Origin of the sequence: Actinophytocola sp., assembly GCF_035762905.1 — a bacterium.
Taxonomy (GTDB): domain Bacteria; phylum Actinomycetota; class Actinomycetes; order Mycobacteriales; family Pseudonocardiaceae; genus DASYTH01.
Genome location: NZ_DASUCC010000101.1, coordinates 1 through 57,671 on the forward strand (window position 1 = coordinate 1; position 57,671 = coordinate 57,671).

The 57,671-nt window shown below is 71.8% G+C and carries 34 protein-coding genes (1 of these 34 running past the window's edge); 14 read left to right on the top strand and 20 right to left on the bottom strand.

From position 1 onward, the window contains the following. Nucleotides 1–7,983: type I polyketide synthase (locus VFV67_RS22405; RefSeq protein WP_414636327.1), on the top strand; the 7,983-nt coding region annotated here is incomplete at its 5' end. A 5-nt stretch (nt 7,984–7,988) separates the two neighbouring features. Here the strand turns inward: VFV67_RS22405 and rfbB are convergent. Further along, entirely contained in the window at nt 7,989–8,975 is a 987-nt protein-coding gene (gene rfbB / locus VFV67_RS22410; RefSeq protein WP_326472571.1) for a dTDP-glucose 4,6-dehydratase, read from the bottom strand. A 324-nt stretch (nt 8,976–9,299) separates the two neighbouring features. On the opposite strand from rfbB, the gene VFV67_RS22415 reads away from it, so the two are divergent. Next, nucleotides 9,300–12,275, top strand: a complete 2,976-nt coding sequence (locus VFV67_RS22415) for an AfsR/SARP family transcriptional regulator (RefSeq protein ID WP_326472572.1) — start codon at nt 9,300–9,302, stop codon at nt 12,273–12,275. 29 nt (nt 12,276–12,304) lie between these two features. Here VFV67_RS22415 and VFV67_RS22420 read toward each other — a convergent pair whose 3' ends face one another. Next, entirely contained in the window at nt 12,305–12,532 is a 228-nt protein-coding gene (locus tag VFV67_RS22420) for a hypothetical protein (RefSeq protein ID WP_326472573.1), read from the bottom strand. Between the two features lie 167 nt (nt 12,533–12,699). Here VFV67_RS22420 and VFV67_RS22425 point away from each other — a divergent pair, with 167 nt between their 5' ends. From VFV67_RS22425 to VFV67_RS22435, 3 genes are read left to right on the top strand one after another with little or no spacing between them, the layout of a single operon-like run. Beyond that, a complete protein-coding gene (locus VFV67_RS22425; protein WP_326472574.1) occupies nt 12,700–13,575 on the top strand; it encodes a hypothetical protein in 876 nt (291 codons plus the stop codon). Nucleotides 13,576–13,603: 28 nt separating this feature from the next. Further along, nucleotides 13,604–14,446 carry an AfsR/SARP family transcriptional regulator gene (locus VFV67_RS22430; protein WP_326472575.1) on the top strand — a complete coding sequence of 281 codons (843 nt, stop codon included), beginning with the start codon at nt 13,604–13,606 and terminating at the stop codon, nt 14,444–14,446. A 33-nt stretch (nt 14,447–14,479) separates the two neighbouring features. Continuing rightward, nucleotides 14,480–17,260 (top strand): AAA family ATPase, encoded by a 2,781-nt coding sequence (locus VFV67_RS22435; RefSeq protein ID WP_326472576.1) that lies wholly within the window; start codon nt 14,480–14,482, stop codon nt 17,258–17,260. A 59-nt stretch (nt 17,261–17,319) separates the two neighbouring features. Here VFV67_RS22435 and VFV67_RS22440 read toward each other — a convergent pair whose 3' ends face one another. Further along, nucleotides 17,320–18,546: an HNH endonuclease signature motif containing protein gene (locus tag VFV67_RS22440; RefSeq protein WP_326472577.1), complete on the bottom strand. Its 1,227-nt coding sequence runs from the start codon at nt 18,544–18,546 to the stop codon at nt 17,320–17,322. Between the two features lie 1,115 nt (nt 18,547–19,661). On the opposite strand from VFV67_RS22440, the gene VFV67_RS22445 reads away from it, so the two are divergent. The 3 genes from VFV67_RS22445 to VFV67_RS22455 all read left to right on the top strand — a co-directional run bounded on the left by VFV67_RS22445 (nt 19,662) and on the right by VFV67_RS22455 (nt 25,994). Continuing rightward, nucleotides 19,662–20,696, top strand: a complete 1,035-nt coding sequence (locus VFV67_RS22445; protein WP_326472578.1) for a LacI family DNA-binding transcriptional regulator — start codon at nt 19,662–19,664, stop codon at nt 20,694–20,696. A gap of 100 nt (nt 20,697–20,796) precedes the next feature. Next, nucleotides 20,797–22,536, top strand: coding sequence for a discoidin domain-containing protein (locus VFV67_RS22450; RefSeq protein WP_326472579.1), 1,740 nt, complete (start codon nt 20,797–20,799; stop codon nt 22,534–22,536). A 5-nt stretch (nt 22,537–22,541) separates the two neighbouring features. After that, nucleotides 22,542–25,994, top strand: a complete 3,453-nt coding sequence (locus VFV67_RS22455) for a discoidin domain-containing protein (RefSeq protein WP_326472580.1) — start codon at nt 22,542–22,544, stop codon at nt 25,992–25,994. Here VFV67_RS22455 and VFV67_RS22460 read toward each other — a convergent pair. Then, entirely contained in the window at nt 25,991–26,581 is a 591-nt protein-coding gene (locus tag VFV67_RS22460) for a TetR/AcrR family transcriptional regulator (protein ID WP_326472581.1), read from the bottom strand. The two genes, VFV67_RS22455 and VFV67_RS22460, sit on opposite strands and share 4 nt — an antisense overlap. Nucleotides 26,582–26,646: 65 nt before the next feature. Here VFV67_RS22460 and VFV67_RS22465 point away from each other — a divergent pair, with 65 nt between their 5' ends. From VFV67_RS22465 to VFV67_RS22475, 3 genes are all read left to right on the top strand, one after another. Continuing rightward, nucleotides 26,647–26,835: a hypothetical protein gene (locus tag VFV67_RS22465; RefSeq protein WP_326472582.1), complete on the top strand. Its 189-nt coding sequence runs from the start codon at nt 26,647–26,649 to the stop codon at nt 26,833–26,835. A 182-nt stretch (nt 26,836–27,017) separates the two neighbouring features. Beyond that, a complete protein-coding gene (locus tag VFV67_RS22470; protein ID WP_326472583.1) occupies nt 27,018–27,950 on the top strand; it encodes a sigma-70 family RNA polymerase sigma factor in 933 nt (310 codons plus the stop codon). Nucleotides 27,951–28,048: 98 nt separating this feature from the next. Further along, nucleotides 28,049–28,303, top strand: coding sequence for a hypothetical protein (locus tag VFV67_RS22475; protein ID WP_326472584.1), 255 nt, complete (start codon nt 28,049–28,051; stop codon nt 28,301–28,303). Nucleotides 28,304–28,357: 54 nt separating this feature from the next. Here the strand turns inward: VFV67_RS22475 and VFV67_RS22480 are convergent, their stop codons facing one another. The 4 genes from VFV67_RS22480 to VFV67_RS22495 form a co-directional block, all read right to left on the bottom strand. Beyond that, entirely contained in the window at nt 28,358–29,827 is a 1,470-nt protein-coding gene (locus VFV67_RS22480) for a PQQ-dependent sugar dehydrogenase (RefSeq protein WP_326472585.1), read from the bottom strand. 91 nt (nt 29,828–29,918) lie between these two features. Continuing rightward, the gene (locus VFV67_RS22485) at nt 29,919–31,259 is read right to left on the bottom strand and encodes a glycoside hydrolase family 43 protein (protein WP_326472586.1); all 1,341 of its coding nucleotides are present in this window, start codon (nt 31,257–31,259) and stop codon (nt 29,919–29,921) included. Nucleotides 31,260–31,375: 116 nt separating this feature from the next. After that, the gene (locus VFV67_RS22490; RefSeq protein WP_326472587.1) at nt 31,376–31,861 is read right to left on the bottom strand and encodes a hypothetical protein; all 486 of its coding nucleotides are present in this window, start codon (nt 31,859–31,861) and stop codon (nt 31,376–31,378) included. Nucleotides 31,862–32,003: 142 nt separating this feature from the next. Then, on the bottom strand, nt 32,004–33,134 hold the full coding sequence (locus tag VFV67_RS22495) for a serine protease (protein ID WP_326472588.1): 1,131 nt from the start codon (nt 33,132–33,134) through the stop codon (nt 32,004–32,006). A 299-nt stretch (nt 33,135–33,433) separates the two neighbouring features. Between VFV67_RS22495 and VFV67_RS22500 the strand changes: the two genes are divergently transcribed. Continuing rightward, a complete protein-coding gene (locus VFV67_RS22500) occupies nt 33,434–33,886 on the top strand; it encodes a Fur family transcriptional regulator (RefSeq protein WP_326472589.1) in 453 nt (150 codons plus the stop codon). A 73-nt stretch (nt 33,887–33,959) separates the two neighbouring features. Here VFV67_RS22500 and VFV67_RS22505 read toward each other — a convergent pair whose 3' ends face one another. After that, nucleotides 33,960–34,811, bottom strand: coding sequence for an SGNH/GDSL hydrolase family protein (locus tag VFV67_RS22505; RefSeq protein ID WP_326472590.1), 852 nt, complete (start codon nt 34,809–34,811; stop codon nt 33,960–33,962). Between the two features lie 435 nt (nt 34,812–35,246). Between VFV67_RS22505 and VFV67_RS22510 the strand changes: the two genes are divergently transcribed. Continuing rightward, nucleotides 35,247–36,059 carry a methyltransferase domain-containing protein gene (locus tag VFV67_RS22510; RefSeq protein WP_326472591.1) on the top strand — a complete coding sequence of 271 codons (813 nt, stop codon included), beginning with the start codon at nt 35,247–35,249 and terminating at the stop codon, nt 36,057–36,059. A gap of 258 nt (nt 36,060–36,317) precedes the next feature. Here VFV67_RS22510 and VFV67_RS22515 read toward each other — a convergent pair whose 3' ends face one another. From VFV67_RS22515 to VFV67_RS22555, 9 genes are all read right to left on the bottom strand, one after another. After that, nucleotides 36,318–38,342, bottom strand: coding sequence for an amino acid adenylation domain-containing protein (locus VFV67_RS22515; protein WP_326472592.1), 2,025 nt, complete (start codon nt 38,340–38,342; stop codon nt 36,318–36,320). Next, complete coding sequence (locus VFV67_RS22520) at nt 38,330–41,158, bottom strand: type I polyketide synthase (RefSeq protein WP_326472593.1); 2,829 nt, start codon at nt 41,156–41,158, stop codon at nt 38,330–38,332. Before VFV67_RS22520 ends, VFV67_RS22515 begins: the two co-directional genes overlap by 13 nt. Next, nucleotides 41,155–44,517 (bottom strand): amino acid adenylation domain-containing protein, encoded by a 3,363-nt coding sequence (locus VFV67_RS22525; protein ID WP_326472594.1) that lies wholly within the window; start codon nt 44,515–44,517, stop codon nt 41,155–41,157. The genes VFV67_RS22520 and VFV67_RS22525 overlap by 4 nt, the downstream gene beginning before the upstream one ends. After that, the gene (locus VFV67_RS22530; RefSeq protein ID WP_326472595.1) at nt 44,517–44,792 is read right to left on the bottom strand and encodes a phosphopantetheine-binding protein; all 276 of its coding nucleotides are present in this window, start codon (nt 44,790–44,792) and stop codon (nt 44,517–44,519) included. Before VFV67_RS22530 ends, VFV67_RS22525 begins: the two co-directional genes overlap by 1 nt. A gap of 2 nt (nt 44,793–44,794) precedes the next feature. After that, nucleotides 44,795–47,110 carry a type I polyketide synthase gene (locus tag VFV67_RS22535; RefSeq protein WP_326472596.1) on the bottom strand — a complete coding sequence of 772 codons (2,316 nt, stop codon included), beginning with the start codon at nt 47,108–47,110 and terminating at the stop codon, nt 44,795–44,797. Further along, nucleotides 47,107–50,271 (bottom strand): amino acid adenylation domain-containing protein, encoded by a 3,165-nt coding sequence (locus tag VFV67_RS22540; RefSeq protein WP_326472597.1) that lies wholly within the window; start codon nt 50,269–50,271, stop codon nt 47,107–47,109. Before VFV67_RS22540 ends, VFV67_RS22535 begins: the two co-directional genes overlap by 4 nt. Nucleotides 50,272–50,273: 2 nt before the next feature. Continuing rightward, on the bottom strand, nt 50,274–51,500 hold the full coding sequence (locus tag VFV67_RS22545) for an MFS transporter (RefSeq protein WP_326472598.1): 1,227 nt from the start codon (nt 51,498–51,500) through the stop codon (nt 50,274–50,276). Between the two features lie 39 nt (nt 51,501–51,539). Next, complete coding sequence (locus VFV67_RS22550) at nt 51,540–52,469, bottom strand: aminoglycoside phosphotransferase family protein (protein WP_326472624.1); 930 nt, start codon at nt 52,467–52,469, stop codon at nt 51,540–51,542. A 1,487-nt stretch (nt 52,470–53,956) separates the two neighbouring features. After that, entirely contained in the window at nt 53,957–54,619 is a 663-nt protein-coding gene (locus tag VFV67_RS22555; protein ID WP_326472599.1) for a response regulator transcription factor, read from the bottom strand. Between the two features lie 281 nt (nt 54,620–54,900). Between VFV67_RS22555 and VFV67_RS22560 the strand changes: the two genes are divergently transcribed. Further along, a complete protein-coding gene (locus tag VFV67_RS22560; protein WP_326472600.1) occupies nt 54,901–56,367 on the top strand; it encodes an aminotransferase class I/II-fold pyridoxal phosphate-dependent enzyme in 1,467 nt (488 codons plus the stop codon). Here VFV67_RS22560 and VFV67_RS22565 read toward each other — a convergent pair. Continuing rightward, a complete protein-coding gene (locus tag VFV67_RS22565; protein ID WP_326472601.1) occupies nt 56,328–57,329 on the bottom strand; it encodes an alpha/beta hydrolase in 1,002 nt (333 codons plus the stop codon). The genes VFV67_RS22560 and VFV67_RS22565 overlap by 40 nt on opposite strands. 54 nt (nt 57,330–57,383) lie before the next feature. Further along, nucleotides 57,384–57,671: the 3' end of an aldo/keto reductase gene (locus VFV67_RS22570; protein ID WP_326472602.1), read on the bottom strand. It continues 693 nt past the right edge of the window; 288 of the gene's 981 nt are visible here — the last part of the coding sequence; its start codon lies beyond the right edge, outside the window; its stop codon occupies nt 57,384–57,386.

Below are 57,671 nucleotides of genomic sequence, written 5' to 3' on the forward strand. Positions count from 1 at the left end.
CACCCCACCCCACACGTCGACTGGACCACCGGCAACGTCGAACTGCTCACCGAATCGCAGCCCTGGCCCGATGACCGACCGCGCCGGGCCGCCATCTCCTCCTTCGGCATCAGCGGCACCAACGCCCACATCATCATCGAGGCGGCACCACAGCCTCCAGCCGAACTGTCCGATGTCGACACCCACTGGCATTCCCTGCTGGTGTCCGGCCGCAGCGCCGCCGCCCTGCGCGACCAGGCCGCCCGCCTGCGCGCGCTGCTCGCATCCCCCGACCACCCCGCCCTCGCCGACATCGCCTGGTCCCTCGCCACCACCCGAGCCGCCCTCGATCACCGCGCGGTGCTAATCGGCGGCATCGAGGACCTGGCCGCGCTGGCCGACGACGCCCCCGGGGCCAACCTGGTGCGCGGCACCGCCACCGAAGGTCGGCTGGCGTTCCTGTTCACCGGTCAGGGTTCCCAGCGCGCCGGCATGGGCAAGCAGCTCTACGACACCTACCCGGTGTTCGCCGAGGCGTTCGATGCGGTGTGTGCCCGGCTGGACGTCGAACTCGACCAGCCACTGCGGCAGGTTCTGTTCACCGACCCAAACCTGTTGAACCAGACCGTGTTCACCCAGGCCGGCCTGTTCGCCCTGGAAGTCGCCCTGTTCCGGTTGCTGGAGTCCTGGGGCATCACCCCGGACTTCCTGCTCGGCCACTCCATCGGCGAGTTGGCCGCCGCCCACGTCGCCGGTGTCCTGTCGTTGGACGACGCCTGCACCCTGGTCGCCGCCCGCGGCAAACTCATGCAAGCCCTGCCCACCGGCGGCGCGATGCTCGCGGTGCAGGCGACCGAGGCCGAGGTCCTCGAAGCCCTTGCCGGACTCGAAGACCGGGTGAGTATCGCGGCGATCAACGGGCCGGCGTCGGTGGTGATCTCGGGTGATGCCGAGGTGATCGACGAGCTGGCGCCGCGGTGGGCCAAGACCAAGCGGCTCACCGTCTCGCACGCGTTCCACTCGCCGCACATGGACCCGATGCTCGATGAGTTCCGCGCGGTGGCCGAAGCTCTGACCTACCACTCACCCCGGATCCCGGTGGTGACCTCCGGTGCGGTGACCGAACCCGAGTACTGGGTGCGCCACGTCCGCGACGCGGTCCGGTTCGGCGATGGCCTCACCACGTTGCACGACAACGGAGTCACTCGATTCATCGAGCTAGGCCCGGACGGCGTGCTCTCCGCGATGGTCGGGGAGGGTGCCGCCATCCCGGTTCTGCGCGCCGGACGGGACGAGATCACCACGATGCGCACGGCCGTGGCCACCGCCTGGGTGCACGGCATCCCGGTGGACTGGACGGCGATTCTGCCGCGGGGCCGGCGGGTTGAGCTACCGACCTATGCCTTCCAGCGTGCGCGCTACTGGCTGGAGCCAGAAGACACCGGCCAGCCGAGCACGAACACGATCGACACGAGGTTCTGGCAGGCGGTGGAGTCAGGTGACCTGACCGCCCTGCAGACCATGGGTCTGGCCGGAGCGCTGGCCGATGCCCTGCCCGCGCTGTCCGACTGGCGCCGCCGGCTGACCACCGAATCCACTGTGGACGGATGGCGGTACCGGGTGGCCTGGCAACCCCTTGCCGCCACACCGAACACCGTGTTGGCCGGAACCTGGCTGGTAGCCGAGGCGGCCGAGGACGTCATCGCGGCGTTGCACGCCGCCGGCGCGACCGTGGAAACCCTGACGGTGCGGGGAATGGACCGCGCCGCCCTGGCCGATCGGCTGCGCGCGGCCGGCGAGATCACCGGCGTGGTGCTGTTCGCCGGCGACGAAGCCGGCCTGAACTCCGCCGTCCTGCTGACCCAGGCGATGGCCGACGCGGAGACCGGTGCACCGCTGTGGTGCGCCACTCGCGGCGCGGTCTCGGTGGGCCGCTCGGACCAGCCCGCCGATCCGGCGCAGGCGGCCATCTGGGGCCTGGGCCGGGTGGCCGCCCTGGAACTGCCGCGGCACTGGGGCGGTCTGGTCGACCTGCCCGAGGTGCTGGACGAGCAGGCCGCGCGCCGGCTTGCCGGTGTGCTCGCCGCGACCTCCGGCGAGGACCAGGTGGCCGTGCGCGGATCCGGTGTGTTCGCCCGGCGGCTGCGCCGCGCCCCGCTGCCCGAAGGGGGAACGCCGTGGCAGCCGACCGGACCGGTCCTGGTCACCGGTGGCACCGGGGCATTGGGTGCGCGGGTGGCGCGCTGGCTGGCCGAACGCGGCACCCACCACCTCATCCTCACCAGCCGGCGCGGTCCAGCTGCGCCGGGCGCGGCCGAGTTGGTGGCCGAGTTGGCCGAGCTGGGTGCGGTGGCGACCGTGGTGGCGTGCGACGTCGCCGACCGGGACGCCCTTGCCGCACTGCTGACCCGACACCCGGTCACCGGCGTCGTGCACACCGCCGGGGTACTCGATGACGGCGTGCTGGACGCGCTGACCCCGCAGCGCCTCGAGTCGGTGCTGCGGGCCAAGGCGCGCGCCGCGGCCAACCTGGACGAGCTGGCCACCGGGCTGGACCTGTTCCTGGTGTTCTCCTCGCTTGCCGGCACGCTCGGCAGCCCCGGCCAGGGCAACTACGCCGCGGCCAACGCCTACCTGGACGCGCTGGTGGAACGTCGGCGCGCCGGCGGCCTGCCCGGTACCGCGATCGCCTGGGGTGCCTGGGCGGGGACCGGGATGGCCACCGACGAGACGGTGGCCGATCGGATGCGCCGGGCCGGCGTGCCGGCGATGCCACCCGAGCTGGCCCTGGCCGCGCTCGGCCGCGCCCTTGACGCCGGCGACGGTGCCGTGGTGCTGGCCGACGTCGACTGGGACCGGTTCGCCCCGGGCTTCACCGCCGCCCGGCCCAGCCCGCTGCTGGCCGAGCTGCACACCCCCGCCGGTGACCAGGCCACGGGCGGCGATCCGAACGCGCTGCGCGCCCGGATCGCCGGTGGCTCGGCCGCGGAGCGGCAGCGGGCCGTGCTCGACCTGGTGTGCGGTCAGGCCGCGCTGGTGCTCGGGCACGGCTCGGCCGGCGCGGTCGAGCCGGACCGCGCGTTCCGCGACCTCGGGTTCGACTCGCTGACCGCGCTCGAGCTGCGCAACCTGCTCGGCGCGGCAACGGGTCTGGCCCTGCCGGCCGGCCTGGTCTTCGACTACCCGACCCCGGCCGCGCTCGCCGGGCACCTGCTGGCCGGGCTGTCCGGCGAGCAGGCCGAGGAATCCGTTGTCCCGCAACGGGTCTCGGTGGACGAGCCGATCGCGATCGTGGCCATGAGCTGCCGCTTCCCGGGCGGCGTGGACTCGCCGGACGAGCTGTGGGACCTGGTCGCGACCGGCACGGACGCGGTGTCGGTGTTCCCGGCCGACCGCGGCTGGGACGTGGACTCGTTGTACAGCCCGGATCCCGACCTGGCCGGCACCTGCTACACCCGGCAGGGCGGCTTCCTCTATGACGCGGGGGAGTTCGACGCGACGCTGTTCGGCATCTCGCCGCGCGAGGCGCTGGCCATGGACCCGCAGCAGCGGCTGCTGCTCGAGGCGTCCTGGGAGGCGTTCGAGCGGGCCGGCATCGACCCGCGGTCGGTGCACGGCAGCCGGACCGGCGTGTTCGCCGGCACCAACGGCCAGGACTACCTGAGCCTGCTGATCGACGGCCGGTCCGGGTTGGAGGGACACCTGGGCACCGGCAACGCGGCCAGCGTGCTGTCCGGCCGGGTGGCCTACACCTTCGGGCTGGAGGGACCCGCGATGACCGTGGACACCGCGTGTTCCTCCTCGCTGGTCGCGCTGCACCTGGCGATTCAGGCGCTCCGGTCGGGGGAGTGCACGCTGGCCCTTGCCGGCGGGGTGACCGTGATGGCCACGCCGGGCGCGTTCATCGAGTTCAGCCGGCAGCGCGGATTGGCCGCCGACGGCCGGTGCAAGCCGTTCTCCGCCTCGGCGGACGGCACCGGCTGGGGCGAGGGCGTCGGCGTGCTGCTGGTCGAACGGCTCTCCGACGCGGTCCGCAACGGGCACCCGGTGTTGGCCGTGGTGCGCGGATCCGCGGTGAACCAGGACGGCGCGTCCAACGGACTGACCGCGCCGAACGGACCGGCCCAGCAGCGGGTGATCCGCGCCGCGCTGGCCGACGCCGGCCTGGCACCGTCCGAAGTGGACGCGGTGGAGGCGCACGGCACCGGCACCACGCTCGGCGACCCGATCGAGGCCACCGCACTGTTGGCCACCTACGGCCAGGACCGGGACAACCCGCTGTGGCTGGGCTCGATCAAGTCCAACATCGGGCACACCCAGGCCGCCGCCGGGGTGGCCGGCGTGATCAAGATGGTGCAGGCCATGCGGCACGGCACGCTGCCGAGCACGCTGCACGTGACCGAGCCGTCCCCGCACGTGGACTGGGCCGGCGGCGCGGTCGAACTGCTCACCGAGAACCGGCCGTGGCCGGCCGGCCGCCCGCGCCGGGCGGGCGTGTCCTCGTTCGGGGTCAGCGGCACCAACGCACACGTGATCATCGAGGAGTTCCGTGCCACCGAGCCCGCCGCACCCGGGACCGGGCCGGACGCGGTGCGCCCGTTCCCGCTGTCGGCCAACTCGGCGGCGGCGCTGCGGGCCCAGGCCGAGCGGCTGCTCGACCGGCTGCGGGCGGACCGGCCGGTGCGCGACCTGGACCTGGCGATGTCCCTGGCCACGACCAGGGCCACGCTGAAGCGGCGGGCCGTGGTGCTCGCGGCGGACCGGGCCGGCCTGGTCGACGGGCTGACCGCGCTGGCCGCAGGACAGGAGGCGCCGACCGTGGTGTCCGGCCAGCGGGTCCGCGGCGGTCTCGCGTTCCTGTTCTCCGGCCAGGGTTCCCAACGTCCCGGCATGGGCAAGGAGCTGTACCGGGCGTTCCCGGTGTTCGCCGAGGCGCTGGACGCGGTGTGCGCCCGGCTGGACACCGAGCTGGACCACCCGCTGCGCGAGGTGATGTTCGGCGACTCGGATCTGGTGAACCAGACGGTGTTCACCCAGGCGGCGCTGTTCGCCCTCGAGGTCGCGTTGTTCCGGCTGCTGGAGTCCTGGGGGGTTCGCCCGGACGTCCTGCTCGGCCACTCGATCGGCGAGCTGGTCGCCGCGCACGTGGCCGGGGTGCTGTCCCTCGACGACGCCTGCACGCTGGTCGCCGCGCGCGGAAGGCTGATGCAGGCGTTGCCCACCGGCGGCGCCATGCTCGCCGTGCAGGCCACCGAGACCGAGGTGGCCGAGGCGATCGCCGGGCTCGAGGAGCGGGTGAGCATCGCCGCGGTCAACGGCCCCACCGCAGTGGTGATCTCCGGGGACTCCGACGTGATCGCCGAGCTGGAACCCCGATGGGCCAAGGCCCGGCGGCTCGTCGTCTCGCACGCGTTCCACTCCCCGCGGATGGACACCATGCTCGCGGACTTCCGGGCGGTGGCGGAAACCCTGACATTCCAACCACCTCAGCTGCCGATCGGGTCCAATGTGTCCGGTGAGTTGGTGGATCCGAAGGCGATCCAGGAACCGGACTACTGGGTGCGGCACGTGCGCGACGCGGTCCGGTTCGCCGACGGCGTGGCCACCCTGCGCGGCCGGGGCGTCACCACCCTGCTCGAGCTGGGTCCGGACGGCGTGCTCACCGCGATGGCCGGGCGCTGCCTCGAGGACGCCGCGACCGCGGCGATCGCCACCCAGCGGGCCGGCCGGGACGAGCCGGAGACGCTGCTGCGCGCCCTTGCCGCCCTGCACGTGCGGGGCGTCGCGGTGGACTGGTCCGCGTTCTTCGCCGGCGAGGGGGGAGTGCCGGTCGCGCTGCCCACCTACCCGTTCGACCGGACCCGGTTCTGGCCGCAGGTTCCGGCGCGCCGGGACGTCGCGGAAGGCGCCGACCTGGCCGAGAGTCAGTTCTGGGAGGCGGTGGACAAGGAGGACTTCGAGTCGGTCGCCGGCGCGATCGGCCTTGACCCGGCCAACGGACTGGCCACCGTGCTGCCCGCGCTGTCCGCCTGGCACCGCCAGCACCGTGGCGAGTCCGCCGTGGACCCGTGGCGCTACCGGGTGTCCTGGAAGCCGCTGGCCAAGCCGACCGGCACGGTCAGCGGGCGCTGGCTGGTGGCGGTGCCGGCCGCCCTGGCCGGGACCGAGACCGTCACCGGGGTGCTGGCCGCGTTGCGGGCGCACGGGGCGGAGCCGGTCGAGCTGCGCCTCGACCGGGCCGACCGAAGCGCGCTCGCCGACCGGCTGGCCGCGACCGGACCGGCCGGCGGGGTGGTGTCGCTGCTCGCCCTCGACGAAACGGCCGACCCGGATCACCCGGCGATCACCGCGGGACTGGCCGGCACGATCGCCCTGGTGCAGGCGCTCGGCGACGCCAGGGTCGAGGCCCCGCTGTGGTGCCTGACCAGCGGCGCGGTGACCACCGGGTCGACCGACGAGCCGATCAGTCCGGCGCAGGCGCAGGTGTGGGGACTTGGCCGGGTCGCCGCGCTGGAGTACCCCCGGCAGTGGGGCGGCCTGGTCGATCTGCCCGCGACGGTCGACGAGCGGGCCGGGCGGCTGCTGGTGGCGGTGCTCGCCGGGTGCGGCGAGGACCAGGTGGCGGTGCGCGGTTCCGCGGTGCTCGCCCGCCGGCTGGCGCACGCCCCGCTCGGCCGGGCGCCGCTCGGCCGGTGGCAGCCGAGCGGCACCGTGCTGATCACCGGCGGCACCGGGGCGCTCGGCGCCGCAGTGGCCCGGTGGCTGGCCGGCCGGGGCGCGCCGAACCTGTTGCTGACCGGCCGGCGCGGCATGGCGACGCCGGGCGCGGCCGAGCTGGTCGCGGAGCTGGCCGAGCTCGGCACCACCGCGACCGTCGCGGCCTGCGACGTCACCGACCGGGCCGCGCTGACCGGGCTGCTGGCGTCGGTTCCGGTGCCGGTCACCGGCGTGGTGCACGCGGCCGGCGTGTCCGCTGCGGCCGCGCTGCCGGACACCGACCTGGCCGCGTTCGCCGACGCGCTGCGCGCGAAGGTGCTCGGCGCCGCCCACCTGGACGAGTTGCTCGGCGACACGCTGGACGCGTTCGTGCTGTTCTCCTCGATCGCCGGGGTCTGGGGCAGCGGCGGCCAGTCCGCCTACGCCGCGGGCAACGCCTACCTGGACGCGCTCGCCGAACGGCGCCGGGCGGCCGGCCGGGCGGCGACCTCGATCGCCTGGGGTCCCTGGTCGGGATCCGGGATGGCGGCCGACGACGACGCCGAGGACTACCTGTGGCGCCGCGGTCTGTCCGCGATGGCGCCGGACCTCGCGGTCACCGCGCTCGGCCAGGCCGTCGACGACGACGAGAGCTGCGTAACCGTGGCCGATGTCCGGTGGGACCGGTTCGTCGAGTCGTTCACCGTGACCCGGCCGAGCCCGCTGCTGGCCGACCTGCCCGAGGTGGAGCGGCCGGTGGAGCGGGTCGACGCCGACGGGGAGGCGCGCGGTGCGGCGCTGCGCGAGCGGATCGCCGGGCTGCCCGAGGCCGAGCAGGAGGAGATCCTGTCCGAGGTGGTGCTGGACGCGGTCAACGGCGTGCTCCGGCACACCGCGGACACCGTGGTCGATCCGGGCCAGGCCTGGGACGAGCTCGGGTTCGACTCGCTGACCGCGGTGGAGCTGCGCAACCGGTTGGCCGGCCAGACCGGGCTCCGGCTGCCGGTGACCCTGGCGTTCGACTACCCGACGTCGCTCGAGGTGTGCCGGTACCTGCGCCGCGAGCTGGACACCGGCCCGGCTTCCGGGGTGGTCGCGCTGCTGGCCGAGATCGAGGCCACCGACCGGGCGTTCACGCATGCCGAACCGGATGGCCTGACCCGGGCCCAGGTCGCCGTGCGGCTGCAGGCGTTCCTGGACAAGTGGGCCACGGCCGGCTCGGAGACGCCGGTGACCGCGGACCTCGAGTCGGCCTCCGACGAGGAGATGATCGACCTGATCGAGCGCGAGCTGGGGCTGTCCGGATGACGTGTTCAGGCGGCGGTGGGCGCGGCCTTGAGCGGCGCCCACCAGCTCCGGTTGGCCCGGTACCAGTCCAGCGTCTCGGCGATCCCGGCGGCGAAGCCGATCCGGGGCGCGTAGCCCAGCTCGCGGCTGATCTTGGTGATGTCCACCGAGTAGCGCGCGTCGTGGCCCTTGCGGTCCGGGACGTGCCGCACCATGCCGAAGTCGTGGCCGGTGATCGACAGCAGGGTCTCGGTCAGCGCGCGGTTGGACAGCTCCGTACCGCCGCCGATGTTGTAGACCTCGCCGGCCCGGCCGCGCTCGGCGACCAGCGCGATGCCGCGACAGTGGTCGTCGACGTGCAGCCAGTCCCGGACGTTGTGCCCGTCGCCGTAGAGCGGGACCTTGCTGCCGTCGATCAGGTTGGTCAGGAACAGCGGGACGACCTTCTCCGGGTGCTGGTACGGCCCGTAGTTGTTGGAGCAGCGGGTGACGCAGGCGTTGAGCCCGTGGGTGCGGTGGTAGGCGCGGACCAGCAGGTCGGCGGATGCCTTCGAGGCGGAGTAGGGGGAGTTCGGCTCAAGCGGGCGGTCCTCGGTCCACGAGCCGGCCGCGATCGAGCCGTAGACCTCGTCGGTGGACACCTGCACGAACCGGCCGACCCCGGCCTCCAACGCGGCCTGCAACAGCACGTGGGTGCCGAGCACATTGGTGCGGATGAACTCCCCGGAGCCGAGAATCGAACGGTCCACATGCGACTCCGCGGCCAGGTGCACCACGAGATCGGTGCCGGCCATCAACTCGGCGACGATCCGTTCGTCACAGATGTCGCCGGTCACGAAACGCAGCCGCTCGTCGTCAAGCACACCGGCCAGATTGGCCAGGTTCCCGGCGTAGGTGAGCTTGTCCAGTACCACGACCTGGCTGTCGCGCAGAGCCGGGTAACGGCCGGCGATCAGCTGCCGGACGAAGTGAGATCCGATGAATCCGGCCCCGCCGGTCACCAGCACGCGCATCTCGAATCCTTTCGTCAATACGAGAGGCATTTTAGGGAGCGCGCATTTTCGGAATAACCCCTATGTGCCCCAGTGTGCCTGAGTCGATCTTGCGGTGTCCGGTACCGGCCGAGATCCGCGCCGGCCGCCACCATCAAGATCCACTGCAAGATGCAGCTGTATCGTTCAGGTTCCGCGCATGTGTCGTCCCGCCTACTGGAAGTTTATGTTTCTGTCGGTTACGTGGTGCGACTAGTAAAGAATGTCTAAAATCACAATCATTGCGGCGTCACCTGTTGCGGGGGTGCCATGGGGCTGCGGCTGCTAGGACCGCTTGAGCTCGTCGTGGGTCGACAGCTGGTGAGCGTCGGCGGGCCCAGACAGCGCGTCACGCTGGCCCTGCTCGCGCTCAACGCCAACCGCGTGACCTCGGTGGACGACCTGGTCGACGCCCTGTGGGACAGCGCGCCGCCGTCCACCGCGCGGGCGCAGGTGCAGACCTGCATCTCCGCGCTGCGCAAGCTGTTCGCCGACCACGGCGGGGTGGCGGCGATCCGGACCAGGCCGCCCGGCTACCTGCTGGAGATCGCCGCCACCGAGCTGGACAGTGCCGAGTTCGCCGAGCTGGTGACCGCCGCGCGCGACCAGGCCGACCAGCGCCGGCTGGCCGAGGCGGCCGCGACGCTGAGCCGGGCCCTTGCCCTGTGGCGTGGACCGGTGCTGGCCGACATCGACAGCGAGCTGGTGCGGCGCGGCGCGGCGGCGTTCGAGGACGGCCGGCTGGCCGCGGTCGAGGAGCGGGTGCGGCTGGACCTGGCGCTCGGCCGGCACGAGGACATCCTCGGCGAGCTGGCCGGGCTGGTCGAGCAGCATCCGCTGCACGAACGGCTGGCCCGGTTCCGGATGATCGCCCTGTACCGGTCTGGCCGCCAGGCCGACGCCCTGGAGACGGGCCGGCGCACCCGCACCGCACTGGTCCAGGAGCTGGGCATCGAACCCGGCCAGGAGCTGCGCGACCTGGAGACGGCGATCCTCACCAGGGACCCGGCGCTGGACCTGTCCGGGATCAAGATCCCGGTCCAGCTGTCCGTGCGGGCCGGCCCGGCGCCGCGCCCCGCGCCCGCCGGTGAGCGGCCCGTGGTGCCCCGCCAGCTGCCGGCCAGCATCGGCGACTTCACCGGCCGGGAGCGCCTGATCGCCGAGATCATGACCGTGCTGTCCGGCGAGTCCGACCTGGCCACGGCCTACGCGGTGCGGATCGTCACGATCTCCGGAAAGGGCGGGGTGGGCAAGTCCAGCCTGGCCGTCCGGGTGGCGCACCAACTCGGCGGGGTCTACCCCGACGGGGTGCTCTACGGCGGCCTGCAGCATCTCAGCGGCACCGACGACCCCACGCCGAAGCTGCTCGCCCGATTCCTGCGCGCGCTCGGGGTCGGCGCCACGACCATGCCCGACAACGTGCCGGAGCGCGCCGAGCTGTACCGCAGCCTGCTGGCCGACAAGCGGCTGCTCGTGGTGCTGGACGACGTCAGCGACGAGGAGCAGGTCCTTCCGCTGTTACCCGGCAGCTCGACCTGCGCGGTGATCGCCACCAGCCGGGTGCGGCTGTCCGGCCTGCTCGGCGCGCACAGCATCGATGTCGACGTGTTCGACACCGCGAACTCGATGGAGCTGCTCGCCAAGATCATCGGCCGGAAGCGGGTCCGGGTCGAGCGGGACACCGCGGTCGAACTGGTGAACCTGTGCGGCGGGCTGCCGCTGGCCCTGCGGATCGCCGGTGCCCGGTTGGCCTCGCGTCCGCACTGGCGGATCGCCGGCCTGGTCCGGCGGCTCGAGGACGAGGCGAGCCGGCTGGACGAGCTCACCGTGCGCGGCGTGGGGCTGCGGTCCAACATCGACCTGACCTACCGCAGCCTGACCGCGCCGGCCAAACGGCTGTTCCGGCTCTTCGCCGTGATCCGGTCGACCGATTTTCCGGCGTGGACCGCAGCGGCCCTGCTCGACTGCGACATCGGCACCGCGGAGGACGTGCTGGAGACGCTGGTCGACGCGCAACTGCTGGACGCGGTCGAGATGCCGGGGGAGCAGGTCAGGTACCGGTTCCACCGCCTGATCCGGATCTGCGCGATGGAGCGGCTGGTCGAGACCGAGACCCTTGACGAGCGCAACCAGGCGCTGGCCCGGGTGCTCGGCGGCTGGCTCGCGCTCGCCGAGCACGCCCACCGCCAGGAGTTCGGCGGCGACTACCTGGTGCTGCACGGCACCGCGCCGCGGTGGCGGCCGCCCGGCGAGGCCGCGGATCTGCCGGAGTCCCGGCCGACGGAGTGGTGGGACGCCGAACGCGACGCGCTGCTGGCCGCCATCCGGCAGGCCGCGGCCGCCGGGCTGGACGAGCTGTGCTGGGACCTCGCGTTGACCGCCATGACGCTGTTCGAGATCCGCGGCTACTACGACCACTGGCGGGCCACCGCGCAGACCGGGCTCGAGGTCACCGTGCGGGCCGGCAACCGCACCGGCCGGGCGGCCATGCTCCTCTCGTTGGGCTGCCTGCACCTGGCCCAGCAACGGCTGACCGAGGCGCAGCGGTGCCTGACCGAGGCGCTGGACCTGTTCCGGGCCGGCGGCAACGTGCACGGCCGGGCGCTGGTGCTGAGCAACCTCGCCATCGTGGACGGTCTGCTCGGCCGCTCGCCGGAGATGCTGTCCCGGTACGACGAGGCGCTCACGCTGATGCGCGCGGTCGGCGACCGGATGGGCGAGGCGCAGGTGTTGGCCGGCGTCGCCGGCTACCGGGCGGACGAGGGCGACACCGGGTCGGCCGGGCAACTGCTCGACGAGGCGCTGGCCATCTGCCGGGAGGTGGGCTGCCGGCGCGGCGAGGCGGAGGTCCGGCACCGGGTCGCCCACCTGCACCTCGACGCGAACCAGACCGACCTGGCCCACCGCGAGTTGGACCGGGTGCTCGTGATCGTCCGGGAGGTCGGGGACCGGATCGGCGAGGTGCACGGGCTCTACGGGCTCGGGCTGGTGCTGCACCGGGAGGGCCGGCTGGACAGCGCCGAGACCAGCCTGCTGCTGGCGCTGGGCCTGGCCCGGCGACTCGGCGAACGCATGAAGGAGGCGCAGGCGCTGCACCTGCTCGGCGAGATCGGACTGGACCGCGGCGACCGCACCACCGGCGCGGAGCTGCTCGGCCAGGCCCGGGTGCTGCTTGCCGGGCTCGAGTCCAAGCAGGCCACCCGCTTACGCACCCGCCTGGAGAAAAAAATGTCCGCACCAGCCGGAGATTCCGGGTCTGGTGCGGACTGCAATATGGCCTGATTTGTTTGTGCGCGGCGAAAATTCCGCGATCACCAGTGCATGTCGTCGTCGTCGATGCCGCCGTCGCTGGGGTCGGTCGCGCTTTCCGGCGCCTCCCCGCCCGGGCACCAGTGCATGTCGTCCGGGCACTGCGGGGAGGCGACGACCGTTGCCGAAGGTGCTGCGACCAGGGCTAACCCGCCAGCACCCGCCACTGCGACCAGAGCCGAACCGATAATCGCCATCGCGAACTTCCGCATTGCGAACATGTCGTCCACCCTTCAGAGCTGCTTTTGTTTTCGTGGCCTGAACACATTCGACATGGCGTCTCTCCTAGCGCTCTTCCAGCGCTCTACCGGTGGACTGAGAGCGGATCGGTAGAGCCTTAAGAGGATCCGGTCGAAGAATCAGCGCAGCTTCCTTGCGCGGGAGGAGAGGCCAGGCGATGATCAGCCCGACGTTCCAGTTCAACGCCGACGAACTGGCGAGCGCGCTCGGTGGCATCAAGCCGCTGGACCTGCTCGAACGGGAGCTGTCCGACCCGGCCGAGCCGCCGGAGTTGGCCGGCCGGCTCACCCCGTGGCTCGGACCCACCGCCGGCACCGGCCCGGCGCCCACCGACCTGCTGCTGCTCGAGGACCTGCACCTGGGTGTCGGATACCTGCTGCCGGGCTCGACGCTGCGGGAGTGCCGGACGGCCGCGCTGGTCGGGCTGGTCGCCCGACAACTGGTGCCGCCGGGCGGCGTGACCGCGGCGATCGTCGGCCCGGCCAGGACCGGCCAGGCCCTGCTGATGACGGTCGCGCACCACATGCCGGGGGTGCGGCGGGTGGTGCTCTGTCCGGCGGAGGGCACCGCGACCGTGGTGGGGCAGTGGGTGCTGGACGAGATCGACCTGGCCGGCATCGGGCTGTCGGTGGTCGGCATCGTCGGCAAGGCGGTGCTCGGCGCCAAGCTGGTGGTCGTCACCGGTGAGCCGGCCGGACAACTGGAGATCGGGCAGTTGGACCGGGGGGCGGTCGTGGTGAACGCGACCGGCCGGGACCTGCCCGACGACCTGGTCGGCGCGGTCGAGGAGGTCTACGTCGACACGCCGGCCCTCGTCGGCCGCGGACCGGACCAGAACTTCCGCAGAATTCGGCCCCGGATCGACGCCGATCTCGGCGCCGTGTGCCGGGGCACACATTCCGGCCGGGCCAATCCCGACCACGTTTTGCTGGTGGAGCTGCTCAGCGCGAACACGTTGGACATTCCGCTCGGCTGCCTGCTTTCCCGGGCCGCGGTGGATCGCAATCTGGGAATTCGGCTGGGCGGTTGGTGAACATCAGTATTTGAGAGGCGGTAGACCCATGAGAGTCGAAGTCAACCTTCTTGGAACCCTGGAGGCCACCGTCGCCGGCGTCTCGATCGTTCCCTCCGCGACGAAGCCGAGCCAATGTCTGGCCCTGCTCGCGATCAACGCCGGTCATATCGTCACGGCCGCCACGCTGATCGACGAGCTATGGGGTCAACACGCCCCACGCCGGGCGTTATCGACACTGCAGACCTACATCATGCAGGTGCGCAGAAGGTTGCAGAACGCGATCGACGACAACGGCCAGCGCACGCCGAAGGACATCCTGATCACGAAGCGGGTCGGCTACGCCCTCGAGGTCGAGCCGGACGACGTCGACGCGGTGCGCTACGAGCGGCTGGCCGCGGCCGGGCGCCGGGCGGCCAACGACGGGGACTACCTGACCGCGTCCCGCAAGCTCGCCGGGGCGCTCGAGCTGTGGCGCGGCCCGGCGCTGGTCGACGTGCCGACCGGCCCGCAGCTGGGGATCGAGGCGACCCGCCTTGAGGAGAGCCGGCTGTCCGATCTGGGCTTGCGGATCGAGGCCGATCTGCGGCTTGGCCGGCATCACCAGCTGCTCAGCGAGCTGGCCACGTTGTGCGCCCGGCACCGGCTGGTGGAGAACTTCTGGGCGCAGTACATGCTCGCGCTGTACCGGTCCGGCCGGCAGTGGCGCGCCCTGCAGGTGTACCGGGAGATCCGGGACACGCTGGTGGAGCAGCTCGGCATCGAGCCGACACCGCGGTTGCAGCGGCTGCACCACGCGATGCTCTCCGGCGACAGCGCGCTGGACGAGGTTTCCGATGGCCGCGGGCCGGTGTGGGCGCCGGACAGCCGGCAGGTCGTCGCTCTTTCCTAGGAACTCGCCATTGGGGGAAGGGAGAAGTCCGTCATGTTGGTGGAACGGCACGATGAGTTGAGCGTCCTGCGCGAGGCGTTCGCGGAAACCCTCGACGGCAAGGGCCGGGTGGTGCTGATCAACGGCGACCTGGCCACGGGTAAGACGGAGCTGCTGCAGACCTTCACCGAGTCGGTGGCCGAACAGGGCGCCCTGGTGCTGACCGCGACCGCGGCCCGGGCCGAGCGCGCCATGCGCATGGGCGTGATGTGGCAGCTGTTCCGGAGTACCGCGCTGTCGGCCGGCACCCTGGACCGGGTGTCCCGGCTGATCGAGGCCGAGCCGCAGGCGACCGAGGAGCGCGACCTGGACCCCGGCACGATGCAGCTGACCGACGCCCGGGTGGTGCACGGCGTGTCCTCGGTGCTGCTCGACCTCGCCGCGGACACCCCGGTGGTGATCGCGATCGACGATCTGCAGTTCGTCGACGGCGGCTCGCTGCAGGTGCTGCTGTACCTGCGGCGGCGGATGCGCTCCCGGCGGCTTCTGTTGGCGCTCACCGAGTGGCAGCGTCCGGGCCGGCCGGGGTCGTTCCTGCGGGCCGAGGTGTCCCGGCAGCCCAGCCACCGGCTGACCCTGGCCCCGCTGTCCGAGGCCGGGGTGACCGAACTGGTCGCGCACCGATTAGGCCAGCGGACCGGGTCCCGGTTCGCTTCCGCCTGCTATGCGCTGAGCGGGGGCAACCCGCTGCTCCTCCGCGCGTTGATCGATGACCATGCCCGGGCCGCCGAACCGGTTCGGGACCGCCCGGTGCCCGGCGGCGCGTTCCGGCAGGCCGTGCTGGACTGCCTGCACCGCTGGGATCCGGATCTGCTCGCGGTGGCCAGCGGGTTGGCCGTGCTTGCCGATGCGGCCTCGCCGGACCGGGTCGCCGAGTTGCTGGCGATGCAGCCACAGTCGGTCAGTCAGCTGTTCGACGTCCTGGCCGCGGCGGGAATCGTGCGCGGGGAACGGTTCCGGCATTCGGAGATCGCCGCGACGGTGCTTGAGGGCATGCCACCGGAGGAGGTGGCCCGGCTGCACGTGCGGGCCGCCGAGCTGCTCTACCGGCACGGTGCCGACGCGATGGAGGTCGCCAGGCACGTGGTGGCCGGCGACGCGGCGCCCGGGCCGTGGGCGGTGCGGGTGTTGCGGCACGCCGCGGACCAGGCGGTGGTGGACGACGCCCCGCTCGCGGTGCGCTGCCTGGAGTTGGCCATGCGGGCCTGCGACGAGGAACGCGACCGGGTCGCGCTGCGCGCCGCCCTGGTCCGGGTGGCCTGGCGGGTCAACCCGTCGGTCGCGATGCGCCACCTGTCCCCGCTGCACGGTGCGGTCAACGCCGGCGAGCTGACCTGGCGCGACGCCGTGCCGGTGACCAGGCACCTGCTCTGGCAGGGTGATCTGTGCGCCGCGGCGGCCCAACTGCAGGCGGTGCACGCGGCCGCCGGCCCGCCGGACGCCCGGACCACCGCCGAACTGCGCCTGGCCTGCGAGTGGATCTACGGTTCGCTGCGCGACCGGGTCCCGCAGGACGTCCACGCGTTGCTCTGCCCCTCGGCCACGTCGGCGAACCCGTGGGTGCGCACGGCGATGCTGAACAGTTTGTGGAGCGGCCGGGCCGGGCGAGACGTGGTGAACAGCGCCGAACACATCCTGCAGGGCTGCCTCGGCGACGTGATGCCCGAGGTCGGCGCGACCGCGTTGCTGGCCCTGGACGACGCCGACCGGCATGAGCGGGCGATGTTCTGGTGCAACACGTTGTTCGACGAGGCGGTCCGCCGCCAGGCCACCACCTGGCAGGCCGTGCTCGGCTGCGTGCACGCCGACCTCGCCTGGCGTCGCGGTGATCTGGTCACCGCCGACGCCCGGGCCGCCACCGCCCTGAGCCTGCTGCCCACCCAGAGCTGGGGCGTGCTGATCGGCTTCCCACTGTCGATTCTGATCCAGGTGAACACCGCGATGGGCCGGCATGACGCGGCCGCCGAACTGCTCGACCGCGCCCTCCCGGAAGCCATGTTCGCCACCTCCTTCGGCCCCCGCTATCTCCATGCCAGCGGCCATTTCAACCTGGCGTGCGGCCGCCCCCTCGCGGCCCTCGACGACTTCGAACGCTGCGCCGCGTGGCTGCGCGGCCAGGACCGCGACGTACCCGCCGTGGTCCCCTGGCGCTCGGACCTCGCCCAAACCCTGCTTCGCCTCGGCCGCCGCAAGGAGGCCCGCGATCTGGTCGCCGAACAGCTCAACCGCACCGGGCCCGCCGGCGGCTCCCGTACCCGCGCCGTCGCCCTGCGCGTCCTCGCCGCCTGCACGGACGTCAAGGATCGCGCCCCGCTGCTCCGCGAAGCCATCCAGTGCCTGGAACGCTGCGGCGACCGCCTCGAACTGGCCCGTGCCCTCGCCGACCTGAGCCAACTCCAACGCGAACTCGGCCAACTCGGCGACGCCCGCCTCACCCTCCGCAAGGTCGAACAACTGGCCAAGGCCTGCAACGCCGAAGTCCTCCCCGACCAACGCGGCCGCCCCATCCCCGACCGCCCCGTCCGCGAAGACCCCACCCCCACCGGCCCCGCCACCCTCAGCGACGCCGAACGCAAAGTCGCCGAACTCGCCGCCGACGGCCACACCAACCGCGAAATCGGCCGCAAGCTGTACATCACGGTGAGCACGGTGGAACAACACCTGACCCGGATCTACAAGAAGCTGAACGTCACGCGCCGTACCGATCTGGCTCCGGAACTGTCGCGTCAGGACTCGGTCGAGTCGCGGCTGGCGGTGTCACATATGGGGCCGTGACCGGATTTGGTGCCGTGTGGCGCGCATTGTTCGGTGCCGCGCGGCACCTGTGCGCGGGGTTATTGTCGGAGCACATTGCGCATCAGCTTCTGCTGCGGGTTCAGCCATGCCGGTGGGCGGAAGTATGGCAGTCCGTTGACCATCCGGATTTCCCATGCTGAGTGGTGTAGTAGTCGGTGGTGCCTCCTACACAAGAGCACCATATTTCCCAAGTCGGTCGGACCCCCATCCGCCCAATGTTTTATATGGTGCGCGTCGGTCCATCTCGCCGGTAGATGGCATCCGGGGAAGGCGCATCCCCGGTCCCGGGCGATGAGGGCCTTGCGTTGGCTGGGTTTGACCAGGCGGTGTTCCTGGCCGAGGTCCAGCGGCACGCTTTCGCCGTTGAGGACCACCGGAATCAACCCCGCGTCGCAGGCGATCCGGCGGATGGCGGTGGCCGGTAGGAATGCGCCGCCGTCCAGGGTGGCGGTGCCGACCTGGGCGGTGAGCGTTTGGTAGTCGAGGTAGAGGTGCAGGTGCGGCTTGGCGCCACCGGCCGTGCTGTTGTCCAGTTGTGCGGCGGAGTGGCAGAGCTGGGCGAACCCGTCGCCGCGTCGCCGTTCGGCCGGGCGTGGGTCGGGCACTCCTTCGGCCGGTGGCTGGGGCAGGCTCAGCGAGCCGATCAGGCTGACGAACTCTTCGCCGGCCTCCGGGTCGAGGATGCCTCGGAACTTGACCCAGCCGTTGGGTTGGGCGTGCAGGTGTAGTTCGTTGGCCGGCTCGGCCAACTGGTCTTCCTGGTGCGGGTTCTCGCCATCCTGGTCGATGCGGGCGAGCAGGATGCGGCCGTATTGTTTGACCACGCGCGGGTCGGAGGTGCGCGCGGTTTGGGTCAAGGTGGACTCGACGAGCTGTTTGTTCTGCGGGCCCGCCCAGTCCGGGATGGCGGTGACCGCCTCCGCGATCGCCACCACATGCTCGGAGTCGAGCACCCCCTCGTGCAGCGCTTGGCGCACCAAGGGCAGTTTGGCCGGGGCTACATAGCCCACCGGTGTCACCGACTCGGCCACCAGTTCGGCCTGCTCGATCAGGCCGGTAGCTTTGCGGGTTGTGATCCGCAGCAGGTCTGACAGGTACTTCGCGAGGCTGGGGTAGCCGGCGAACACCTCGGTCTGCCGGTGTCCCATTTCGTTGATGATGTCCAGCGCGTCGGCGTGGTCGCGTCGCATTCTGGCGAAGATTTCCACCAGCGCAGCCGGAAGCTCCGAGCCCCGCAGGGCCGTGAATTCCTGAGTTGCGCTCATGCCGCCATTCTATTGACCCGAAGCTGCGGTTTCCAGAATGTTCACTCGATCAGGTGTTCGACGCGCGAACGTGCCATTCGTTCGCCGCTGGGGTTGCGGTGACGGGCACACTGATGGTTGGTTTCGGGATGAGTGTTGTCGGGTTGGCAGGGGTTCCCGGCTGCATCGGAACGCTCGGGGTGGGCGCCTTGGTAGGGCTGGGCCCGGCGTTCCGCGGCACAGTGGTGGACAGGCCGCTCCGTGCAGTGGCACCGGGCGCGGGCCTGCCCACCACCGTGCACCGGGAAGGGGCGTCACCCTGGCAGATTGCTCGGTTGCGGTTGGCCAAACCGAGATTCAGTTGATGGGGCCGGCAACTCGGGTGCTGGGGCCGGCAACTCGGTGCTGGGGCCGGGGATGTCGGGTGTGGAACTGGAAATTCGGGTAGCTGGAGGTGGGGCCTCGGGTGGTGGTGGGCTCGGCATTTCGGCTGGTGGGACCGAGACATCGGGTGCTGGGGGGTGGGGATGTCGGGTGTGGAATTGGCAATTCGGGTAGCTGGGGGTGGGGACTCAGGTTGTTAGGCTGGCATTTCGGGTGCTGAGTTCAGGATCTCGGGTGGTGGGGGACGGGAACTCAGGTGTTGGGCGGGTAATTCGGGTGGTGGAGGTGGGATTCGGGTGTTGGAACTGGAAATTCGGGTAGCTGGAGACGGGGACTCGGGGACCGGGATCTCGGGTACTGGAAATGAGGTTCGGGTGCTGGAAATGAGGTTCGGGTGCTGGAAATGAGGTCCGGGTGCTGGAGGCGGGGACTCGGGTGTTGGGGCCCGGGGGGCGAGGACCGGGGGCCAAGCTCGGGGAACCCTCCGTCAGCACAGGGAACCCGGCATCACGGGGTCCGGGGCGGGCCGGGGTCAATCAGGCAGGGCTTCGCCCTGCCCCTTGGTAGCCCAAGGCACCGCGGGAGGCTCCTTGTCAAGGCACCCAACAGACTCCAGTGCACCCACGGACGAGTGTGCCTTGACAAGGAGGCGCGGTGCCTTAACCTCCCGGCCCGCCCCGGACCCCACCCCGCATCCGTGCACCCCGTCGAACACCCAAGAGAGCGCTCTCCGCACCAGCTAAGATGCCATCATGACCGATCGGGCACCGAGAACCGCGACCCTGGAGGACGTCGCACGGGTGGCCGGCGTGTCCCGGGCGACCGTGTCGCGAGTGATCAACGGTGTCCGCAACGTCGATCTTGAGATCCAGGAACTCGTCCGCCGCGCCATCGCCGAGACCGGGTACGCGCCGAATCGGGCGGCGCGGTCGCTGGTTACCCGGCGGGCGGGGAACATCGCTCTGGTCGTGTCCGGCGCCGAGGACGAATCCGGTTACGCGGTAACGGTTTTCGCTGATCCTTTCTTCGGGCGGGTGGCGGCGGGGGCGGTCGACTTTCTGCGTCCGCTCGGCATCCACCCGCTGCTCATGTTGGCCGACTCGGATCAGGCGCGCGCCGATGTGGTCGCGAACCTGCGGCAGGGGAACGCCGATGGTGCGCTGGTCGTCTCCACGCACGCCGAGGATCCGTTGCCCGAGTTGTTCGTGCGCGCGGGAGTGCCGGCGGTGCTGTTCGCCCGGCCGGCGACACCGATTCCGGTCAGCTATGTCGATCTCGCGCATCAGGATGGCGCCCGGCTGGCCGCCGAGCACCTGCTGGCCCGCGGCTGCCGGCGGCTGGCGACGATTACCGGGCCGTTGGACGTGCCGGCGAGTCAGGATCGGCTGGCGGGGTTTCGGGATGCGATGGCTCGGCGCGGACATCCGTACATTCCGATCGTGGAGGGGGACTTCAAGCAGAACGGGGGCGAGGGGGCGATGGAGCGGTTGTTGACCGAGCATCCGAAACTGGACGGCGTGTTCGTGGCCAACGACCTGATGGCGCAGGGGGCGCTGCTGGTGCTGCGCCAGCATGGCCGGCGGGTGCCGGAGGACGTTGCGGTGGTCGGATTCGACGACAGTCCGGCGGCGTTGGCTTGCCGGCCGCAGCTCACGACGGTGCGGCAGCCGGTGGAGGACATGGCGGGGGAGATGGCGCGGTTGTTGCTGTCCCATATCGAGAATCCGAAGAGTGAGCCGACGTCGGTGATCTTTGATCCGACGTTGGTGGTGCGCGGTTCGGCCTGATACCGGGCTTGACAACTGTGCTGGAATGCCAGCACTCTCTAGAGAGAGCGCTCTCCCGGGTCCCCTGCCCACGCCCGGGGCGCTGTCAAGGGAGATGGCCATGCGCACCCGTCCTCGCCTTCTGCCGCGCCGCGGATCCGTGTTCACGATTGCGGCGGCCCTGGTCGCCGGGCTGGTGATCGTGCCGGGGGTGGCTACGGCGGCACCCACCCTGCTGTCCCAGAACAAGCCGGCCAGCGCGTCGTCGACCGAGAACGCCGGCACGCCGGCGTCGGCGGCGGTGGACGGCAACCCGGCTACCCGCTGGTCGTCCGCGTTCGGGGACCCGCAATGGGTGCAGGTGGACCTGGGCGGCCGGGCCACCATCAACCAGGTCAACCTGAGCTGGGAGGCCGCCTACGCCAGGGCGTTCCAGATTCAGGTGTCGGACAACGCGGCCAGCTGGACCACGGTCTTCTCCACCACGACCGGCACCGGCGGCACGCAGAACCTGGCGGTCAGCGGATCGGGCCGGTATGTGCGGATGCTCGGAACGGCTCGGGCCACGGCATTCGGGTACTCGCTGTGGGAGTTCCAGGTCATCGGCGAGCTGGCCGGATCGGCCTGCGGCAACAACGTCGCGCTCAACCGGCCGGCCGCGGCGTCCTCGACCGAGAACGCCGCCACCCCGGCCTCGGCCGCCGTGGACGGCAACCCGGCGACCCGCTGGTCCTCCGCGTTCGTCGACCCGCAGTGGCTGCGGGTCGATCTCGGCGCGCCCACCGCGATCTGCCAGGTGGTCCTCTCCTGGGAGGCGGCCTACGCCACCGCGTTCCAGATCCAGGTGTCGAACGACGCCAGCGCCTGGACGACGATCTTCGCTACCACCACCGGCACTGGCGGCACGCAAACCCTGGCGGTCAACGGAACCGGCCGTTACGTCCGGATGAACGGCACCGTCCGGGCCACCGGCTTCGGCTACTCGCTGTGGGAGTTCGGCGTGTTCGGCACCGGCGGACCGCCGCCGCCACCCCCGCCGCCGGACCAGTTCTGGGGTGACACCAGCACGATCCCGCCCGCGAACAACGTGCTCATGGTCAAGGTGCTCAACCGCACCAACGGCCGGTACCCGGACAGCCAGGTGTTCTGGAGCTTCAACGGACAGGTGCGCTCGATCGCCGAGCAGCCCTTCCTGGACATGCCGGCCAACTCCGCCGGGCGGATGAACTTCTTCCTCGGTTCGCCGAACAGTCAGTACTTCGACTTCATCGAGTTCACCGTCGGTCCGGCCGTGTTCAACGGCAACACCACGCGGGTCGACGCGTTCGGGCTCAAGCTGGCCATGCGGCTGCACGCCAGGGACGGCTTCGACGTCGAGGTCGGCGAGGACCGGGCGACCTTCGCCGAGGATCGCTCGGCCACCTTCGCGAAGTTCGTCGCCGAGGTGCCGGCCCAGTTCGACGTGCTGGCCCAGTCGCCGGGACAGGCCCGGATCATCGCACCGGGCAGCGACCCGACGTTCCGCGCCGGCGGGGTGAACGCCAACTACTTCACCGCCTACGCCAACTCGGTCGGTGTCAACGCGTCCACTTCGGACATCTTCGGCTGCGCCGGACCGCTGGCCGCCGACCCGGACATGTGCGCGGCGCTCAACCGGCATACCGCGCACCTGCCGCGGGCGCAGTGGGGCGACCCGGCCCGGTACTACCCGACCGCGCCGGCCAACTACTACGCGAAGTTCTGGCACGACCACGCGATCAGCCGGCTGGCCTACGGCTTCCCGTACGACGACGTGGCCAACCAGTCCTCGTTCATCTCACACGGCAACCCGCAGTGGTTGCTGGTCGCCGTAGGTTGGTGATGATCATGCGAAACCGCGGGCTGCTGCTCGCCGCCGTCGTCCTGGTCCTGACGAGCACGGTGGCCGCGCTCGCGCCGGCACCGGCCGGCGCCGCGCCCACCCTGCTGTCCCAGAACAAGCCGGCCATCGCGTCTTCGGTCGAGGGCGCCGGCACACCGGCGTCCGCCGCGGTGGACGGCAACCCGGGCACCCGGTGGGCCAGTACGTTCAGCGATCCCCAGTGGCTGCAGGTGGATCTCGGCGGCCCCGCGACGCTTTCCCAGGTGGTGCTGAGCTGGGAGGCGGCCTACGCCACCGCGTTCCAGATCCAGGTGTCCGCCGACGCAACCGGCTGGACCACGATCTTCTCCAGCACGACCGGCACCGGCGGCACGCAGACGTTGGCGGTCAACGGAACCGGCCGCTACGTCCGGATGCTCGGCACCGCCCGGGCCACCGGCTGGGGCTACTCGCTGTGGGAGTTCCAGGTGATCGGCGAACTGGCCGGCACCGCATGCGGCGTCAACACCGCGCTCGGCCGGCCGGCCACCGCGTCTTCGGCCGAGAGCGCCGGCACACCGGCATCCGCCGCGGTGGACGGCAACCCGGGCACCCGGTGGGCCAGTACGTTCAGCGATCCGCAATGGCTGCAGGTGGATCTCGGCGGCACCGTGACCGTGTGCCAGGTCGTGCTGAGCTGGGAGGCGGCCTACGCCACCGCGTTCCAGATCCAGGTGTCCGCCGACGCAACCGGCTGGACCACGATCTTCTCGACGACGACCGGCACCGGCGGCACGCAGACGTTGGCGGTCAACGGAACCGGCCGCTACGTCCGGATGCTCGGCACCGCCCGGGCCACTGGATTCGGTTACTCGCTCTGGGAGTTCGCCGTGCACGGCACCGGTGGGAGCACCGGTCCGACCGACCCGGTCATCTCCCGGTTCCAGCCGGTGTCGGCGTCCTCCTGGGAGGGCGGCAACGCGCCCGGCGCCGCGCTGGACGGCCGGGCCACGACCCGGTGGAGCAGCCTGGCCAGCGATCCACAGTGGCTCCAGGTCGACCTCGGTGGCACCGCGACGATCACCGGGGTGCTGCTCAACTGGGAAACCGCCTACGCCACCGGATATCGCATCGAGGTGTCCGGCGACGCCGCCACCTGGACCACGATCCACAGCACCGCCGCCGGCCGCGGCGGCGTGGAGAACCTCGCCATCCGCGGCACCGGCCGGTACGTGCGCATGTTCGGCACCGCGCGAGCCACCGGCTTCGGGTTCTCGTTGTGGGAGTTCGAGGTTCGCGGCTCGGTGGACACCTCGGCGGTCACCCCGCCGATGCTGTCCGGGCCGACCCGGCCGCCGGCGACCACCGGCCAGTTCGCGCTCACCGCGCCGGCCAACGGCGCGATGATCACCAGCACCCGCCGGCCGGCCCTGTCCTGGGCGGCCGTACCGGGCGCAGTGCGCTACCAGGTGTGGATCAACATCAGCCGCACCGACTACGACTTCGCCGCTCCCGGCAACCTGATCGACCTCTACACCAGGGTGGCCGAGCCGACCGGCACCGGCTACACGCCGACCTGGGACCTGCCGGACCGCTGGACCTACAAGTGGTTCGTGGTCTCGGTCAGCGGGTCGGGCGCCACCACGACGTCGAACATCCGCACGTTCAGCGTCTACCTGCCCATCCTGGAAACGGTGGCGGACGGCGTGTCCGTGGTGGCCGGCAGCCGGGACCTCAACAAGAACGGCTCGATCGAGCCGTACGAGGACTGGCGGGCACCGGTCGAAACCCGGGTGAACGACCTGCTCGGGCGGATGACGCCGGAGGAGAAGGCCTACCAGATGTTCTACAACGCGCAGGTCTTCCCGCGGTCCGGCTGGCACTTCGGCCCGGCGCAGGCGGCGGATCTGCACGGCTACCTGCTCGGCGCCGCGGGAACCCGGCTCGGTATCCCGTTCGTCTCGGCCGGCGACACCATCCACGGCTACCAGACCACCTACCCGACGCAGAGCGCGCTCGCCGCCGGCCGGAACTACGCGCTGGACTACCGGCTCGGCGACATGCAGCGCCGCGAGCAGCTCGAGGTGGGCACCCGCGGCGTGCTCGGACCGCTGGCCGAGGTCGGTACCAAGGTGCTCTACCCGCGTATCCAGGAAGGCAACGGGGAGAACGCGGACGTGGCCGCCGCGCAGGTGCGCGCGCTGGTCGCCGGGTTGCAGGGCGGACCGGAGCTGAACCCGAAGTCGGTGCTGGCCACCGTGAAGCACTGGCCGGGCGAGGGCGCCGGGGGAGAGGCACTGATCACCTACGACGCTGTGACGATCAAGTACCACCTGATCCCGTTCCGCGCGGCCATGGAGGCCGGCGCGGTGAACATCATGCCGGGCTACGCCGGCAGCTCGTTCCTCGACCCGGGCGGGCCGGGGGCCGGCGACAGCCCGCGGATTCTGGCCTACCTGCGGCAGAATCTCGGCTTCACCGGGCTGATCACGACCGACTGGCTGCCGTCCGGCTCGTGGGTTGGCGCGGCGAACGCCGGCTCGGACGTGATGGGCGGCGCCGACCCGGGCGCGGCCGGGTTCTCCATCGGCACATTCCTCGCCAACGTGCCGGCCGGCCGGATCGACGACGCGGTACGGCGCGTGCTGCGGTTGAAGTTCCAGTTGGGACTGTTCGAGAATCCCTACGGTGACCCGGTGAACGGCCCGTACCGGTTCCACACTCCGGCCTATGCTGCGCTGGCCAACCAGGCCGCGCGGGAAGCCCTGACGTTGCTGCGCAATGACGGCACGCTGCCGCTGCGGCTGGCCCGCGGGGACAACATCGTGGTGGCCGGGCCGCGCGCCGCGGACGGCAACGCATGCTGCGTGTGGACCAGCTTCTTCCATCAGGAGTACGGATCCCGCAGCATCCTGGACGCGATCCGGGCCCGGGCCACGCAAGTCGGGGTGAACGTCTTCCAGGACAGCGGGCCGTCGCCGCGGCTGGCCGTCGTGGCCGTCGGGGAGGCGTCCTACACGCACGGCACGAACTGGGTGAAGGAGCAGCCGTTCCTGCCGCCCGACCAGCTCGCGCTGATCCGCAACTTCCGCAACCAGGGCATTCCGGTCGTGGTGCTGCTGGTGTTGCCCCGGCCGTACGTGATCACCGAGTGGAACGGCCTGGCCAACGCGATCGTGGTCACCTACCGCGGCGGCGAGGAGGTCGGCCCGGCCGTTGCCGGTCTGCTGTTCGGCGACCACACCCCGCGCGGCCGGCTGCCCTGGCAGCTGCCGAGAAGCCTGGACCAGGTGCTGCGCCCCGGCGGCTCCGACGTGCCGGCGGATCAGGTGGAGCGGTGGGACGTTCCGTACGACCTCGGCGCCACCGACGCCGAGCGGGCCGACATCCGGGCCCGGATCGACGCCGGCCAACCGGTCCCGTCGACCTTCGGAAACCCGCTCTACCCCTACGGCGCCGGGCTGCAGGGTTGGGGCTAGCCGGGTTCTTCCGGCGGGTTGAGGTCGGCCAGGGTGGCCGCGATCAGGCGGCGGATGTCCTCGGCGGAGGACAGGCCGATGGCCTCGGACAGGGTGTCCAGGCACTGCGCGGTGAGCTCGTCGGGCGGGATGTCGGAGCGGACCTGGCCGGCCGCGGCGCCCTCGGCGATCAGGTCCCGGACCGTCTCGTGCAGGTGCCGCTGGGCGTTCTCCAGGTGCTCGCCTTGGTGCAAAGCGATTCCGTGCTCGGTGTGATGGTGCCGGTGGGTCTGGTGCACGATCGCCACGTAGGCGCGCAGCACGGACTCCAGTCGCTCGCGGAGGTCGCCTGCGCCCTTGTCGCGGACCTCTTCGAGGAAGCCGAGATGGCTGTGCAGCTGGCGTTCGTGCCAGGCCCGCAGGAGCGATTCCAGGTCCGAGAAGTACATGCTCAGCCGCACCCGGCGGATCCCGGCCCGCTTGGCGACTTCCTCCATGGTTACGCCATCCGGCCCGCGCTCGGCCACCAGTGCCGCGGTGGCGTCCAGGATTGCCTCGCGGACGCCACGCCGGTGCGCCTCGACCATTTCGGACCACGGCGTCGGCATGGGTCTACTGTACCCAAGTGATCACGAGCCACTTCATTGCGACGAAGCCAATGCGCCGCCGTGGGATGGTCGTTCTCTTAACGGTCGCGGTGCTGGCCGTCGCCGCCCACCTGGTGCTGGGCGCCGCCGTGCTGGCGGCGCCGCGGTGGGCCGGCCTGATCGCCGATGCCGTGCTGCTGGTCGTGGTCCTGAAGGTCGCGCTCGTCGGCGTGGGCCTGCTGATCGCCCGGCGCCGCCGCCGGTCAGCCGACTGATCCGACCCGTTCGGCGATGACCCGCGCACAGGCCATGGCCTCGGTGTGCGTGGTGTCCACAGCCTGCGTGGAATGCCGCGCGGGTCCGGTGCGTTGGAAAGAAGCCGCCGACCCAACTGCCCCGCCGGCCCGAATCACTCTCGGGCCGGCGACCGCGCGCACATTCCGAGGAGGGGGTGACCATGGCGCCGAGCAGGACAACCGAGAGGAACGAGCCCGATCTGGTCCGCCAGTATCTGCACGAGATCGGCGCCATCGCGCTGCTGACCGCGGCGCAGGAGGTCGAGCTGGCCAAGCGGATCGAGGCCGGCGTGTACGCGGCGGAGCTGCTGCGCCGGGCCGAGCCGTCCCCGTGGCGCACCGCCGACCTGCACGCGGCGGCGCGGGACGGGCAGGTCGCCAAGGATCACATGATCAGGGCGAACCTGCGGCTGGTGGTGGCCGCGGCGAAGAAGCACAGCCGGCGCGGTGTGCCGCTGCTCGACGTGATCCAGGAGGGCAACGTCGGCCTGATCCGGGCGGTGGAGAAGTTCGACTACGCCAAGGGTTTCAAGTTCTCCACCTACGCCATGTGGTGGATCCGGCAGGCGATCGACCGCGGGCTGGCCGAGCAGGCGCGCACCGTGCGGCTGCCGGTGCACGTGGTGGAGCAGGTCAACCGGATCGCCCGGGCCGAGCGGATGCTGTCCGAGCGGTTGGAGCGGGATCCGACCGAGGCCGAGATCGCCGCGGAGTGCGGGCAGCCGGAGGAGACCGTCGCCGAGCTGCGCCGGGCGGCCCGGCAGACGATCAGCCTGGACACCCCGCTCGGCGACGACGGCCAGATGCTCTTCGGTGACCTGGTCGAGGACGTCGACGGGGCGTACCCGGCGGAGCTGGCCGAGCACCGGGCGCTCACCGAGCAGTTGCGCGCCCTGGTCGACACCCTGGCCCCGCGCGAGGCGCTGATCATGAACCTGCGCTACGGGCTGGCCGACGGCCGGCCGCACACCCTGCAGGAGGTGGCCACCCGGGTCGGGCTGACCAAGGAGCGGATCCGGCAGCTGGAGAAGGAGTCGCTGGCCAGGCTGCGCGACCCGGTGCGCAACCGGCCGCTGCTCGACTGGGCGAGCTGACCGGCGGGCCTCAGGAGCGCGCCGGCTGGTAGTGCAGAGCGGTGACCCCGCAGTCGAACCCGCGGGCGGACGCCAGGTGCAGCCGGTGGTAGGCCTCGGTGGGGAACACCGGCATCCCGGAGCCGACCGCGATCGGGTTGACGAACAGGTGCAGGTCGTCGAGCAGGTTCGCGGCGGACGACCGCTACCTGTGCATCGTGCCGAGCCGGCGTCGAGACCCGAAGGTGCTGCTGCCGTTCGAGGGCGACGAGGTGCTGAGCGTGATCCTGTCCGAGGTGCTGCTGCTGGTCCGGGACGACCGGATCACCGACCCGACCATCCTCAGCCAACTGGCCATCCGGCCGGCCCGATGAGTCCGGTCCGATGTGGACGGACCGGCCGGATGACCGGCCCGTCCACAAGGTGGCTCAGCGGGCCGTGATCCGGAGCACGACCCCGCCGGTGCCGAACGGGACGCCGGAGAGGTTGCCGGTCACGTACAGTTCGCCGCGCGCGTCCTCGGCCACGCCGAACACGGCCAGCGTCTGCGGGAAGGCGGCCGGCGGGCGGTTCGGGTCGATCAGGCCTAGCCGGGCCGCCTCCTCGGCGAAGCCGCGGACCTCGGTCACCCCGCTCCGGTCGTGCCGGTCGTTCCGGTTGTCCTGGGACAGGTAGAGGATCCGGCCGTAGTTGCTGCCCGGGGCCCCCGCGCCGGACAGCCGGGAGAAGTCGGCGAACACGTAGCGCCCGCGCAGCTGCGGCACCCGGTGGCCGCGGTAGACGTACCCACCGATCACCGAATGCCCCTCGTGGTGGGTGTCGTACTGGGCGATCGGGTCCTGCAGACCCGGCGGCGTCTCGCGGACCGGCTCCCGGACCGCGAAGCCGGGCAGGGTCCCGTTGTTGTTGAAGAACAGCCGGCCCTCCTTGAGCGGCCAGCCGTAGTTGCCGCCGTTCACCACGATGCTGACCTCTTCGAGGTCGTTCTGCCCGACATCGCCGACGTAGAGCCGCCCGCTGCCCCGGTCGAAGGAAAGCCGCCACGGGTTGCGGAAGCCGAGCGCGAAGATCTCGCCGACCAGCCCCGGCATCCCGGCCCAGATGTTGCGGGCGGGAATGCCGTACTGCCCGTTGGCCGAGTCGCGCGCGTTGACGTCGATGCGCAGGATCTTGCCGAGCGGCACGGTCGGGTTCTGCGCGTTGCCGCCGGGGTGCCCGACGTTCTGGTCGTCCGCGCCGCCGCCGTCCCCGGTCGGGACGTAGAGCAGCCGGTCCGGTCCGAACGCGATGTCGCCGCCGTTGTGGTTGAACTGCGGCCAGTCCACCCGGATCAGCTCCCGCCGGCTGGCCGGGTCGACCGCCGCGCGCGGGTCGGCCGGGTTCGGCACCCGCCACTCGGCCAGCACGTTCTGGTGGTTGGGCGCGCTGCCCGGCGGCATCGTGGTCGGGAACGTGGGCGGCGCGGTCACCCGCTCGGAGCTGTAGGTGTAGAGCAACCCGTTGCTGGCGTAGTCGGGGTGGAACGCGGTACCCAGGAACCCGCGCTCGTCAAAGGTTCCCGGCCCGCCGACGCCGAGCGGCACCAGCCGCTCGCTGAGGTCGAGCACGACCGTCTGCTGCCCGCCGGCCAGGTCCACGCTCACCAGCTGTCCGTCCTGCTCGATCACGAACAGCCGGCCGGGATGCCCGGGCGCGACGACCCCCTTCACCGGCGCGGTCAGTCCGGCCGTCACCCGTTCCAACCCGATCTTCACTCCGCCGGTCCGGATCGGAGCGAACCTGGTGTTGTCGAAGGGATTCTCCGGCGGATGTGCCACCGCCTGCGTGCCGCTGAACGACGCCGCCGTCACCGACGCCACCAGCGCGAGCACACCCGCCAACACGGTGATCCTTCTCATGGAAATGCCCCTTTTGTCGGGTACACGCAACCTTCCCATTCTGGGTGGCCGGGATCGTTCCCCGGTACGGCCAGAAACTCCTAGGTGCGTGTCAGGCCCAGGCGGCGCCGACCCGGAACGAGCTGTCCGAGCGGAATGCGGCGGAGTCCTGGTAGAGGTCCACCCACAGCTCGAAGTTGCGGTGCCGCAGGTAGCGGCCCGGGAAGTTGTACGACTCCAGGGTGACCGACCCGCTGACCGAACCCGGCCGGGCGCAGAAGGTCGCGTCCGAGCGGAAGACGGCCGAGCCGTCGTCGGCGTCCAACCGGGCGCGGAAGTCCCAGTGCCGCAGGTACCGGCCGTCGGCGGCGCGCAGCGAGGAGCAGTTCGGGTCGGCCAGGCCGGCCACCACGGTAAAGGTGGCTTCCTGCCGGGTCTGCGCCGGGCTGCTGGCGCTGACCTGTTCCAGGTAACCGAGGGACGACCGGTGCCGCACCGAGCGGTCGGTGAAGTTGACCGACCGCAGCGAGCGGGCGCCGGCCGGCACGGTTGCCCCGCCGGACACGGTTTCCTTCAGCACCGTGAAATGCCGCGCGAAGCCGGACAGGCCGGGCAGCACGCCGGGCGCGGTCCAGGTGGCGAAGCCGTCGTAGCTGTCGCTGAAGTAGTAGGTGCCGACCGTGTAGCCGTCGAAGAAGATCCGCCAGCCGCCGTTGTCCAGCGGCACCACCGCCTGGCCCTCGCGCGGGCCACCCCAGCCGGCCCAGTTTCCGGTGCGCCGTACCGTGTACGGCCCGGTCAGGCTGCTCGCCGTGGCGTACTCGATGAACTTGGTGGTCTCGTTCTTGGCGAACGCGTGGTAGGTCGACCCGGTCCGGACGATGAACGTGTCGATGTAGTTCGGCGCGATACCGGACAGCACCGCAGGCGCGGACCACGCGGTGAGCGCGGAGTTGGTGGCGGTGAGCCGGTAGGGCTTGAAGTCGCTTCCGGTGGTGGACAACGACACGATGACGTTCACGCTGCCGTTGGAATCCACGAACCATTCCGGCGCCCAGGTGTTCGCGATGCCCGACAGCGGGATCGTGTGGTTGCGCAGGAAGGTCCAGTTGACCCGGTCGGTGCTGGTCGCGAAGCCGATCGTGTTGCCGGTCCAGTTGGTGGTGTAGACGACGTAGTAGCGCCCGTCGGTGTGCCGCAGGATGCTCGGATCCCGGATCAGGCCGGACGGCGGCGTGTACGCGGGCCCGCGCAGCAGCCGGAACCCGGTCGCGTCCGGCGCCTCGTACACGTACATGTTCGACTCGCTGCTGTTGGTGAACGCGGTCATCGTGTACCGGGTGGCGAACCCGGGCGGTGGCGCCGCGCCCACCGCCGCGCCGACCGGCAACATCGCCATCACCAGCACCGCGCCCAGCGCCACCCGTCCGAGAATCGCACCCCCGTGCCGCACCGCTCCTCCTCGTGGCAGATATCCGAAATATCGAACACAATTCGAGAAGCCGTATACGGAGACGACAGTAATCGGCACGTCCGGTACCCGTCAACGCGCCGCCGGGTCCGGCGGGATCAGGTTTCGGTCGTGGCCGGCACGATCCGGTAGTCGGCCTGGAACACCAGGTTGTGCAGGTCCGCGGCGGCGACGGCGCGCAGCGTGGGTAGTTCGGCGGCGGCCTGATCGGCGGTGAACACGTTGAGTGGCCAGTGCCCCAGCGTTCCGCCGGCCAGGTGCGGGTGCAGGAACGTCTGGCCGTAGTGCGCCCGAATGGTGACCGGGCCGACCCCGGCCGCCGCCTGTTGCGGCCAGGACAGCTGCCACCGCGCCTCCGTGCCGCCGTCGGCCACCCGCTCGACCCCGGTCGCCGTGACGGTTCCGCCGCCGAGCAGCAGATCCTCGTTCATCTCGTCGAGCACCTGGCGGGCAACGGGATCGAGCAACCGGACCGCCTGCTCGAAGAGCTTCTCCTTGTCCGGCCGGCTGACGGCGGCACCGTGCCGGCGGTCCCGCAGGTCGACGAAGTGCCGCAGCAGGGCCTGGTGATATTCACGGGTCACCTGGCCAGGCTAGTCCGCCTCTCCGAATCGACTGCTGTTGTTACGTTCCAGCCGATGGTGCGGTTAGCCGCCTACCTAGGTACAACTGCTTCGACCGGCGCCGTTCGGCGGGTCCGGGGACCGGACCCGCCGAACGCGGATCTCAGAGCAGGGAACGGATCTGCGGCTCGATGAGCTCGACCCGGACACCCTGGTTCGGGCAGCCGCCGAAGTGGTGCAGGGCGATGGCCCGGTGGGTGGTCCGGGACATCACGACGGAGCCGGAGGATCCGCCGATGGTGTCGCACATGTAGGAGATGTCGGCGCCGGCGGAGCTGCCGTTCACGCCGACCGCGCGCACCTGGCAGAAGCCCGTGGTGGTCGAGGAGTCGCGCAGGCCGAGCTTCTTCATCTGGCCGCCGGGGTGCTGGACGATGTACATCTGCTCACCGACCACCGGCCGGCGGGTGTCCAGCGTGATGGACCCGAATCCCTGGATCGCGGCGAAGTTGTTGACCGTGAACAGGGTGTAGTCCAGTGCGACGTTGGTCCGCAGCACCTGGCTGGCCAGCACCTTGGTCGTGGTCGCCGCCACGGTGCCGCCACAGGTGGTGCAGTCGTAGTTGAACCACACCTCGATGCCGGTCGGCGAGGTGAAGCAGTGGTTGTTGGTCAGCATCCGGTTGTTCGGGCCGACCCGCCAGCCGGTGCACAGCGAGCTGCCGTTGCGCAGCAGCCTGGCCACCGGGCGGGTGTTGGCGTACTCGGTGGGGTTGCTGGTCCGGAAGCAGACCACGTCGCGCCAGTCGTTGGTGCCGCAGACGCTCATCGGTTGCGGGCGCGCGGCGAACTCGGCCGCGGTGAACCCGCGGGTGATCTTGTCGACCGCCGCCCAGCCGCGCCCGTGCACGGTCACCACCGCGGTGTCACCGGTGATCGACATCGCCCAGAACCCGGTCTCGGTCGGCGTCGCGGTCAGCCCGCCGTCCGCCGTGTACCGGTACACCTCTGTTCCGTCCACATTGGACACCGTGATCTCGGCGCCCGGCAACAACGTCAGTTCGGTCAGATGCACCTTGACGTACCACGCGCCCGGCCGGCTGATCGTGGCGGTGCGCGCCGGGTACACCAGGGCGGTCACCTTCTCCTCGGTGCCGACCTCTTCTGCGGCCTGGGGTTGCACCCCGTTGGCGACCGCCGGTACCTCCTTGGCGTCGGGCAGGGCCATCGCAGACACCGGAAGCACCGGGGTTGCCAGCGCCACCGCCGCGAGGAGTTGCAGGATTCTCCTCAACGTTCCACCTCTTCGTTCGCAGGGAAGGGAGCGGCCCGGTCGGAGCACGCTCCCGGAGCCGACCGTGCACGGCCGGTAACCCCGATGGTCCGGCCTGCCGGGTATGTGGTCACTCAGGCGTTTTGCGTAACCGGATCGGCGTTCGGCCTACTCCGTTCGGCGGCCTACGGCTGCAACCCCTTGGGGCCGCCCAGCTGCCCGCGGTGGCCGAGCACCTAGGTGCCAGATTGCCACTGATTTGCAACAGCTCGGTATGCTTGTATCCACGGGGACCCGTAGCTGGTGAATGGTTGGCAAGGATGAACACGCGAGAACTGGGCCAGATGGAGCCGCGCAAGCAACTCCAGACCGCTGGGTTGCGAGTGACCGCACCACGATTGGCCGTGCTCGACTGGCTCGCCACGCATCCGCACGCGACCGCGGACCAGGTTGCCACCGGGGTTCGGGAACGTCTGGATTCCGTGTCCACGCAGGCGATCTACGATGTGCTCAACGCGTGCACCCAGGCCGGGCTGTTGCGCCGCATCGAACCCGCCGGACATCCCGCCCGGTTCGAGCGCCGGACAGCGGATAACCACCATCACCTGGTCTGCCGCAACTGCGACCGCACCGAGGACGTCGACTGTGTCGTGGGGTTCGCCCCCTGTCTCGAGCCGTCCAACGCGTTGGGCTTCACCATCGACGAGGCCGAGGTCGTGTTCTGGGGCCTGTGCCCGGACTGCAGCGCACCGCGCGCCAGTCGGTCGGGCTGACCGCCGGTGACCCGGCCGGCAGCGTAGACCACAGTGGACAGTCGGGGTTGAGGGTGCGCGGGCCCCGGCGTGGTCAGCCCAGGCCGAGGACCGCGATCGTCTGCGTGGCCATGTTCGCCTCACCGAGCGCGTTGGGGTGCACCACGACCGGGTTGGTGGTGTGCAGGACCGGCTCGATCCACCGGACACCGAGCGGCCGGCAGGCGTCGTGGCCCTCGGACACGGCGGCCATGTCCACATAGGTCGCCCCGGTCACGGCGGCGGCGCGCTGGACGGCGTCGTTGAGGGTGGCCTGCAGTGAACGCAGGTAGGGCACGTCGCCGGTGGCGATCGGCATCCGGGTGAAGCAGCCACCGGTCGGCGGCAGGATCCACGGGTAGCCGAGGATGGCCACCCGGGCCTGCGGTGCCTTGGCCCGGGTCGCCCGCAGTGCGGTCACCAGCGCCGGGTAGGTGGTGGTGCGAATGGTGTCGGTGAACCGGGAGCCGTACAGATCCCGGCACGGGCTGCCGAAGCCGAGGGTGAGGATGCCGGCGGAGCCGCAGGCCAGGATGGCGCCGATGAACACGCCGCTGTCGTTGCCGCCGATGGTCATCGTGACCAGGTCGGTGTCCGCGCCGACGGCGTCGAGTTGGGGCCGGACGCCGGGGTACTGGGCGGTGGTGAAGTGCCTGGTCTCGGCGGCCCCGCAGGACACGTCGACCAGGTCCGCCCCGGTCCGGGCGGCGAGCACGTGCGGGTAGTTGCGGTTGGAGCGCAGGCACAGCAGGGGTGCGGTGGGATCCGGCGGCAGCACACCGGACGCGGCGCTGTAGGAGTCGCCGAGCGCGACGTAGCGCAGCGGCACCTGTGCGGCGGCGGGGGTCGGCACGAGGGCCAGCGCGGCGATCGCGGTGGCGAGGGACGCGAACAGTCGGCGAGGCATGGGCTCTCCCGGCATCGGTGACGGCGGCCTGGTTGCTACTGGCAAGTAGGTACGGGTGCTCGCCAATGGTCAACCATGCCGCGCCCGGACGTCAAGGAGCCCGACGGCCAGGGCACAGCCAGCCGGCCGCAAGAGCGCTGCGCGATCCTCCCTGCCCGTCCGAAAACGCGCGGCGCACCCGGTGTGCCCAGTGCACCGGGCTCGATGCCCAGCTCGCCGACCAGGCGGGTGCGGATCCGGTGCAGCTCGGCGAGCGCGTCGGCCTGCCCTCGTGCCAGCACCGAACCGGTCCGGGCACCGAGAAATCCATCAGAACACTGTGGACTCCGGCCCCACCCTCGCCTACCGCCGAACGGACCCCGACGCGATGTCCGACCGGCGCTCGACAAGGATCGGGAGGGGACCGTTCGTCGTCGAGCCGAGAGGGACGCCGCGATGCCCGATGTCTACACCACGATCGCCACCGCCGAGGCCGCCGTCGTCGGACCGCTGGTGGACACCCTCGAGCTGCGTGCCGCCGATCCCCGGCAGCGGCAGATGCGCGAGGAGTACCTGTCCGAGGTGGCGTTTCCGGCCGAGGCGCGGGTGGTGGAGATCGGCTGCGGTCCGGGGCCGGTGGCCCGGTCGCTCGCGGTCTGGCCCGGCGTCGGCGAGGTGGTCGGCATCGACCCGTCGCCGGTGTTCATCGAGAAGGCCCGGGAGCTGGGTGCGCGGCTGCCGAACCTGACCTTCATGACCGGCGACGCGCAGGCCCTGCCACTGCCGGACGCCTCGGTCGACGTCGCCGTGTTCCACACCGTGCTCTGCCATGTCGCCGACCCGGCGCTGGCGCTGGTCGAGGCGATGCGGGTGCTCCGGCCGGGCGGGTCCGTGGCCATCTTCGACGGCGACTACAACACGGTCTCGGTGGCCACCTCGGCCGCCGATCCGTTGCAGGCGTGTGCCGACGCGGCCGTCGGCTTCCTGGTGCACGACCGCTGGCTGCCCCGGCGGCTGCCCGCGCTGCTCGGCGCCGCCGGCTTCCACTGGATCCGGTTGCGGGGGCACAACTATCTGGACGCGCCCTCGGCGTCCGGCTACCTGCTCGCGCTCATCGACCGGGGGATCGACGCCCTGCTCACCGGCGGACGGGTCGGACCCGGCATGGCCGAGGCGCTCCGCGCGGAGGCCAAGCGCCGCAGTGAGGCGGGCGAGTTCTTCGGCCACATCGCCTACGTGAGCGCGATCGCGCAGCGACCGGCCCAGTAGTTCTTGTGCTCCATGTCCGACGGCAGCCCACGGACGTAGGCGGTGGCGGTGCGCCGTGGCTCGTCGAAGGTCTCGGGATCTGGGGAAATCTCGGGGTCTGGATCGCGTTTGGCGCTCTCTTCGGCGTCGTCGTCGGGGTTTTGACAACATCGCTCTCGGTGCCGCGCTAGGTGTGGGATGGAGTGTGTCCTCCTGGGCCGTCTTCATCGCGCGAAGGGATGCTCGCGGCGAATCCTGAGCGTCGCGCCCGAGTATGGGCTACGGGGTCGTAGGCGCCACCGGGGAGTCCAGGAAGCAACGCAACGGCGCTGGTGATGGTGGCCGCGTCACGGGAGTACGAGCGGACCCGGTCCGACGGGGTGGCGCCGGCAGCGCCCGGCGATCGATCTTTCCGTTGGGGGACAGGGGAAGTGCCGCAAGGGTGAGGTAGCGGACCGGCACCATGACGGCCGGCAGGTGCTCGGCCGCGAACGCCCGTATCCGCTCCGGGTCGGGGTCGGCGCCGGGTTCTGCCACCAGGTAGGCGACCAGCGTGAGGGAGGCGCCGAGGTCGTCGCGGAGCAGCACCACGGCGGTGCCGACGTCCGGATGCCGGTTGAGCACCGACTCGATCTCGCCCAGTTCGACCCGCTGGCCGCGGATCTTGACCTGGGTGTCGATCCGGCCGAGGTAGTCCAGGTGTCCGGCCGGGGACCAGCGGGCCAGGTCCCCGGTGCGGTAGACGCGCTGCGGCCGGCCGGAAACCCGGGTCTCGATGAACCGCTCGGCGCTCAGGTCGGGCCGGCCGGCGTAGCCGCGGGCCAGGCAGCGCCCGCCGAGCACCAACTCGCCGGCGGTGCCCAGCGGGGCGAGGTCGCCGCGCTGATCCAGGACGTAGGCGAGCACGTTGGTGATCGGCCGGCCGATCGGCACGCCGTCGTCCGGCTCGGGCCGGCGGCAGGTCCATGCGGTGACGTCGATCGCGGCCTCGGTCGGGCCGTAGAGGTTGTCCACCCGGGTGTGCGGCAGCAGCGCGGTGAGCCGGTTGGCGATCTTCGGCGGCAGCGCCTCGCCGCTGCAGATGACCCGGCGCAGGCTGGTGCACCGGGCGGCATCGTCCTCGGCGACGAACAGCGCGAGCATCGACGGGACGAAGTGGACGGTGGTGACCGACTCGCGGGCGATCAGCTCGGGGATCTGCTGCGGGTCGCGGTGCGCGTCCGGGGACGCCACCACGAGCCGGGCGCCGGCCAGGAACGGCCAGAGCAGCTCCCACACCGACACGTCGAAGGTGTACGGGGTCTTCTGCAGCACCACGTCACCGGCGTCGAGCCGGTACTCCCGCTGCATCCAGGTCAGTCGGTTGGCCAGGCTCAGGTGCGTCATCTCGACGCCCTTGGGCGTTCCGGTCGATCCGGAGGTGAAGATCACGTAGCACAGGCCGTGCACGACCTCCCGTGGCGCCCGGTATCCACGCCAGTCCACCGGTTCGGCGGGCGCGGCCGGTCCGGTGAGCGGCTCGCCGGCCAGCGTGCGAACCGGCAGTCCACTGTGGACCAATGACTCCTGGCTCACCATGAGCAGGTGTGCGCCGGCCGACTCCAGCATGAGCCGCCTGCGGGCCGGCGGGTGGGTCGGGTCCAGCGGCAGGTAGGCCGCGCCGGCCAGCAGGATGGCAAGCACCGCGACGACCATGGCGGTGCTGCGCTCGGTGCACAGGCCGACCACCGACCCCGGGCCCACCCCGTCGGCCCGCAGCCGGCCGGCGATGGCCGCGGCCTCGTCCAGCAGCTCCCGGTAGGTCCGGTCTCGCCCGTCGCCGCGCAGCGCGAGCGCGTCCGGGGTGTGCGCCGCCTGCCGGCAGATCAGCTCGTGCACCGGGATCACCGGCCCGGGCCCGGGTTCGGGGTTGAAGCCGAGCAGGGTCCGGCGCTCCCGCGGGCCGACGACGGTGGCCGCGTGGACCGGCCGGTCCGGGTCGGCGGACAGCGAGTCGAGCAGCGTATGCAGCCGCTCGGCCAGAAACGGCGGCGCGGAGCGGAGCCACACCGCGACCGCGCCGAGGGTGGCGGCCTCGTCCGGCGCGGCCGTTCCGACCGCGATGTCCGGTGTGGACGGTGCGGATCGGGGTGCGGTGCGGACCTGGCCGAGCACCCCGGTCAGCGTGTCCTCGCCACGGACGGCGAGCGTGACGCCGCCGTCCGGCAGCGCGACGGTCACGGACTCGGTGTTCTCCAGGCGGTGCACCAGGATGGCGGCCACGGCGGTGGCCAGCGTGGTGTCGACTCCGGTCAGGACGCGCATCGGTGGGCCTCCACCTGGTCGGCGATCGCCCGCGGCGTGGCGGTCTCGGTCAGCTCGGCCACCGAGAGCGCCACGCCGAACCGGCGCTGCACCCGGGAGATCATGCGCAGGAACGTCAGCGACTCGCCGCCGATGGCGAAGAAGCTGGTGTCGGCGGTGATCTCGGCGGACCCGAGCATGGTCTGCCACAACTCGATGACCGTCGCCAGCGCACCGCCGGCCGGTGCGGGCCGCGCCGCCTCGGGCTCGGCCGGGGCCGGCCCGGCGTCCAGCCAGTGCCGGGTGCCGGCGAACGGGTAGCCGGGCAGGCCGGCGCCACGCACGCCGGCCCCGGCCCGGACCGCCGGCCAGTCCAGGTCCACGCCGGCCGCCCACAGCGCACCGGCACCGGCCAAGATGCCGCGATCGCCGCCGCGGCGCGGTTGCAGCGCGACCACCGGATGGTCGCCGGCCGGCCGGACCAGCCCGGTCAGCGCGGTGCCCGGCCCCACCTCGACCAGCACCGGGTTCGGCCGGTCCAGCGCGGTCCGCACCGCGTCGTGGAACCGGACCGGCCGGCGCAGCGCCTCGGCCCAGTACCCGGCGGCGCGCGCCCGGCCACGGGGCAGCACCGCGCCGTCCACGCTGCTGATCACGTCGTAGTCGCGCGGTCGTGGGGTGATCGCGGCCGCCGCGCGGTCCAGCGCCTCGGCGGCACCGGCCATCATCCGGCTGTGGAAGGCGCGGGTGGCCGGCAGCGTCCGGTGCGTGACGCCGGCATCGGTGAGCCGGTCCCGCAACCGCTCCAGCGGCGCCACCGGGCCGGCGACCACGACGCTGTCCGGCCCGTTGACCGCGGCGATGTCCAGCTCGTCCAGCCCGGCAAGGAATCCGCCCAGCTCGGCCGGGCCGGCGAGCACGGCCACCATGCCGCCCTCCGGCGCGTCCTGCATCAGCGCACCGCGCACCGCGACCAGCCGCAGCATGTCCGCCAGGTCCAGCTCACCTGCCAGGCCGGCGGCCGCCAGCTCGCCGACCGAGTGTCCGATGAGGACGGTCGGGTGCACGCCCCAGCCCAGCAGCAGCCGGCCGAGCGCGTACTCGTAGAGCACCAGCGCCGGCTGGGTGACGTCGGTGCGGTGGATCAGCCCACCGGACTCGTCGCGCAGCAACACGTCACGCACGTCGAAGCCGAGCGGCTCGCGCAGGTGCCCGGCGCCAAGGTCGATGTCGGCCCGGAACGACGGGTAGCGCCGGTACGGCTCGGCGGCCATCGCGGCGAACTCCGCGCCCTGACCGGGAAACAGGAACACCGTGCTCGGCCGGCGCACGGTCGCCCTGCCGCGGGCGCGGCCCAACCGGGCCACCGCGTCCGGCACGTCGGTGGCGCACACGCTGAGGCGATGCGGGAAGTGCCGGCGGTGCGACTGCAGGGTCAGCGCCACGTCGTGCACCGAAAGACCGGGCCGCTCGCGCAGGTGCCGGGCCAGCCGGTCCGCCGCGGCGCGCAGCGCCTCCGGGGTGCGCGCCGAGACCGGCAGCAGTGCCTCGGCCGGCCCGTCCCCCGCCGGCACCTGCACCGGCACCTCCTCCTCGAGCACCACGTGCACGTTGGTGCCGCCGAGGCCGAACGAGCTGACTGCGGCCCGGCGCGGACCGTTCGCGGGCGCAGGCCAGTCCCGGGCCGTACCGTCCAGCCGGAACGGCGTCGGACCGCCGAGCAGCTCCGGGCGGGGCTGCTTGAGCCCGGCCAGCGGCGGGATCCGCTTGTCGGACAGGGCGAGCGCGGCCTTGATCAGGCCGGCCACCCCGGCCGCGGCGTCCAGGTGCCCGACGTTGGCCTTGACCGAGCCAAGCGAGCACGGCCCGGCCGCGCCGCCGAACACCTCGGTGAGCGCGGCCAACTCGATCGCGTCGCCCACCTCGGTCGCGGTGCCGTGCGCCTCCACGTATCCCACGGTCGCCGGGTCCACCCCGGCGCCGGCGTAGGCCCGGCTGAGCACGTCGATCTGGCCGGCGACGCCCGGCGCGGTGTAACCGACCTTGGCCCCGCCGTCGTTGTTCACCGCCGACCCCCTGATCAGCGCGTAGATCGGGTCGCCGGCCCGGCGGGCGTCGCCGGCCCGCTTCAGCGCGACCATCGCCACCCCGTTGCCCGGCACGGTGCCGTTGGCGGTGGCGTCGAACGGCCGGCAGACCCCGTCCGGCGACAGGATTCCCTTGGGCTCGTAGCGGTATCCGGACCGCTGCGGCAGCGCCACGCACACCCCACCGGCCAGCGCCACGTCCGAGTCGCCCGTGCGCAGGCTCTGGCAGGCCAGGTGCACCGCGACCAGCGACGTGGAGCACGCGGTCTGCACGGTGATCGCCGGGCCGCCGAGCTGGAGCCGGTAGGCGATCCTGGCCGCCAGGTGGTCCTTCTCGTTGCCCAGCACGATGGACAGCAGCCCGTGGGTGTCCAGCACGTCCGGCCGGGCCAGCACGTGGTTGTGCAGGTAGTAGTTGTAGCCGGCGCCGGCGAACACCCCGACCCGGCCGAACGGCGCGGAACCGGCCAGCCCGGCCGACTCCAGCGTCGTCCACGCGGTCTCCAGCAGCAGCCGGTGCTGCGGATCCATGATCGCCGCCTCGGCCGGGGTGATCCCGAAGAACTCCGCGTCGAACTCGTCCGCGCCGTCGAGCACGCCCCGGGCCGGCACGTACGCCGGATCGTCGAGCCGGCTGTCCAGCTCGGTCACCGTGACCCGGCCGGCCAGGATGTTCGACCAGTACTCGGAAACGTCGTCCGCACCGGGGAAACGTCCGGCCATGCCGACGATCGCGATGTCCTCGGTCACGCTGCCACTCCTGAGATGTGTGCGTGCAGATGCGCGGCGAGGGCCTGCACGGTCGGGAACCGGTACAGATCGGTGAGCGGGAGCTGCCGGCCGAGCCGCTGCTGGATCAGCTTGCGGGCGACGGCAAGGCTCAGGCTGTCCCCGCCGATGTCGAAGAACGCCTCGTCCAGGTCGAAGTCGTCGGTGCCGAGCGCCACGATCCAGGCCGCGGCGACCAGCTCCTCCAGATCGGCGAGCGACACCGACATCACCGCGGCCCGCGCCGGTCCCGGCTCGGTGGCCTGCGGCGTGTGCGACCGCGCGGCGAGCGTCCGCAGATCGACCTTTCCGTTGCGGTCCAACGGGAACTCTTCGACGCTGAACCAGCGCTGCGGCCGGGCGTAGGGCGCCAGCCCCGGCTCGACCGCCTGCCGCAACACCGGAACCGGGGCGTCGCCCTTGACCGCGGCGCACAGCCGGGCGTTGGTCGGGCCGTCGCCGGCCAGGAACACCACGACGTCGAGCACCCCGGGCAGCTCCCGGATCCGGCGCTCCACGTCGACCAGCTCCACCCGGTGTCCGGCGATCTTGACCTGCCGGTCGTTGCGGCCGAGGAAGCGCAGGAACCCGTCGGCGCCCCAGCGCACCAGGTCGCCGGTCCGGTACCGCCGGGCGCCGGGGCCGCGCACGAACGACTCGGCGGTGCGCTCCGGCTCGCCAAGATACCCGTCGGCCAAACCCCACCCGGCGGTACGCAGCTCGCCGATCGCGCCGGGCGCGACGGCGCGGCCGGCCGGATCGACGACGTACAACCGGGTTCCGCGCACCGGAGTCCCGATCGGCAGCGGGTCGGGCACCTCGTGCGGGGCATCCACGTCGAACGTCGCGGTGAACGTGGTGTTCTCGGTCGGCCCGTAGCCGTTGGTGATCCGCAGCCCGGGACAGTGCTCGAGCACGCGCCGCACGTGCGCCGGCGAGACCACGCCGCCGCCGGTGAACAGCTGACGCAGTCCGCGGAAGGCGTCCGGCCGGTGGTCGGCGACCAGGTGGAAGAACCCGGAGGTCAGCCAGGCGTGGCTGACCGGATTGGTGCGCAGGAACTCGGTCAGGTCGTGCGGGGTCGCCTCGCCCGGCGGGTACACGGTGACCGCGTGCCCGTTCACCAGCGGCACCAGCAACTCCAGCGTCGAGGCGTCGAAGGCGAGCGGGGCAAGGCGGAGCATGGCCGACCCGGCGGGGTCGGCGATCATCCGGTGGTCCGCGGCCAGCCGCAGCACCGCGCGATGCGGGACCACGACGCCCTTGGGCGCCCCGGTCGATCCGGAGGTGAACGCGACGTAGGCGGTCCCGGCCGGCCGGGCCGCGAACGGCGGCAGCGCGGCGACGTCCCCGGCGCCGGCCGCCGGACAGTCCACAGTGTCCGTCCATACCGGATCGATGCCGGGGTGGTCACCGATCCGCGCGACCGGTGCGGCCGCGGCGACCAGGTGTGCCCGCCACTCGGCGGTGGCCGCCTGGTCCACCGCGACGTAGCCGGCGCCGAGCCGCAGGATGCCCAGTACCGCAACGGCTTCCGCCGCCGACCGGGCCAGCTCGAGCGCGACCAGGTCACCCGGGCGGACCCCACACTCGTGCAGCAGCGCGGCCTGGGCCAGCGCCCGCTCGTGCAGCTCGCGATAGCGCAGCGTGGTGCCGGTGGCGACGTCGGTGATCGCCGTCGCGTCCGGCGATTCCCGCGCGTGCCGCTCGAAGGCGCTCCAGATGTCCCCGGTGGTGTCGAACTCCGCGCCGTCGCCGAGCGCCCGCAGCCGCCGGAGCTGGCCGGGGGACAGGCCGGTGACGCGGGCCAGCTCCGCCTCCGGGTCGGCGGCCAGCTCGATCAGCACCGCCTGCACCGACTCGGCCAGCTCACCGGCGTCGGCGGCGGTCAGCACCGAGGTGGCGTACTCCAGGGCCAGCCGCGGCCGGTCGGACCAGGCTTGCAGGTACAGCAACACGTCGAAGACCGCGCCGTGGCAGTAGCCCTCGTGGATCCGCCAGGTCTGCTCGCCGGCGGCGAACGCGTCCGGCACCAGCTCGTGGTGCGCGGCGAACCCGATCTGGGCCAACGGGTTGTGGCCGGGATCGGTGGCCACGCCGAGCCCGCCGACCACCCGCTCGAACGGCAGGTCCGCGTCGGCGACGGCGTCGGCCAGCGCGCCGGCCGTGCCGCGCAGGAACCCCAGGCCGGACAGCTGGTCGCCGGCCCGGCAGCGCACCGGAACAACCCGGGTGCACAGCCCGACGATCCCGGCCATGCCGGCCTCGAACCGGCCGGCCGCCGGCACGCCGAGCACGAGATCGTCCAGCCCGGCCCGTCGGGCCACGGCCAGCGCCCACGCCGACATCAGCACCGTGGTCACGGTGGTCCGGCTGCGTCGGGCCAGCGCGGTGGCCGCCGCCGTCGCCGCGCCGGACAGGGCGAACACCAGGCGGGCGCCGTGCCCGTCGGCCTCGGTGACCGGCGGCAGGTCGGTGGGCAGGGCCACGGTCCTCGGCGCGCCGGCCAGGCGGGCGGCGACCCGGTCCAGTGCGCCGGCCGGGTCGGCGGCGGCCAGCCGGGAGGCGATCCACTCCGGTGACGGACCGGCCGCGGCGCCGCCTCCGTTCTGGTACAGCTCGACGAAGTCCCGGCACAGCACGCCGATGCTCCACCCGTCGACCACGGTGTGGTGGGCCAGCAGGGTCAGCAGGCTCCGCTCGCCGGCCTGGGTGAGCACGAACGCCACCGGCGGGGCCTCGAACGGCCGCAGCAGGTCTCCGGCACCCCGCCCGTACAGCTCGTGCACGGTGCGGACGGCGTCGGCACCCTCCGGCAGGGCCTGGTGCAGCAGCCGCGGCCGGTGCGGAACCGGCAACACGATCCGCCCCGGTCCGGAGGAGTCCCGCACGAACATCGTGCGCAGCGACTCATGCCGGGCGGCCAACGCGCGCAGCGCGTCCCGGGTCCGGTCCGGGTCGAGCGGTGCCGGCGGCTCCAGGGTGAACATCAGCCGGTAGGGCTGGTCCTGGCCGAGGACGTGCGCCGCGAGCATCGCCTTCTGGCCGGGCAGCAGCTCCCGGCGCACCGGGCCGCGCGCCGGATCGGTTGGTAGTGGGGCGGTTTCCACATAGTCCGTGGCGGCCTCGAGCGCCTCGCCGAGCGGACCGGTGGCCAGCACCCTGGCGATGTCCAGGTCGAGACCGAGGCGGTGCTGGCCCTGGGACACCAGGGCGATCGCCTGCAGCGAGGTGCCGCCAAGCCCGACGAACGACCCGGTCCGGACCGCGTCCGGTACCCGCTCGGGGGGCAGCCCGAGCACCTCGGCGACCAGCGGCGCCCACGCCGCGATGCTGGACATCAGGCTTCGGTCACCGGTTCGGCCAGGCGGTCCCGCGCCGCCTGCGCTACGACCTCGCGCAGGTCGGCGTAGCGCGGGTTCGCCACGACCTGCGGGAGCATGACCGGAAGCTCCAGCTCGTACCGGATCAGCGTGGACAGCCGCAGCGCGCTCAGCGAGTGGCCGCCGAGGTCGAAGAAGTCGTCCTGCTCGTCCACCGAGTCGACGCCGAGCACCTCCATCCACAGGCGCGCCAGTTCGGCGGTCAGTTCGGGCAGTTCGGTGATCTCAGGCATGGTCAGCCCTTTCTCGCGGTGGTGACCGGGGTCGGTGGGTCGATGAAGTGCCGGGTGGCGGCGAACGGGTAGGTCGGCGCCGGAACCCGCTGGCGACCCTCGTCGTGTGCGGGGTCCCAGGCGCCGCCGATGCCCAGTTCCCAGAGCACGCCGACGGCGGCGAGCAGCCGGGCGTGCCGGTCCTCCGGCTTGGCCGCGAGCCGTTCGGTCAGCGCGCGCAGACCGAACTCGGTTCCGTCGGGGCGGCGCAGGGTGACCTGGGAGCCGATCTCGACCGAGGCGACCGGATCGAGGCCGGCGACCACCGGCGCGATGTGCTCGGATCCGGGCAGCACGCGCAACCGTTGCCACAGCTGGAGGTCGACCGCCTCCTCGTCGGTGAGCAGCGCGCCGGTGGCCGGCGAGTACACCGCGATGTCCGGTGCGCGCAGGGCGATCCGGTGGCCCGAGCCGGTCACCAGACGGAGCCCGTCCGCGATGGACATGACCCCGGCCGTGCACGCCGCGGCGATCGCGCCGGTGCCGGTGCCGATCACCGCCGCCGGCTGGATTCCGCGGCTGCGCAACGACTCGGCCAGCGCGGCGGCGGCCAGGTACCGGTGCGCCTCCGTGCGGGCGTCCTCGTCGAGGTCCGGCGCGTCGGTGCGAAGCTGGGCGTAGCCCTCGTCGAGGATGCCGCGGTAGACCGGGTCGGCGTCGTAGTTCTTCCGGTTGCCGGTCCATTCCCCGTCGCCGGTGAGGACGAACAGCACGGCGGGGGGCGACGGGTCGGCACGCACCACGCCGCGGTGCGGCAGCACGTCGTGGTTGGTCAGGAAGGTTGCCCGCCACGGCAGTGCGGCCCGTCCGGTGCGCAGCGTGTAGGCGATGTCGGCGTGCTCCGGCCCGGCCGCACCGGCCACGAACTCGCTCACCCGGCACAGGTTCTGCTCGGCCGCCTCCTTCGTGCGGCCGGACACCATGATCAGCTGAGTGGCGATCCGCAGCGGCGCGGGCGCGCGGTCCGGCGCCTCCTCGAGCACCACGTGGGTGTTGGTGCCGCCGATGCCGAACGCGCTCACGCCGGCCCGGCGCACTCCGCCGATCGGCTCCCAGGGTCGGGCCGCGGCCGGGATCGTGAAGACCGAGTCCGCCAGCTTGAGCGCCGGGTTCGGTGCGGTGAAGTGCGCAACGGGCGGAATCGTCTTGTGCCGCAGGGCGAGCGCGACCTTGATCAGGCCGACGATGCCGGCGGCACTGTCCAGGTGGCCGATGTTGGACTTCAGGGCGGTCAGCGCGCACGGCGGCCGGTCGGCGTTGGTGGAGTCGAAGACCTGGCGCAGCGCGGCCACCTCGATCGGGTCGCCGAGCGCGGTGCCGGTGCCGTGCGCCTCGATCATGCCGATCGTGTCCGGGTGGAACCCGGCGACGCCGAGCGCCGCGGAGATCACCGCGGCCTGCCCGGCCGGGCCGGGGGCGGTGAAGCCGGCCTTGCGGGCGCCGTCGTTGTTCACCGCGGACCCGGCGATCACCGCGTGGATGAAGTCGCCGTCCCGCACCGCGTCCTCGAGCCGCTTGAGCACGACCACACCCGCGCCGTCGCCGTCGACCGTGCCCGCCGCCTCGGTGTCGAACGACCGGCAGTAGCCGTCCGGGGAGAACACGCCGCCGGGTTCGAACAGGTGCCCGCGCCGGGTGGGCGGGCCGATGGTGGCCGCCCCGGCGAGCGCCAGGTCCGCGTCGTAGGTGAGCAGGCTCTGCACCGCGAGGTGGACCGCGACCAGCGAGGTGGAGCAGGCCGTCTGCACCGACATGGCCGGCCCCTGCAGGTTCAGCTTGTAGCCGATCCGGGTGGCCGCGAAGTCCTTGTCGCTGTTGATGAGCACCTGCAGGCCACCGACCGAGCGGACCAGGTTCTCGTTGGGCCACACGTTGTCCAGCAGGTAGACGTTCATCCCGGTGCCCAGGTACACGCCGATCCGGTTGCCGTCCGGGGCGATCGGCGGGTAGCCGGCATGCTCCAGCGCGCCCCACGCGCACTCCAGCAGCGCCCGCTGCTGCGGGTCCATCAGCGCGCTGTCCTGACCGGAGTAGCCGAACAGCCGCCCGTCGAAGCACTCCGCGTCCGGCAGGATGGCCCGCGCCGGCACGAAGTTCGGCTGGTCGATCACCTCGTCCGGGACGCCCCACTCGGTGAGCTGGTCGCGGCCGAAGAAGCCGACCGAGTCGACGCCGTTCTCGATGTTGTGCCAGAACAGGTCCAGGTCCCGCCCGGCGCCGGGTACCCGGACCGCCATGCCGACGATGGCCACCCGGCCCGGCTCCAACTGCTCAGTCATCGTGCTCCCTTACGGCGTTCGGCGAGCAGGGCGCGGCCGGTCCGGCGCTGCTCGAGATGGTCGTCGGCGACGCGCGGCGCGGTCCGTTCGAAGTGCGCCGCGCACGCCGCAACGGTGCCGAACCGGAACAGGTCGGTCACCGAGATGTCCAGGCCCTCCTCGGCCATCCGCTGTTGCAACGTGATCAGGGCGAAGCTGTGCCCGCCGAGATCGAAGAAGTTGTCGTGTAGCCCGACGTCCGGGCGGTTCAGTACTTCTGTCCACAAGCGACGGATGTGCTCGGCCATCGAGGACGCCCGGCCGCGGATCAGCGAAACGGGCGCCGTCGCTCTGGCCGCCGTGCTCTCGGCGAGCAGCCGGGCGGTGTCGACCTTGCCGTGCGCGGTGAGCGGAATCGCCGGGACGACGAGGATCCGCGACGGCACCATGTAGCCGGGCAGCATCGCCGTGGCCATCGCACGCAGCTCGCGTTCGGCGTCCGGGCCGGGGTTTCCGGTCACGAACGCGACCAGCTGTTCACCGTCCGCGGCCACCGCGCATGCCTGGACGCCGGGATGCGCCAGCAGGGTGCCCTCCACCTCGGCGCACTCCACCCGGTACCCACGGATCTTCACCTGGGTGTCGTTGCGGCCCAGGTAGATCAGGTTCCCGTCGGTGCCCCACCGGGCCAGGTCGCCGGTCCTGTACATCACGCCCGGGCCCCACGGGTCCGGCAGGAACCGCTCGACGGTCAGCTCGGGGTTGTTCAGATACCCCTTGGCCACAAGCGATCCGCCGACGTACAGCTCGCCAGGCATGGCCACGCCGACCGGGCGGCGCCGCTCGTCGAGCACGTAGCAACGGCCGGACGGCAGCGCGACGCCGATGTTGCCCTCGCGAACCTCGGTCAGCGCGTCCGTCGGCACCTGGTGGATCGTGACGTGGATGGTGCCCTCGGTGATCCCGTACATGTTCACGAAGACGGCACGCATGCCGCCGTGCCCGGCCACCATCGCGGCGAGCCGGGACCAGCTCAGCGCCTCGCCGGCCAGCACCACGTAGCGCAGCGGCGAGTCCCCGGCCAGTTCCAGGTAGCGGGGCAGCATCCGGTACAGCGAGCCGGGCGTCTGGCTCAGCACGGTGATCCGCTCGGCCAGCACCAGCCGGGCCAGCCGATCCGGGTCGACCAGGTCGGCATGCTCGGCGATCACCAGCCGGCCGCCGGTGGTGAGCGCGCCCCACATCTCCCACACCGAAACGTCGAAGGAGAACGAGTGGGCGCCCAGCCAGGTGTCGCCGGAGGTGATGTCCAGGCCGGCCGGGCTCGGTGCGCACAGCGCGTCGAGCCCGTCGTGCCCGACCATGACGCCCTTCGGCACACCGGTCGAGCCGGACGTGTAGATGATGTAGGCCAGCTCGTCTGGATCGGGAAACCGTTGCGGTACAACCGAGTCGCCGGTGATGGTGGTCACGTCGATGAGCCGGGCGGCGGGCAGGGTGCCGGCGAGCTGCGCGGTGTCCGGCTCCACCAGCAGCACCGGTGCGGCGGCACTCTCGGCGATCAGCTCGAGGCGCTGCCGCGGGTATTCCGGGTCAAGCGGAACGTAGCTGCCACCCGCCTTCCAGACCCCGAGGATGGCGGCGACGACCGCGGGGGAGCGGCGCAGCAGCAGGCCGACCCGGTCGCCGCGGGCGATCCCGGCATCGGCAAGGCCCGCGGCGATCCGGTCGGACCACCGGTCCAGCTCGGCGTAGCTCAGGTTCCGGTCGCGGAACCGGATCGCCACCGCGTCCGGGGTCGCCTCGGCGTGCCCGGCGAACCGCTCCAGCACCGAGGGGTGCCGCACCGGTCGGGCCGGTGGGTTGACCCCGGAGGTGAGCCGCCGTCGCTCGTCCGGGTCGACCGGGTCCGGTTCCTGGCCCTCATCATCCACAATGGACTCGAGGAACGTCAGGTAGTGGTCCAGCAGGGTCGCCGCGGTGGCCGGGTCGAACAGCTCGGTGCTGAACTCGGCGCGCAGGAACGGTTTGTCGGTGGACACGTCCAGGGTGATCCCGAGGTCGAACTTGGTCGCGTCGATCTCCACGTCGACCTCGGTCACCTTCACACCGGTCAGTTCCGGGAAGGCGAACGGGAAGTTCTGCACGGTCAGCGAGGTCTGGAACAGCGGCGCGTGACTGAGCTGCCGGCCGCCCGCGGTGGCCCGCACGATCTCCTCGAACGGCACTTCCTGGTGCGCGAACGCGGTCATCGAGGTCCGGCGCACCCGGGTCACCAACTCGGCGAAGGTCGGCTCGCCGGACAGGTCGACCCGGATCGGCAGGGTGTTGACCAGGCAGCCGACCAGGCGCTCCTCGACCTCGTCCATGCGGTTGGCCACCGGCACGCCGATCACCACATCGTGTTGCCGGGTGTAGCGGGCCAGCACCGCGGCGTAGCCGGCAAGCGCGACACCGAACAGCGTGCTGCCGTGCCGCCGGGCCCAGCCGGTGAGCGCCTCGATCAGGTCGCGGCCGACCGGACGGCGCAGCACCGCACCCCGGCAGCTCAGCACGCCGGGCCTCGGGAAGTCGGTGGGCAGTGCGAGCTGCGGCGCCCCGGCCAGCTCGGCCCGCCAGAAGGCGAGCCCGGCGGTGTCGTCGGCCCAGCGTGCCCGCTGGTCCCGGGCGTAGGCCGGGTAGGACTCGGCCGGCTCGGTGGGCCCGGTGCCGTTGTACTCGGCGGCGAGATCGGCCAACAGCAGCCCGACCGACCAGCCGTCGCAGGCGATGTGGTGCACCAGCACGACAAGGGCGTGCGTGTCGGCGTCCCAGGAGCGGATCCAGGCCCGCAGCACCGGGCCGGTGGTCAGCACGAACGGCCGGCGGGCCTGCGTGGCGACCAGCTCGCGGAGAATCTCGTCCTGCTGGGCCACGTCGACCCACGGTTCGGTCCGCACGTCCGGCTCGAGCACCGGCTCCGGCGCGACCCGCTGGGTGAGCACGCCGCCGGAAACCGCGTAGCTGGTGCGCAGCGCGTCGTGCCGGGCGACCACCCGGCGCAGCGCCCCGGCCAGCGCCTCGGTGCGCAGCGGGCCCTCGATGCGCAGCGCGAACGCCACCACGTAGGCGGGGTTTCCGGGCTCCAGCTCGTTGACGAAGTACAGCCGTTCCTGCGCGAACGACGCGCGCGTCGTGGTCATGGTCAGCTCACCCCCGCGGGTACCAGGGCGGCGCGGCGCCGGGTCACCGGCACGACCGCCGCGGCGGCCGTGAGCACCACCGCCGCGATCGCCGTCCATCCCCAGAAGCCGTACGCCACAACGATTCCGGACAGGAGCGCCGGTCCGGCGATGTTCTGGGTGATCACGCTCAGCTCGAACGCGCCGAGGTACTCGCCCTGCGCGTGCTCCGGGGCCAGCCCGAAACCGAGCCCCCACGCCGACGCGGACTGCATCACCTCGGCCACCGACATGATCAGCATCGCGGCGATCAGGGCACCGGTCAGCAGCACCACGTTGTCGTCCAGCGCCGTGACGGCGACGACCAGGCAGCCGCCGGCCAGCCAGATCCCGGAGCGGCGGGCCAGGCGGCTGGCACCCGCCACGGTGTCCGCGCCCTTGCTCGCGCGCACCTGGAACAGGATCACGAACACCGTGTTGAAGATCAGCAGCAGCGGCACCACCGAGTGCGGCACCGGCGTGTGGGTCAGCGCCCACAGCGGCAGGGTCACCAGTACCAGGGTGATGTGCGAGGCCAGCACCGCGGACACCCCGATCACCCGCAGGAACCCGCGGTCCCGGACGGCGGCGAACCGCCGGAAGCCGACCGGGACCGGCTTGGGCTCGCCCTCCGGCAGCCGGGTCACCAGCATGGCGGCCACCACCATCAGCGCCGCGGTGGTCAGCGGGATGACCACCAGCAGGTTCCGGCTCAGCGCCGCGACCGCGGCCACCCCGATGCCGACGCTGAACCCGATGTTGAACACCGAGCGCATCAGCGCCTTGAGCCGAACCCGTTCGTTGGCCGGTACCAGCGTCCCGATCAGCGCGCTGTTCGTCGGGCTGGTCCCGTACTCGACGAACCCGACACACATGACCACGATGAAGAACGCCGCCGAACTGTCCACAAGGGAATAGGAGCCGAACCCGACCGCCAGGGCCAAAAAGATGATCGTGAGCAACCGCCGCGGCCCCACCCGGTCGGCGATCATGCCGAACGTCACCGAGGAGATCAGCCCGGACATCCCGGCCGCCGACAGCCCGAGCCCGACCTGCCGCGCGGTCAGCCCGACATGCAGCGTGAAGTACACGATGCTGCCGCTCAGAAAGATGCCTTTACCGATCGACTCAGCCAGCCGTATCGCAATGAGCTTCCGCCGCAACGGATCCGTCGGCACAATGCGGGCGGACAGCGTGGCAAGATTGGACATTCTCACAACTCCAGGGATATCTCTGACTCTGACTCTGACTCAGTGCCCACCGCGCCCGAACGCGAGCAACTCGCCCCGCCGGCCAGGATCGTCGATGTTGCTGGCCCCGATCGGCGCCGCCGCCCGGCACCACGCGTCCAGCCGTTCCGGATCAAGACCGGCAAACCCGGCCAACTCATCACACCGGCGCGCCATGTCGACCCGATCGCGCCCCGCCAACACGAAATCGATAGCGTCAAAACACCGATCCCCCCGACACGCCATCGGATCGATCGCCACCAACCCCCGCCCATCCGCAATCAACACATTCCCCAAATGCAGATCCCCATGCAACAACACCGGATCCGCCGTACTCTCAACCAACTCCCCAGCCAACTTCCGCGCCTCGCACAGCTCCGCCCCCCGCCGCTCCGCCGACCCGAACAGAACGTCCAACCAATCCCCCAACTCCCGCGGCGCTACCCCCGGATCCCCCACCCCGTGCAGCTCACTCAAGAACGCGCCATACTCCGCCACCCCCGGCAGCACCCCCGTTCCCGCCAGCACCCCCGGCAGCACTCCCGTTCCCGGCAGCACCCCCGGCAGCACTCCCGTTCCCGCCAGCACCCCCGTTCCCGCCAGCACTCCCGTTCCCGCCAGTACCCCCGTGTCCGCCAGCATCCCCATCTCCGGCGGCACCCCCGTTTCCGGCGGCATCCCCGTTTCCGGCAGTACCCCCGTGTCCGCCAGCGCGCCCATCTCCGGCGCCACCCCCGTTTCCGGCGCCACCCCCGTCTCCGGCAGCACCCCCATCTCCGCCGCCGCCACCCCCGGCAGCCGCTCCAGGTCCGCCACCGCCACCCCCGGCCGCACCGCCTCATAGAGCACGGCCCCCCGGACCGCCCCCCACACCGCCGGCACCCGCCCACTGGGCGCAAACTGCCGCATCATCGCCGCTTCCTCGTCCACCGCCCACGCATCCGGCGACACCTTCAACACCGCGTCCCCCAACGCCCCCGAACACCCCACCACCACAGCCGAGTTCCCAGCGCCAACCTCCGCCCCCAGGTCCACCCCCCACAACGCAGCCAACTCCGCCAACCGCTCAGGCAACCCCGCCACCCACCGATGCGCGGCCTTCCCGAACCGTCCGCTCAGCCGCGCGGCAATCCCCGCAAGGTCGCCACCCCACTCACCATTCACGCACCATTAATCGCGCCCACCTCTCCCAATCCGAAGGGGATCCCACTCCCCATCCGGCCGGGACCCTGCCCGACCAAACCCGGGCACATTCCCACCCACCCCACGTATCCACCCCAACGCTCCCGGCACCCGAGTTCCCATCCCCAACACCCGAGTTCCCACCCTCAGCACCTGAATCCCCATCTCCAGCACCCGAATTGCCGACTCGGCACCCCGAACTGCCGCCCCCAGCACCCGAGTTCCCGCCCTTAACGCCCGGGCCGCCGGTTCCGGGACCCGAACGGCTGACCCCAGCACCCGAGGTGCCGGTTCCGGGACCCGAGCTGCTGACCCCAGCACCCGAGTCGCCGGTTCCGGACCCGAACTGCTGACCCCAACACCCGAGCCGCCGGTTCCGGGACCCGAGTTCCCCAGCACCCGAATCCCCGGCTTAGCACGCGAATTGTTGGCTCCAGCACGTGAATTGCCGGCTCCGGCACTCGAACGGCCGGCTCCGGCACCCGAACGGCCGACCCCAGCACCCGAACTGCCGACCCGGCACCCGAACTGCCGACCCGGCACCCGAGCTGCCGCCGCTGCGCGGCGGCAGCGCCGCGCAGCGGCGCAGCGGCGGCCGCAGGCTGCACGATTTGAAATCGGCAGTTCACCGCGCCCGAGCCGGCAACCCGGTTGCCCGGATTGACAATTCAGCTGCTGGAGCCGGCGACTCACGGGGGCAAAAGGTGAGCGGGCGGCTCGGTGCACGGCTGTGGGCAGGCCGAGCCCCGGCGATGTGCACGGAGCACCTGCCCACAGTCGTGCTGCGGAACGCCGGGCCCAGCCCCGCCGGGTTGACCATCCCGGGCGTTCCGACGCAGCCGGGAACGGCACCAGGCCCACCCCGCGCACCGGAACCGGCGGTCGACCCGCCTGAGCTGGCAACCCAGTTGCCCGAACTGATAACTCAGCTGGTGGAACCGGCAATTCGACTGCTGGACTTGGGAACTCAGCCGTGGAGCCGGCGAACCGGGTGCTGAGGCTGGCAACCCGATTGCTGGAGCTGGGAACTCAGCTGGTGGAGTCCGCAACTGGGAAATCGGTTGCTGGAGTCGGCAACTCAGTTTCTGGAGCTGGGAAATCGGTTGCTGGAGCTGGGAAATCGGTTGCTGGGGTTGGGAACTCAGCTGCTGGAGTCGGCGACTCGGGTGTTGGGGCTGGGTATTCGGTTGCTGGGTTCGGCAGATCGGGTGCCGGAACCGGCGGCTCGGGTGTTGGGGGTGGGGACTCGTCGGGGGTTATGGGAGGTGGCCGAGGCCGGCGTCTCTGGCCCGGAGGACGGCGTTGGCCCGGTCGGCGACGCCGAGTTTCGCGAAGATGCGGGACACGTGGTTGTTGATGGTCTTCGCGGACAGCGTGAGCCGGCGGGCGATGGCCACATTGGACATGCCGGTGGCGATGAGGTCGAGGATCTGGTACTCGCGGGCGGTGAGGCCGGGGAACGCGCGGGCGTCCGAATCCGGGGTGTTGGACATGATCGTGGCGAGCACGGTGGCGACCCGCGGGCTGAGTACCGCCCAGCCGGCGGCTACACCGCGCACCGCCCGGATGATCTCGGCCTTGGCGGTCGCCTTGCCGACGTAGCCCCGCGCGCCCGCGCGGATGGCGACGGCCACGGTCGCGTCGTCGTCGCGCGTGCTGAACACCAGCACCGCCACGCCGGGGTTCTGCGCGAGCACTTCCTTGATCACCGAGCTGACCCGGTGTTGTGGTAGTTGCAACCCGAGGAGCAGAACGTCCGGCCGGTGCCGCACGGTCTGGGCGACGGTGTCCCGCACGGTCTCCGCCTCGGCCACCACCTCGATCCCGGTCACCGGCGTGAACAGCGCCCGCAGGCCCTCCCGAACCACGTCGTGATCATCGGCCAGCACGATCCGCACCACCGGTACGCGCGCCGTCACCGGCGCCGGCCGATCCAATACCGCGCAGGCAGCGCCATTACGGTCAGTCATCATTCGGTTACCTCCCCCGTCAGCCGCCGATCGCCCGGGGTCGGTCCGCCGCCGGCGGCTGCGCAAGATTCAACAACCCGTACATATCGCCGGCCATGTTTCGATGTGACGGGGGTCCACGAGGGACGACACGATCGGGAAGCACCCCGAACAGGGGCCATTGACCAGTGCCACGAACAGGTGAGACATGCTGGGCCGGAACTCACCAAGGGGAGGTCCCGTTGCCGCACATGACGTCTGAGGAGTTCCGCCGGCACGGCCGGCAGGTGGTCGACTGGATCGCGGACTACCTGGCCGGGATCGAGGCGCATCCGGTGCGGTCGCAGGTGCAACCCGGCGCGGTTCGGGCGGCGCTGCCGGCGCATCCGCCGGAGCGGGGGGAGGGGTTCGACGGGGTGCTGGCCGACCTGGACCGGGTGGTGCTGCCGGGGATCACGCACTGGCAGCATCCGAGCTTCTTCGCCTACTTTCCGGCCAACGCCAGCGGGCCGGCGATTCTCGGTGATCTGCTGTCCAGTGGCCTCGGGGTGCAGGGCATGTTGTGGGCGACCAGCCCGGCCTGCACCGAGCTGGAGACGGTGGTGGTCGACTGGCTGGCCGAGCTGCTCGGGTTGCCGGAGCATTTCCGGACCGACACGGCCGGTGGCGGGGTGATCCAGGACTCGGCGTCGAGTGCGACCCTGCTGGCGATCCTGGCCGGATTGCACCGGGTCAGCGGCGGGGAGGTGGCCAACGGGGGGATCACCGGCCGGCACACCCTGTACGTGTCCACGCAGACGCACTCGGCGGTGGCGAAGGCGGCCCGGATCGTCGGGGTGGGCGCCGAGAACGTCCGCACGGTCGGCGTGGACGAGAAGACGCTGGGCATGGATCCGGCCGAGCTGGACCGGGCGATCGCCGAGGACCGCGCGGCCGGGGCGGTGCCGGTCATGGTCTGCGCCACCGTGGGCACGACCTCGACCGCGGCGGTCGACCCGGTCCGGGCGATCGGTGAGGTGTGCCGCCGGCACGGGGTGTGGCTGCACGTCGACGCCGCGTACGCGGGGGTCGCCGCGGTGTGTCCGGAGCTGCGCTGGCTCAACGACGGCGTGCCCGAGTACGTCGACTCCTACGCGACCAACCCGCACAAGTGGCTGCTCACCAACTTCGACTGCACGGTGCTGTGGGTGGCCGACCGGGCGCCGCTGACCGGCGCGCTGGCCATCACGCCGGAGTTTCTGCGCAACGCCGCCACGGCCTCCGGCGCGGTGGTCGACTACCGGGACTGGCAGATCTCGTTGGGCCGGCGGTTCCGCGCGCTGAAGCTGTGGGCGGTGTTGCGCTGGTACGGCGCCGAGGGGCTGCGCGAGCACATCCGTACCGGTGTGGCGCAGGCCACCGAGCTCGCGCGCTGGGTGGCCGAGGACCCCGACTTCGAGCTGCACGAGCCGCAGCACCTCGGCCTGGTCTGCCTGCGCCCGCGCTGGCCCGACCACAACGGCGACCGGGGCGCCGCCGACGACGCCACGCTGCGGCTGATGGAGCACCTCAACGCCAGCGGCGCGCTCTACCTGACCCACACCAAGGTGTCCGGCCGGGTCGTGCTGAGGATGGCGTTGGGTGGCACCGGAACCGAGCAGCGGCACGTGCGCGCCGCGTGGGAGACGATCCGGGACACCTACCGGAACATGGCGCGGTCGAAGAAGTCGGCCAGATAACCCCAGCTGAGCCGGACCGGTTCGGCCCGGTTGCTGCCGCAGCGTCCGGTGTGCCGGGCAACGGCGCCGGCGTTGACCGCGGGGTCGGTGAGGTACTCGTTCCACTGCCCGTGCTCGCCGCGGGGGAGCAGCACCAGGGTTGCGGTGCCGCAGGCCCGCCGGACGGCGTTGAACAGCAGCGGGCTCTGCTGCCAGGGAACCAGCAGGTCCTGCTGTCCGTGCATGATCAGCATCGGCGGGTCGCGCCGGCTGACCCAGGTGACCGGGTTGGCCGCGGCCACCCGGTCCGGGCAGGTGCCGATGGCGCAGCCGAGCAGCCGGGACTCGGGTGAGGCGGGGTCGGCGTGGCAGTCGGTCAGCCCGAAGGTCTCGTTGAACGGCACGCAGTCCTGCAGCATGTGCCGGTCCATCTGGAGGAAGTCGGTCGGCGGGTAGATCGGCACCGCGGCCTGCACCCGGCTGGACGGGCCGCGGACCCCGACGTCGCCCTCCAGACCCGGCCGGTCTCCGGTCACCGCGGCCATCGCGGCGGTCCAGCCGCCGGAGGACTCACCCATGATCCCGAACCGGTGCGGGTCCAGGTGGTAGCGGGCCGCGTTGGCCCGCAGGAACCGGATGGCCGCCTTGATGTCGTGCAGCTGTGCCGGGAAGATCGCGTTGCGACTGGACCGGATCGCCACCCCGGCCACCGCGTAGCCACGCGGGTTGAGCCGGGCGGCCACGATGTCGGCGTCCTGGCGGCCGTTCTCGGCCAGCCAGCCAGAGCCGTGCGAGAAGATCACCAGGGGCACCGGTCCGCGGGTGCGCGGCAGGTAGAGATCGAGCAGGTGTCCCTGGCTGCCGGCCGGTTGTGCCGGCGCGTACGCCACGTCCTTGAGCACGGTCACGTCCGGTGTCGCCTGCGCCGCCGGGGAACCGAGAATCAGCCCGGCCACGATCACCATGCACATCAGTATCCGCATCGCCGCACTCCGTGGTGTTCGCTATGCGTACATACGTGCTATGAACGAACAACCTTACCAGCGGTGATGCACGTCCGCGCGGATCCGGCGGTCGTACAGGTCCTCGATCGCCGCCAAAGTGGGATCGGGCAGCGCCGGCACGGTCGCCGCGGCCGCGTTCGCCCTGGCCTGCGCCACGCTGGTGGCCCCGGGGATGACCGTGGTGACGCCCGGCTGCTGGATCACCCAGCGCAGCGCGAGCTGCGCCGGGGTCGTGCCGTGCGGGGCCAGCGCGCCGAACTCGGTGGCCGCCTCGATCCCGGTTGCGTAGTCCACACCGGAGAACGTCTCGCCGACGTCGAA

Coding starts and splice junctions, on each gene's coding strand:
- VFV67_RS22460 (WP_326472581.1), bottom strand. CDS start 26,581: ATGCCGACGCCGTGGTCCGAAATGGTCGAGGCGCACCGGCGTGGCGTC.
- VFV67_RS22440 (WP_326472577.1), bottom strand. CDS start 18,546: ATGAGCGCAACTCAGGAATTCACGGCCCTGCGGGGCTCGGAGCTTCCG.
- rfbB (WP_326472571.1), bottom strand. CDS start 8,975: ATGCGCGTGCTGGTGACCGGCGGGGCCGGATTCATCGGATCTCACTTC.
- VFV67_RS22545 (WP_326472598.1), bottom strand. CDS start 51,500: ATGTCCAATCTTGCCACGCTGTCCGCCCGCATTGTGCCGACGGATCCG.
- VFV67_RS22505 (WP_326472590.1), bottom strand. CDS start 34,811: ATGCCTCGCCGACTGTTCGCGTCCCTCGCCACCGCGATCGCCGCGCTG.
- VFV67_RS22445 (WP_326472578.1), top strand. CDS start 19,662: ATGACCGATCGGGCACCGAGAACCGCGACCCTGGAGGACGTCGCACGG.
- VFV67_RS22425 (WP_326472574.1), top strand. CDS start 12,700: ATGATCAGCCCGACGTTCCAGTTCAACGCCGACGAACTGGCGAGCGCG.
- VFV67_RS22430 (WP_326472575.1), top strand. CDS start 13,604: ATGAGAGTCGAAGTCAACCTTCTTGGAACCCTGGAGGCCACCGTCGCC.
- VFV67_RS22565 (WP_326472601.1), bottom strand. CDS start 57,329: ATGCGGATACTGATGTGCATGGTGATCGTGGCCGGGCTGATTCTCGGT.
- VFV67_RS22515 (WP_326472592.1), bottom strand. CDS start 38,342: ATGCGCGTCCTGACCGGAGTCGACACCACGCTGGCCACCGCCGTGGCC.
- VFV67_RS22525 (WP_326472594.1), bottom strand. CDS start 44,517: ATGTCCAGCATCGCGGCGTGGGCGCCGCTGGTCGCCGAGGTGCTCGGG.
- VFV67_RS22500 (WP_326472589.1), top strand. CDS start 33,434: ATGAACACGCGAGAACTGGGCCAGATGGAGCCGCGCAAGCAACTCCAG.
- VFV67_RS22465 (WP_326472582.1), top strand. CDS start 26,647: ATGGTCGTTCTCTTAACGGTCGCGGTGCTGGCCGTCGCCGCCCACCTG.
- VFV67_RS22470 (WP_326472583.1), top strand. CDS start 27,018: ATGGCGCCGAGCAGGACAACCGAGAGGAACGAGCCCGATCTGGTCCGC.
- VFV67_RS22540 (WP_326472597.1), bottom strand. CDS start 50,271: ATGACCACGACGCGCGCGTCGTTCGCGCAGGAACGGCTGTACTTCGTC.
- VFV67_RS22455 (WP_326472580.1), top strand. CDS start 22,542: ATGCGAAACCGCGGGCTGCTGCTCGCCGCCGTCGTCCTGGTCCTGACG.
- VFV67_RS22535 (WP_326472596.1), bottom strand. CDS start 47,110: ATGACTGAGCAGTTGGAGCCGGGCCGGGTGGCCATCGTCGGCATGGCG.
- VFV67_RS22435 (WP_326472576.1), top strand. CDS start 14,480: ATGTTGGTGGAACGGCACGATGAGTTGAGCGTCCTGCGCGAGGCGTTC.
- VFV67_RS22450 (WP_326472579.1), top strand. CDS start 20,797: ATGCGCACCCGTCCTCGCCTTCTGCCGCGCCGCGGATCCGTGTTCACG.
- VFV67_RS22530 (WP_326472595.1), bottom strand. CDS start 44,792: ATGCCTGAGATCACCGAACTGCCCGAACTGACCGCCGAACTGGCGCGC.
- VFV67_RS22560 (WP_326472600.1), top strand. CDS start 54,901: ATGACGTCTGAGGAGTTCCGCCGGCACGGCCGGCAGGTGGTCGACTGG.
- VFV67_RS22510 (WP_326472591.1), top strand. CDS start 35,247: ATGCCCGATGTCTACACCACGATCGCCACCGCCGAGGCCGCCGTCGTC.
- VFV67_RS22480 (WP_326472585.1), bottom strand. CDS start 29,827: ATGAGAAGGATCACCGTGTTGGCGGGTGTGCTCGCGCTGGTGGCGTCG.